Origin of the sequence: Streptomyces sp. NPDC046261 (assembly GCF_040646235.1) — a bacterium.
GTDB lineage: Bacteria > Actinomycetota > Actinomycetes > Streptomycetales > Streptomycetaceae > Streptomyces.
In genome coordinates, this window is the sequence record NZ_JBEYZU010000012.1 from 1 (window position 1) to 57671 (window position 57671).

41 protein-coding genes and 2 pseudogenes (1 of these 43 running past the window's edge) are annotated in these 57671 nt (G+C 72.6%); 22 read left to right on the top strand and 21 right to left on the bottom strand.

Annotated elements, in window-relative coordinates:
- The first annotated feature begins 42 nt into the window (after positions 1-42).
- Together ABZ956_RS20840 and ABZ956_RS20845 are read left to right on the top strand one after the other, a co-directional pair.
- Positions 43-8454 (top strand): type I polyketide synthase, encoded by an 8412-nt coding sequence (locus ABZ956_RS20840; RefSeq protein ID WP_361895527.1) that lies wholly within the window; start codon positions 43-45, stop codon positions 8452-8454.
- Positions 8455-8638: 184 nt separating this feature from the next.
- Positions 8639-9592: an immunity 49 family protein gene (locus ABZ956_RS20845; RefSeq protein ID WP_361895530.1), complete on the top strand. Its 954-nt coding sequence runs from the start codon at positions 8639-8641 to the stop codon at positions 9590-9592.
- A gap of 170 nt (positions 9593-9762) precedes the next feature.
- Here ABZ956_RS20845 and ABZ956_RS20850 read toward each other — a convergent pair whose 3' ends face one another.
- The gene (locus tag ABZ956_RS20850; RefSeq protein WP_361895533.1) at positions 9763-10185 is read right to left on the bottom strand and encodes a thioesterase family protein; all 423 of its coding nucleotides are present in this window, start codon (positions 10183-10185) and stop codon (positions 9763-9765) included.
- A gap of 178 nt (positions 10186-10363) precedes the next feature.
- On the opposite strand from ABZ956_RS20850, the gene ABZ956_RS20855 reads away from it, so the two are divergent.
- Genes ABZ956_RS20855 through ABZ956_RS20865 form a run of 3 tightly spaced genes read left to right on the top strand, consistent with a single transcriptional unit; the run spans position 10364 to position 13202 of the window.
- Positions 10364-11623: a cytochrome P450 gene (locus ABZ956_RS20855; RefSeq protein WP_361895536.1), complete on the top strand. Its 1260-nt coding sequence runs from the start codon at positions 10364-10366 to the stop codon at positions 11621-11623.
- Between the two features lie 56 nt (positions 11624-11679).
- Entirely contained in the window at positions 11680-11967 is a 288-nt protein-coding gene (locus tag ABZ956_RS20860; protein ID WP_361895539.1) for an acyl carrier protein, read from the top strand.
- Complete coding sequence (locus ABZ956_RS20865) at positions 11964-13202, top strand: beta-ketoacyl-[acyl-carrier-protein] synthase family protein (protein WP_361895542.1); 1239 nt, start codon at positions 11964-11966, stop codon at positions 13200-13202. The genes ABZ956_RS20860 and ABZ956_RS20865 overlap by 4 nt, the downstream gene beginning before the upstream one ends.
- Before the next feature lie 74 nt (positions 13203-13276).
- Here ABZ956_RS20865 and ABZ956_RS20870 read toward each other — a convergent pair whose 3' ends face one another.
- The 12 genes from ABZ956_RS20870 to ABZ956_RS20925 all read right to left on the bottom strand — a co-directional run bounded on the left by ABZ956_RS20870 (position 13277) and on the right by ABZ956_RS20925 (position 28425).
- Positions 13277-14485: an NAD(P)/FAD-dependent oxidoreductase gene (locus ABZ956_RS20870; protein ID WP_361895545.1), complete on the bottom strand. Its 1209-nt coding sequence runs from the start codon at positions 14483-14485 to the stop codon at positions 13277-13279.
- Positions 14473-14994, bottom strand: coding sequence for an NADPH-dependent FMN reductase (locus tag ABZ956_RS20875; RefSeq protein WP_361895548.1), 522 nt, complete (start codon positions 14992-14994; stop codon positions 14473-14475). The genes ABZ956_RS20870 and ABZ956_RS20875 overlap by 13 nt, the downstream gene beginning before the upstream one ends.
- Positions 14995-15008: 14 nt before the next feature.
- A complete protein-coding gene (locus ABZ956_RS20880; protein WP_361895550.1) occupies positions 15009-16043 on the bottom strand; it encodes an SDR family oxidoreductase in 1035 nt (344 codons plus the stop codon).
- Between the two features lie 34 nt (positions 16044-16077).
- Complete coding sequence (locus ABZ956_RS20885; RefSeq protein WP_361895553.1) at positions 16078-17340, bottom strand: beta-ketoacyl-[acyl-carrier-protein] synthase family protein; 1263 nt, start codon at positions 17338-17340, stop codon at positions 16078-16080.
- Positions 17337-17630, bottom strand: coding sequence for an acyl carrier protein (locus tag ABZ956_RS20890; protein ID WP_361895556.1), 294 nt, complete (start codon positions 17628-17630; stop codon positions 17337-17339). The genes ABZ956_RS20885 and ABZ956_RS20890 overlap by 4 nt, the downstream gene beginning before the upstream one ends.
- Before the next feature lie 44 nt (positions 17631-17674).
- Positions 17675-18934, bottom strand: coding sequence for an aspartate aminotransferase family protein (locus ABZ956_RS20895; RefSeq protein WP_361895559.1), 1260 nt, complete (start codon positions 18932-18934; stop codon positions 17675-17677).
- 73 nt (positions 18935-19007) lie between these two features.
- Complete coding sequence (locus ABZ956_RS20900; protein WP_361895561.1) at positions 19008-19463, bottom strand: SRPBCC family protein; 456 nt, start codon at positions 19461-19463, stop codon at positions 19008-19010.
- Between the two features lie 40 nt (positions 19464-19503).
- A complete protein-coding gene (locus ABZ956_RS20905) occupies positions 19504-20643 on the bottom strand; it encodes a GNAT family N-acetyltransferase (protein WP_361895564.1) in 1140 nt (379 codons plus the stop codon).
- Positions 20644-20647: 4 nt separating this feature from the next.
- Positions 20648-21781, bottom strand: a complete 1134-nt coding sequence (locus ABZ956_RS20910; RefSeq protein WP_361895567.1) for an acyl-CoA dehydrogenase family protein — start codon at positions 21779-21781, stop codon at positions 20648-20650.
- Positions 21778-23058, bottom strand: coding sequence for a cytochrome P450 (locus ABZ956_RS20915; RefSeq protein ID WP_361895570.1), 1281 nt, complete (start codon positions 23056-23058; stop codon positions 21778-21780). Before ABZ956_RS20915 ends, ABZ956_RS20910 begins: the two co-directional genes overlap by 4 nt.
- A gap of 299 nt (positions 23059-23357) precedes the next feature.
- Entirely contained in the window at positions 23358-26273 is a 2916-nt protein-coding gene (locus ABZ956_RS20920; protein WP_361895573.1) for a BTAD domain-containing putative transcriptional regulator, read from the bottom strand.
- 115 nt (positions 26274-26388) lie between these two features.
- Positions 26389-28425, bottom strand: coding sequence for an AfsR/SARP family transcriptional regulator (locus ABZ956_RS20925; RefSeq protein WP_361895576.1), 2037 nt, complete (start codon positions 28423-28425; stop codon positions 26389-26391).
- Positions 28426-28634: 209 nt separating this feature from the next.
- Between ABZ956_RS20925 and ABZ956_RS20930 the strand changes: the two genes are divergently transcribed.
- From ABZ956_RS20930 to ABZ956_RS20945, 4 genes and pseudogenes are all read left to right on the top strand, one after another.
- Complete coding sequence (locus ABZ956_RS20930; RefSeq protein WP_361895579.1) at positions 28635-29510, top strand: NAD(P)H-binding protein; 876 nt, start codon at positions 28635-28637, stop codon at positions 29508-29510.
- A 77-nt stretch (positions 29511-29587) separates the two neighbouring features.
- Complete coding sequence (locus tag ABZ956_RS20935; protein ID WP_361895980.1) at positions 29588-30448, top strand: alpha/beta hydrolase; 861 nt, start codon at positions 29588-29590, stop codon at positions 30446-30448.
- A gap of 193 nt (positions 30449-30641) precedes the next feature.
- Positions 30642-31827: pseudogene (locus tag ABZ956_RS20940) on the top strand (NF041680 family putative transposase); the annotation flags it as partial.
- Positions 31822-32144 (top strand): annotated as a pseudogene (locus tag ABZ956_RS20945) (transposase); the annotation flags it as partial. The pseudogenes ABZ956_RS20940 and ABZ956_RS20945, both read left to right, overlap by 6 nt.
- 3 nt (positions 32145-32147) lie before the next feature.
- Here ABZ956_RS20945 and ABZ956_RS20950 read toward each other — a convergent pair.
- Entirely contained in the window at positions 32148-33377 is a 1230-nt protein-coding gene (locus ABZ956_RS20950) for an epoxide hydrolase family protein (protein ID WP_361895582.1), read from the bottom strand.
- Positions 33378-34071: 694 nt separating this feature from the next.
- Between ABZ956_RS20950 and ABZ956_RS20955 the strand changes: the two genes are divergently transcribed.
- From ABZ956_RS20955 to ABZ956_RS20965, 3 genes are all read left to right on the top strand, one after another.
- Positions 34072-34212: a hypothetical protein gene (locus ABZ956_RS20955; RefSeq protein ID WP_361895585.1), complete on the top strand. Its 141-nt coding sequence runs from the start codon at positions 34072-34074 to the stop codon at positions 34210-34212.
- Between the two features lie 111 nt (positions 34213-34323).
- Positions 34324-35601: a YcaO-like family protein gene (locus ABZ956_RS20960; RefSeq protein ID WP_361895588.1), complete on the top strand. Its 1278-nt coding sequence runs from the start codon at positions 34324-34326 to the stop codon at positions 35599-35601.
- A complete protein-coding gene (locus tag ABZ956_RS20965; protein ID WP_361895591.1) occupies positions 35591-37342 on the top strand; it encodes an ABC transporter ATP-binding protein in 1752 nt (583 codons plus the stop codon). The genes ABZ956_RS20960 and ABZ956_RS20965 overlap by 11 nt, the downstream gene beginning before the upstream one ends.
- Before the next feature lie 7 nt (positions 37343-37349).
- On the opposite strand, the gene ABZ956_RS20970 is transcribed toward ABZ956_RS20965, so the two are convergent.
- Complete coding sequence (locus tag ABZ956_RS20970) at positions 37350-40211, bottom strand: LuxR C-terminal-related transcriptional regulator (protein ID WP_361895594.1); 2862 nt, start codon at positions 40209-40211, stop codon at positions 37350-37352.
- A gap of 198 nt (positions 40212-40409) precedes the next feature.
- Here ABZ956_RS20970 and ABZ956_RS20975 point away from each other — a divergent pair, with 198 nt between their 5' ends.
- Positions 40410-41054 (top strand): LuxR C-terminal-related transcriptional regulator, encoded by a 645-nt coding sequence (locus ABZ956_RS20975; RefSeq protein ID WP_361895597.1) that lies wholly within the window; start codon positions 40410-40412, stop codon positions 41052-41054.
- 34 nt (positions 41055-41088) lie between these two features.
- Here ABZ956_RS20975 and ABZ956_RS20980 read toward each other — a convergent pair whose 3' ends face one another.
- Entirely contained in the window at positions 41089-42060 is a 972-nt protein-coding gene (locus tag ABZ956_RS20980; protein WP_361895599.1) for a YafY family protein, read from the bottom strand.
- 63 nt (positions 42061-42123) lie between these two features.
- Between ABZ956_RS20980 and ABZ956_RS20985 the strand changes: the two genes are divergently transcribed.
- A complete protein-coding gene (locus tag ABZ956_RS20985) occupies positions 42124-43323 on the top strand; it encodes an epoxide hydrolase family protein (protein WP_361895603.1) in 1200 nt (399 codons plus the stop codon).
- Here the strand turns inward: ABZ956_RS20985 and ABZ956_RS20990 are convergent.
- Positions 43320-43982 carry a GPP34 family phosphoprotein gene (locus tag ABZ956_RS20990; RefSeq protein WP_361895605.1) on the bottom strand — a complete coding sequence of 221 codons (663 nt, stop codon included), beginning with the start codon at positions 43980-43982 and terminating at the stop codon, positions 43320-43322. The genes ABZ956_RS20985 and ABZ956_RS20990 overlap by 4 nt on opposite strands.
- Before the next feature lie 159 nt (positions 43983-44141).
- Positions 44142-44576 (bottom strand): VOC family protein, encoded by a 435-nt coding sequence (locus ABZ956_RS20995; protein WP_361895608.1) that lies wholly within the window; start codon positions 44574-44576, stop codon positions 44142-44144.
- A gap of 267 nt (positions 44577-44843) precedes the next feature.
- Between ABZ956_RS20995 and ABZ956_RS21000 the strand changes: the two genes are divergently transcribed.
- The 4 genes from ABZ956_RS21000 to ABZ956_RS21015 all read left to right on the top strand — a co-directional run bounded on the left by ABZ956_RS21000 (position 44844) and on the right by ABZ956_RS21015 (position 48114).
- The gene (locus tag ABZ956_RS21000) at positions 44844-45878 is read left to right on the top strand and encodes a hypothetical protein (RefSeq protein ID WP_361895611.1); all 1035 of its coding nucleotides are present in this window, start codon (positions 44844-44846) and stop codon (positions 45876-45878) included.
- A gap of 26 nt (positions 45879-45904) precedes the next feature.
- Entirely contained in the window at positions 45905-46510 is a 606-nt protein-coding gene (locus ABZ956_RS21005) for an ABC transporter ATP-binding protein (RefSeq protein ID WP_361895613.1), read from the top strand.
- Positions 46507-47286 (top strand): ABC transporter permease, encoded by a 780-nt coding sequence (locus ABZ956_RS21010; RefSeq protein WP_361895616.1) that lies wholly within the window; start codon positions 46507-46509, stop codon positions 47284-47286. The genes ABZ956_RS21005 and ABZ956_RS21010 overlap by 4 nt, the downstream gene beginning before the upstream one ends.
- Before the next feature lie 126 nt (positions 47287-47412).
- Positions 47413-48114, top strand: coding sequence for an aspartate/glutamate racemase family protein (locus ABZ956_RS21015; protein WP_361895983.1), 702 nt, complete (start codon positions 47413-47415; stop codon positions 48112-48114).
- Positions 48115-48133: 19 nt separating this feature from the next.
- Here ABZ956_RS21015 and ABZ956_RS21020 read toward each other — a convergent pair whose 3' ends face one another.
- Both ABZ956_RS21020 and ABZ956_RS21025 read right to left on the bottom strand, forming a co-directional pair.
- The gene (locus ABZ956_RS21020) at positions 48134-49591 is read right to left on the bottom strand and encodes an L-lactate permease (RefSeq protein ID WP_361895619.1); all 1458 of its coding nucleotides are present in this window, start codon (positions 49589-49591) and stop codon (positions 48134-48136) included.
- Between the two features lie 115 nt (positions 49592-49706).
- Positions 49707-50525, bottom strand: coding sequence for an AraC family transcriptional regulator (locus ABZ956_RS21025; RefSeq protein WP_361895622.1), 819 nt, complete (start codon positions 50523-50525; stop codon positions 49707-49709).
- A 246-nt stretch (positions 50526-50771) separates the two neighbouring features.
- On the opposite strand from ABZ956_RS21025, the gene ABZ956_RS21030 reads away from it, so the two are divergent.
- Both ABZ956_RS21030 and ABZ956_RS21035 read left to right on the top strand, forming a co-directional pair.
- Positions 50772-51698, top strand: coding sequence for an NADP-dependent oxidoreductase (locus ABZ956_RS21030; protein WP_361895624.1), 927 nt, complete (start codon positions 50772-50774; stop codon positions 51696-51698).
- Between the two features lie 71 nt (positions 51699-51769).
- On the top strand, positions 51770-52705 hold the full coding sequence (locus tag ABZ956_RS21035) for an AraC family transcriptional regulator (protein WP_361895627.1): 936 nt from the start codon (positions 51770-51772) through the stop codon (positions 52703-52705).
- A gap of 84 nt (positions 52706-52789) precedes the next feature.
- On the opposite strand, the gene ABZ956_RS21040 is transcribed toward ABZ956_RS21035, so the two are convergent.
- A complete protein-coding gene (locus ABZ956_RS21040; RefSeq protein WP_361895630.1) occupies positions 52790-55549 on the bottom strand; it encodes a discoidin domain-containing protein in 2760 nt (919 codons plus the stop codon).
- Positions 55550-55835: 286 nt separating this feature from the next.
- Here ABZ956_RS21040 and ABZ956_RS21045 point away from each other — a divergent pair, with 286 nt between their 5' ends.
- Both ABZ956_RS21045 and ABZ956_RS21050 read left to right on the top strand, forming a co-directional pair.
- Positions 55836-56960: an amidinotransferase gene (locus ABZ956_RS21045; protein WP_361895633.1), complete on the top strand. Its 1125-nt coding sequence runs from the start codon at positions 55836-55838 to the stop codon at positions 56958-56960.
- Positions 56961-57062: 102 nt separating this feature from the next.
- A protein-coding gene (locus ABZ956_RS21050) for an NlpC/P60 family protein (RefSeq protein WP_361895636.1) crosses the window boundary here: on the top strand, positions 57063-57671 show its start. It continues 1209 nt past the right edge of the window; the window shows 609 of its 1818 coding nt (coding positions 1-609); its start codon is at positions 57063-57065; the stop codon falls past the right edge of the window.

Consider the following 57671-nt stretch of genomic DNA (forward strand, 5'->3'; position numbering starts at 1 on the left):
GCCGGAGCCGCGGACGGCACCGGATTCTCCGAAGGCGTCGGCATGCTCCTCGTCGAAAGACTCTCCGACGCCGAGCGCAACGGCCACCGCGTCCTGGCCGTCGTCCGGGGCTCCGCGGTCAACCAGGACGGCGCGTCCAACGGCCTTACCGCCCCCAACGGTCCGTCGCAGCAGCGCGTCATCCGACAGGCGCTGGCGAGCGCGGGTCTGTCGGCAGCCGATGTCGACGCCGTGGAGGCGCACGGTACGGGTACGACTCTGGGCGACCCCATCGAGGCCCAGGCACTCCTCGCCACCTACGGCCAGGACCGGGAACAACCCCTGCTGCTCGGCTCCATCAAGTCCAACATCGGCCACACCCAGGCCGCCGCCGGCGTCGCCGGCGTCATCAAGATGGTGCTGGCGATGCGGCACGGCGTGCTGCCCCAGACCCTCCACGTCGACGAACCCACCCCGCACGTCGACTGGACCGCAGGCGCGGTCGAGCTGCTGACGAAGCAGGTGGAGTGGCCGGAGACGGAGGGTCCGCGGCGTGCCGGTGTCTCCTCGTTCGGCGTGAGCGGCACCAACGCCCACGTCGTTCTGGAGCAGCCGTCGGTTGTGGCGGAGCCCGAGGTGGGCCGGGTTGGGCTGCCGGTCGTTCCCTGGGTGCTGTCCGCTGCCGGCGAGAACAGCCTGCGGGCGCAGGCCGACCGCCTCAAGTCCTTCGTGGCGGACAATCCGGAGCTGGATCCCGTGGACGTCGGCTGGTCGCTGGCCTCGACGCGGGCGACGCTGTCGCACCGCGCGGTGGTCGTCGGCACGGACCGGGACGAACTGCTGCGCGGCCTGGACATGGTCGAGAGCGGCGCCGCCGCCGAATCCGGTCGCAAGACCGTGTTCGTCTTCCCCGGTCAGGGTTCGCAGTGGACCGGCATGGCGCTGGAGCTCATCGAGACCTCGCCGGTGTTCGCCGAGCGGATGCGGGAGTGCGCGGCCGCACTCAGCACGTTCGTCGACTGGTCGCTGTTCGACGTCCTCGCCGACGAAGAGGCACTGCGCCGCGTGGATGTGGTGCAGCCCGTGCTGTGGGCCGTCATGGTCTCGCTCGCCGAGCTGTGGCGCTCGTACGGCGTCACGCCGGCAGCGGTCGTGGGCCACTCCCAGGGCGAGATCGCCGCAGCCTGCGTCGCGGGCGGTCTCTCGCTGGAGGACGGCGCCCGGATTGTCGCTCTGCGGAGTAACGCGCTGTTGGCGTTGTCGGGTCAGGGCGGCATGGTCTCCGTACCCCTCCCGGCCGATCAGCTGCGCGGCCGTGACGGCCTGTCCATCGCGGCCGTCAACGGCCCCGCCTCGACCGTCGTATCGGGCGACAACGACGTGCTGGACGCGCTGCTGGCGCAGTTCCCGCAGGCCAAGCGCATCCCCGTCGACTACGCCTCCCACTCCGACCACGTCGAGCGCATCGAAGACGAACTGGCACAGGCACTCGCGCCCGTCTCACCCCGCTCAGGCAGCATCCCCTTCTACTCGACCGTCACCGGCGAACTCACCGACACAGCGGAGCTCAACGCGGCCTACTGGTACCGCAACCTCCGCCACACCGTCGAATTCCAGAGCACCATCGGCAATCTCCTCACCCTCGGCCACACCGTCTTCGTCGAGACCAGCCCGCACCCCGTCCTGACCATCGGTGTGCAAGACACCGCCGACGCCAAGGAAATCAGCGCTGTGGCCGTCGGCTCCCTGCGCCGCGACCAGGGCGGGCTCGACCGCTTCTTCGCGTCGCTCGGAGACGTCCATGCCCGGGGTGTCGAGGTGGACTGGCAGCAGGTGTTCGCCGGGACCGGTGCACGCCACGTCGAGCTGCCGACCTACGCCTTCCAGCACGAGCGCTACTGGCTGGAGCCGGCGCGGCCCGTGGCGGAGGCGGCCGGGCTGGGGCTCGGTGGTGTGGAGCACCCGCTCCTGGGCGCGGTGCTCGCCCTGCCCGATTCCGACGGCAGTGTGCTGACCGGCCTGCTCTCGCTGGACGGGCAGCCCTGGCTGGCGGACCACGCGGTGCTCGGCACGGTGGTCTTCCCCGGTGCGGGATTCGTCGAGCTCGCTCTGCAGGCGGGCAGGCAGTTCGGCCTGACCGTGGTGGAGGGACTGGAGCAGCACGCTCCGCTCGTGGTCCCGGATCGGGACGGCGTCCGGATCCAGGTCGCGGTCGGTGCGGCGGACGGGCGGCGGCGCCGCTCGGTGACGGTCCATTCCTGCCGCGCCGGGGAGTGGCTGTTGCACGCCTCCGGCACTCTGGCGGCCGCCGAGGGCGAGCCGGTGGCCGGGCGCCTGGCGGTCTGGCCGCCTGAGGGCGCACGACGGCTCGACGTCTCGGAGACGTACGGGGCGTTGGCGGAGCGCGGCCTGGGCTACGGCCCTGTCTTCCAGGGGCTGCGGGGGGCCTGGGTGCGCGGCGAGGAGGTGTTCGCCGAGGTGGCGCTGGCGCCGGAGGCGCACGGTGACGCGGCGTTGTGCGGCGCGCATCCCGCCCTGCTCGACGCCGCCCTGCACGCGGTGGGCCTCGGCCGGTTCGTGTCCGACGCGGGGCGGGGGCATCAGCCGCTGTCGTGGAGCGGTGTGTCGCTGCGCGCGGTGGGCGCGTCGGCCGCAAGGGTCGCGCTGTCGCCCGCCGGTACGGACGCCGTGTCGGTCGAGGTGGCCGATGTGACGGGCGCGCCGGTGCTGTCGGTGGCGTCGCTGTCGCTGCGTGCGCTGTCGGACGAGCGGATCGAGGACACCCGTGGGGTGGCGCGGGAGGCGCTGTTCCGCGTGGACTGGAGCGAGGTCTCCGTGTCGGACGACACGGACGTGACGGTCGCCGAGCTCGGCGATGTCGGTCCGGAGGACGCGTCGGTGCCCGAGGTCGTGGTGCTGCCGTGCGCGTCGGAGGGCGAGCCGGTCGCCGTGGTGGTGTGCCGGGTGCTGGATGCGGTGCGGCGGTGGCTGTCGGACGAGCGCTGTGCCGGGTCGCGCCTGGTCGTGCTCACCCGTGGCGCGGTGTCGGCCGCTGCGGGCGAGGATGTGACGGACCTGGGCGCTGCCGCTGTATGGGGTCTGCTGCGCAGTGCGCAGAACGAGCATCCCGACCGGTTCGCGCTCGTCGATCACGACGGGCACCCGGGCTCCATGGCGGCGCTGCCCGCCGCGCTGGCTGCCGCGGGCCACGCTCAGCTCGCGCTGCGGCAGGGCCGTGCACTGGCGCCGCGGTTGGCCGGCGTCGGCAGTCAGTCGGCAGTCGTTCCCCAGCCGCTGCGTGAGCGGGACACGGTGCTGATCACCGGTGGCACGGGGGCGCTGGGCGGTCTGGTGGCCCGGCATCTGGTCGAGCGGCACGGTGTGCGGGACGTGGTGCTGGCCGGCCGGCGCGGCGAGGCCGCTCCTGGTGCCGGTGAGGTGTCGGAGCGGTTGCGTGAACTGGGTGCCGCCGTCCGGGTGGTGGCCTGTGACGTGGCTGATCGTGAGGCGCTGGCGGGGCTGCTGGAGAGCCTGCCGGAGCTGCGGATGGTCGTGCACACCGCGGGTGTGCTCGATGACGCGGTGATCGAGTCGCTGAGCCCGGAGCAGGTGCGGGAGGTGCTGCGGCCGAAGGTGGATGGCGCGTGGCATCTGCATGAGCTGACGCGGGACCGTGAGCTGGCCGAGTTCGTGGTGTTCTCGTCGTCCGCGGGTGTGCTGGGCAGTCCGGGGCAGGGGGCCTTCGCCGCGGCGAACAGCTATCTGGACGCGCTGGTGGCCCACCGCAGGGCCTCGGGGCTGCCCGGTGTGTCGGTGGCGTGGGGCCTGTGGGCCGAGCGCAGCGGCATGACCGCTCATCTCTCGGAGCAGGACCTGGGCAGGATGGCGAGGTCCGGTTCGACGGCTCTGGCCACGGAGCAGGGGCTCCGGCTCCTCGACCTGGCGCGGGCGGCCACGGACGCGGTGGTTCTTGCCACGCCGCTGGATATCTCTGCTTTGCAGGAGCAGGCGGACGCGGGTGCGCTTCCGGCGCTCTTCCGCGGTCTGGTCCGTACTCCGCTGCGCCGTGCGAGCGGTGGCGGGGCGGACGGCGAGTCGTCGCTGCGGTCGCGGCTGGCGGGCATGCCGGTCGCCGAGCAGGAGCAGTTCGTACTGGACCTGGTGCGTGCGCAGGTCGCGACGGTTCTCGGGCACGGTTCGCCGGCGGCGGTCGACGTGGGGCGCACGTTCGGGGAGATCGGCTTCGATTCGCTGATCGCCGTCGAGCTGCGTAACAGGCTGGGTGCCGCGACCGGTGTGCGGCTGCCGGCCACGACGATCTTCGACTATCCGACGCCGCTGGTCCTGGCCGGCCATCTCCGCACGGAGCTGGCCGGCGGGGCGGCCGTGCCGGAACGGCTCGACGCCGCTCCAGCCGCGGCGGGGGTGGACGACGACCCGATCGTCATCGTGGGCATGAGCTGCCGCTACCCGGGCGGGGTGACGTCGCCGGAAGAGCTGTGGGAGCTGCTCGGCGCGGGCCGGGACGCGGTGTCCGCCCTGCCGTCGGACCGCGGCTGGGACCTGGACGGCCTGTTCAGCGACGATGCCGACGCGTCCGGCACGTCGTATGTGCGGGAGGGTGGTTTCGTCTACGACGCGGACGAGTTCGACGCCGACTTCTTCGGGATCTCCCCCCGTGAGGCGCTGGCGATGGATCCCCAGCAGCGTCTGTTGCTGGAGGCGGCCTGGGAGGCGTTCGAGCGGGCGGGTATCCCGGCCGCGTCGCTGAAGGGGAGCCGGACGGGTGTCTTCGTCGGCGGTGCTTCGCTGGGCTACGGCATGGGTGCTGACCAGGCGGCGGCGGAGGGCTCGGAGGGGTACTTCCTGACGGGCGGTGCGGGCAGCGTGCTCTCCGGCCGGCTGTCGTACAGCTTCGGGCTCGAGGGGCCGGCGGTGACGGTGGACACGGCGTGTTCGTCGTCGCTGGTCGCGCTGCACCTGGCGGTGCAGGCGCTGCGGTCGGGCGAGTGCTCGCTGGCTCTGGCCGGTGGCGTGACGGTGATGGCCACGCCCGGCATCTTCGTCGAGTTCTCCCGTCAGCGTGGGCTTGCCACGGACGGCCGGTGCAAGGCGTTCGCCGACGCGGCGGACGGCACCGGGTGGAGTGAGGGCGTCGGCATGCTGCTCGTGGAGCGGCTGTCGGACGCCGAGCGCAACGGCCACCAGGTGCTGGCGGTCGTACGGGGCTCCGCCGTCAATCAGGACGGTGCCTCGAACGGTCTGACCGCGCCGAACGGTCCGTCCCAGCAGCGGGTGATCCGGGCCGCCCTGGCGGACGCGGGTCTGTCGGCGTCGGACGTGGACGCGGTCGAGGCGCACGGTACGGGCACGAAGCTGGGTGACCCGATCGAGGCGCAGGCGATTCTGGCGACGTACGGCCGGGACCGGGAACACCCTCTGTTGCTGGGTTCGGTCAAGTCCAACCTCGGGCACACCCAGGCCGCGGCGGGTGTGGCCGGTGTGATCAAGATGGTGATGGCGATGCGGCACGGTGTGCTGCCGCGGACGCTGCACGTGGACAAGCCGTCGTCGTTCGTGGACTGGTCGGCCGGTGCGGTGGAACTGCTGACCGAGCAGACCGTGTGGCCGGAGGTGGTGCGTGCCCGGCGGGCCGGTGTCTCGTCGTTCGGCGTGAGCGGCACCAACGCGCACGTGATCCTCGAACAGCCGGCCCTCCCGGCGGAGTCCGGGTCCGCGGCGGAGCCGGAGCCGGCCGAACCGGCCGTGGTGCCGTGGGTGCTCTCCGGACAGGGCGAGCGCGGTCTGCGCGCCCAGGCCGAGCGGCTGCGTTCCTTCCTGTCAGGGGAAGAGGGTGCCGAGCTGCGGCCGTCCGACGTCGGCTGGTCGCTCGCGGCCACGCGGTCGGTGCTCTCGCACCGTGCGGCCGTGGTCGGCTCCGGCCGCGACGAGCTGCTGCGCGGGCTGGCGGCGCTGGCCGCCGGTGAGCCCGCGCCGGGTGTGGTCGTGGACTCCTCGGCACCCGGCCGGCTGGCGGTGCTGTTCACGGGGCAGGGGTCCCAGCGGGTGGGGATGGGGCGTGAGTTGTACGCCGCGTACCCGGTGTTCGCCCGGGCGTGGGACGAGGTCTGTGCCGCGCTGGACCCGTATCTCGCACGTCCGCTCACCGAGGTGGTGGCCGACGGCACGGACAGCCTGCACGAAACGTCCTTCACCCAGGCGGCGTTGTTCGCGCTGGAGGTGTCGCTGTTCCGGCTGGTGTCCTCGTGGGGCGTCGAGCCCGACTATCTGCTGGGGCACTCGATCGGCGAGCTCACCGCCGCGTACGTGGCCGGTGTGTGGTCGCTGCCGGACGCGGCGAAGGTGGTCGCGGCGCGTGGCCGGCTGATGCAGGCGCTGCCGGCCGGCGGGGCGATGGTGGCGGTGGGCGCGTCCGAGGAGGACGTGGTGCCGCTGCTGACCGAGCGGGTGGCGATCGCCGCCGTGAACGGTCCGCAGTCGGTGGTGGTGTCCGGTGACGAGGACGCGGTGCGGTCCGTCGTCGACGCGATGACGCTGCGCGGGGTGAAGACGCGCAGGCTGCGGGTCAGCCACGCGTTCCACTCGCCGCGGATGGACGACATGCTGGCCGAGTTCGCCGAGACCCTGCGTAGCGTCGTCTTCCGTGCGCCGCGGATCCCGGTGGTGTCGAACGTGACCGGCACGGTGGCGGGCCAGGAGCTGTGCGAGCCCGAGTACTGGGTGCGCCACGTGCGCGAGAGCGTGCGCTTCTCGGACGGGCTGGCGCGGCTGCGGGAGCTCGGCGCGGCGACGTTCCTGGAGCTCGGGCCGGACGGGACGCTGACCGCGCTGGCGCAGGCGGGCGCCCCCGGCCCCGACACCGCTTTCGTGCCCGCTCTGCGGGCCGACCGGTCCGAGACGGTCACGGTCACCACGGCGGTCGGCCTGCTGCATGTGCGTGGCGTGCTGCTGGACTGGCCGGCCCTGCTCCCCGGCGCCCGGCGGGTGGAGTTGCCGACCTACGCCTTCCAGCGGACCCGCTTCTGGCTGGAGCCGTCGCGTACGGCGGGTGAGGCGGCCGACTTCGGCCTGGGCGCGCTGGACCATCCGCTGGTCTCCGCGATGGTGCCGCTGCCCGGTTCCGACGGCGGGCTCCTCACCGGAGTCGTCGCCGCGGACACGGGCTCCTGGCCGGCCGGGCGGGCGGATTCCGGGGCGGCCCTGTTCCCGGCGACCGGTTTCGTGGAGCTGGTGCTCCAGGCCGGGCTCCAGTTCGGCTGCCATGGGGTGGAGGAGTTCACCGCGCTGGAGCCGCTGGTCCTGCCCGCCAGGGGTGGCGTCCAGGTGCAGGTCTCGGTGGGTGGTGCGGATGCGGCGGGCCGCCGTGAGGTGACGGTGTTCTGCCGTCGCGAGGCGGGCCGTCACGGCCGTGACCGGCTCGACCGGAACTGGGTGCGGCATGCCACGGCCGTCCTGTGCGCGGGCGCTCCCCAGGAACCGGAGGCCGCGCAGGCGTGGCCGCCGGCCGGCGCGTGGCCGCTGGAGGATGCCGGGGTCCCGGCATGGCGCCGCGGTGACGAGGTCTTCCTCGACATCGCGCTGTCGGCGGCGGTGCCGGGGGCGGCGGGCGCGGATGCCGGGCGCTGGGCCGTTCATCCGGCGCTGCTGGACGCGGCGTTGACCGGGGAGGTGCTGGCGGGGTTCGTCGGCGACGCGCGGGCGACGTATGTGCCGTCCGCCTGGGCGGGGGTCGGCCTGCACGCGGTCGGCGCGTCCAGGCTGCGTATCGTCCTGTCCCCCGCCGGTCCCGACGCGGTCTCGCTGCGGGCGGTGGACGGCACGGGCGCGCCGGTGCTGTCGGTGGCCTCGCTGGAGCTGCGGGCGGTGCCGGAGGAGCTGCTGAACCGGGTGACCGTGACGGCGTCCGACGATGCCGGTGCGCAGCCGGCGGCCTCAGACGCCGCGGTCGCCGGCTCGCCGGGCGGTGCCGGGAGCGGTACGGCACAGCCGGAGCGGATTCGCCGGGCCGCCGAACCGGAGGCGCAGGACGCCGCCGTGTCCCTGGTCCAGCGGCTGGCGGGCTGTTCGGAGGAGGAACAGGAGGAGATCCTGCTGGAGCTGGTCCGTGATCAGATCGCGATCGTCCTGGGCCACGCCGACGGCACGCTCGTCGCCCCGGACCGCGGGCTCCTGGACATGGGCTTCGACTCGGTGGCGGCGGTGCGGCTGCGCAACCAGCTGGCTCGGGAGACCCAGCTCAGCCTGCCGGCCAGCCTGGTCTTCGAGCACCCCACGGCGCTGGCTCTCGCCCGTCATCTGCGGGAGGAGATGCTTCCCGACGACGCCGCGGCGGCCATCCTCGTGCTCGAGGAGCTGAACAAGCTCGACGATTCGATCCTCGGGCTCGACCCGGCGAGCGCGGCGCGCGTACGGATCGCCGGTCTGCTCCAGGGGCTGTCCGCCAAGTGGCTGTGACGGTGGGGTAGTCCACCGCCCGGCACCGGGGACGAGAACGGGGCGCCCTCCTCATCTTCGACGAGGAGGGCGCCCTGCTCCTTTAGCGGTGCGGCGGTGAGGAACCCGCGGGCGCGGGGCGATGTCCGAGCCCGCTGATAGCGTGCGCCTCCGGTCGGAAAGATCACGGGAGAGGACCGCAGCCTTGCATGAAGTGACGCGTCACGAGGTCGGTGGAGAGCACATAGCCCAGGCGCTCGACGACATCAGCGGGCGGACCCGGCGGCGGTGGCACTGGATGCGCTACGACGACCCGTCCCCGGAGAAGATGCGGGAGATGCGTGACGAGCTCCTCGACCACGTCGCCGCCCGCACCGTGGAGGGTCTCGCCCTCGACGAGTCGGCGCGTACGGTGCTGCGGACCGCGGCGGAGTGCTCCCTGGGGGCGCTGGACGTCGGTTGCTTCCCCGACGGCGACCAGGAGGTCGTCTTCTCGCTCATCGGCGAGACGCTCAGCAGCGAGGACATCGCTTTCGGTGACGTCGTCAAGGACGCCCCCACGGCCAGGACGTGGGGCGAGGCGTTCGCGGTGTGCGTGGTCAGCGGCCTGGTGTGGGAATGGCGGCGGGCGATCGGTCTGGTCCTGCGGGGCACTCACGCGCCCGCGATCCGCGACGGGGTGCCGTACTCGAAGCTGGATTCGACGTCGGATCCGGCGGACCTCGCCGCGATGGACGCGCTGTGCCGCTACCTGACCCAGGCGGACGGGCATCTGCCCCGTGACTGGCCCACCGTGCCCCTGCGCAAGCCGGACGCCGACGAGCGCGCCGACGCCGCCCGGCGACTGGACGCGGCCGGCCCCATGACACCGGACCAGCGCCTGCTTCGCGTACTGCTCGACGACGACCGGCCCGCCTTCGAGCAGGCTCTCGTGGCCCGGCTCGTCGAACACCGGGCGAGCGTGGGCCCCGATCCCGCCCCCAGGACCCTGTTGCCGCTCGGCGCCCTCGCCCTGGCCGCCCTCGCGGTCCAGGTGCACGGGTGGGAGCTGGGCGTCCGGTCCGGCTATCTGCCGCACGACGTGCTGGGTTCCCCGGAGGCGCTGCGCCGGGCGGCGGACGCCGGCGGGAATGACCTGGGCGGTTGGACCGCCACGTAGGTCCGGCACGGTGACGCTCGCCGCGGGTGTCCGTCATTCGGGGCGCGTCAGCGGGGCAACCTCCTTATCTCCGACAAAAGGTGCGAAACTCTCCGCGAGGATCGTGTGCTGTTCGGACGGGAAGGTGATCGTCGTTGCTCCATGACGGTGCGAGCGGCGGAGAGCCCGGTCTAGCAGGTGCGGCGAGGCGGCGCCGGGGCGCCGGGAAGCGCGTGCTCCGCGAGCAGCCGGTGCTGGGCCGGCGTCAGCAGGTACGGCCTGGAGCGCCGGACGTCCCAGAAGACGGAGGTCACGCGCGCCGAGGCGTACGTCCGCACGGCGTCGGTGACCTCGGCGAGCAGTTCCGTCACGGCGGGGCGGACGCGCAGGACCTGCAGGCTCACCTCCACCGGCTCGGAGCGCCAGCGCAGCGGGTGCAGGAAATCGATGTGCTGACGGGTGGTCAAGAGGGCGTAGTCGCTCCACCGGCGGCCGCTGGGGGCTGCCGACAGGTCGGCGAGGCGGAGGCAGAACGCGGCTCGGGCTTCGTCGACGCAGGAGGCCAGCGCCGCGTCCCCCACCATTCCGCAGGCGTTGACATCGGACCACCGCACGGTGCAGCTGTACCGAAAGGCACCCACCGCCGTCTCACCTCGCCGTTCTCCGGGCCGGGCCGGCCCGCCGCCGTTCACGTTCCTGGTCGGAGCAGTACCCCGCCGTCCGCTTCGGGTCCGCCGGACACGCGGTCGGGCCTGCTCGTTCCCTCGAACGGCGGCCGGCGACGGGAGCGTCATGGCTGAGCCGTTCGTGGGCCGGGCCGGCCGGGTGGCCCGCGACCTCTCCCTGCTGTTCGGTGTCGATGTCGGCGGAGCCGCGTTCCGCGCCGATCCTTACCGCTTCTACGCCCGGGCCCTGGAGGCGGGGCCGGTGCACCGGTTGCCCGGCGGGACCGTGACGGTACTGGGCCACCGGGCCGCCACGCGGGTGCTGCGGGACCCCCGGTTCGGACACGGCGCCACGGCGCTGCACGAGAAGACCCTGGTGGGGTTGCCGGCCCGCTCCTTCATGCAGCTCGACGCGCCGGGGCACACCCGGCTGCGCCGCCGGGTCGCCCCGCGGTTCAGCGTCCACCGGGTCGCCGCTCTCGAGGCGCCGCTACGACGCCACGTTGGCGACTTGGTCGACGGCTGCGCCGGGCGGGACACCGACTTCGTCGCGGGCTTCGCCGAGCCCTTGGCGATGACGGTGATCAGCGAGGTGCTCGGGGTGCCGCCGCGGGACCGCGAACGCTTCCGCGACGACGCCCGGCTGGTGGTGCGCGGCCTGGACGAGGCGGCGCACAAGGTGCCCGACCCCGCCATCGCCCGCGCCCGCTACCGCTTCGTCCGTTACTTCCAGAAGCTGGCTCTGCTGCGCCGCCGGGAGCCCGGGGACGATCTGGTGTCCCTGCTGGCCGGGGAGGGCGGGGCGGCCACCGGAGAGCTGGTGACCACGTGTGGCCTGCTGCTGAGTGCCGGTTACGAGACCATCGTCGATCTGCTCGGCAGCACGGTGTGGGAACTGGCCCGCGCGCCGGAGCCATCCGGTTGGCGGCTCGCGGAACATCCGGACGCCGTCGAGGCAGTGGTCGAGGAGGCCCTGCGGATGTATCCGCCCGTCCAGTGCACCCTGCGCGGCACTCTGGCGGACGTGGAGATCGCCGGACTGGCGGTGCCGGCGGGCACCGTGGTGTGCGTCGTCCTCGCCGCGGCCAACCGTGACCCGGCCGTCCACGCGGATCCGCACGCGTTCCGCCCCGAACGCCACCTGCGGCCGACGATGGCCCGGGGCCTGTCGCCCTCTCCCCCGCATCTGGCCTTCGGTGGCGGCCCGCACTTCTGCCTGGGTGCCGCCCTGGCCCGCCTCGAAGCGCGGACCGCGCTCACCGCACTGGCCCCCTGCCGCCCCGAGCTGACCGGCGACTCCTGGGCGTACAAGGAGAACCTCATGGTCAGGGGGCTCGACACGCTGCCCGTGCGCTGGCGGTCCCCGGCCCGCACCGGACCGGTCTGAGGATCCCGGACTGACTCCCCTCTCACCCCCGACCCGCGACCATTCGGAGTGAAAACATGGCACAGTCCCTTCTCGATTACCTCGCGGACGAACTGGTCACCGTCTTCAACGTCGACCGCGAAGCCGTCACACCGCACACCACGCTGGAAGACCTCGGCCTGGACTCCCTCGCCCTGCTCGAACTCACCGTCCGCTTCGAGGACCGTACGGGCGTCGAGCTGCCGGAGACCGAGGACGCCGGGCTGGGCACCCGCTCCACGCTCACCGAGATCTGCGTGGCCCTGGAGAAGGCCCTGCCGGACGGCCGGTTCGACGCCTTGGTCCTGCGCGAGGAAGCACAGTGACCACCCGCCGGGCGGCCGCCCGGCCCGTGGCGGTCACGGGGCTGGGGCTGATCACACCGGCCGGCATCGGCCGCCAGGCGACATGGAACGGCCTGTGCTCGGGGCGCTCGACCGCCCGCCCGGACCCGGTCCTCGAAGGGCTGCCGGTCGACTTCTCCTGCCGGGTGCCGGACTTCGACGCCGACGCGCACATCGGGCGCATCGGATGGCGTACCAACCGCTTCACCCACCTCGCGGTGGCGGCGGCGCGCATGGCGGTCGGCGACGCCGGGCTGGATCCCGCCGCCTGGGACAGTGCCCGTATCGGTGTGGTGATGGGCGTGGGCTCCGCCAGCATGGAGCTCTGGCGGGAGGAGTACGCCAAACTCGTCGACGGCCGGGCCCGGGCGGTCTCCCCCCTGGTCCTGCCGCGCTCCATCCCCAACATGGCGGCCGGCGAGATCGCGCTGGACCTGGGCGTCAAGGGCCCCAACCTGGTCGTCTCCACGGCCTGTGCCTCCGGTGCCACGGCGCTCGGCGTGGCCAAGGACATGCTGAACGCGGGGCGCTGCGACATCGTCCTGGCCGGGGGTGCGGAGTCGCCGCGGGCGGCGGTCATGACGGCCGTCTGCTTCGCGCAGATGTCGACGCTGTCCCGGCGTCGCGATGATCCAGCGGCCGCCTCGCGGCCCTTCGACGCGGACCGCGACGGCTTCGTGATGGGTGAGGGCGCGGCGGTCCTGGTGCTGGAGAGTCCCGAGCACGCGCGGGCGCGTGGCGCCCGGTTCGACGCCGTGCTCGCCGGGTTCGGCGCCTCGGCCGACGCCCACCACCCCACGGCACCGGACCCCGAAGGGGCGGGCGCGGTGCTGGCCGCCCGGGCCGCGCTCGCCGACGCCGCACTGGACGCCTCGGACATCTGCCACGTCAACGCGCACGGTTCCTCCACCCAGTCCAACGACCTCGCCGAGGCGCGAGCCCTGCACCGGCTCTTCGGCGACCCGCCGCCGGTCACCGCGAACAAGGGGGTCCTCGGTCACGCCATCGGCGGCGCGGGGGCGATCGAGGCCGCGTGCAGCGTCCTGTCCCTGGCGGAGCAGACCATTCCGCCCACGGCCAACCTGAGCCGGCTCGATCCGCGCATCGACCTCGACGTGGTGACCACCGCGCCCCGCAAGCACCGCATGGACGCGGTTTTGAGCAACTCCTTCGGCTTCGGCGGCCAGAACGCGTGCCTCGTCCTGGCCAGGGCGTGACTGCGGCGTGCACGGGCGCTCCTCGCCGTACGTCCCGGCGAGGAGCCACCCGTGGCCGGCCGCCCGAGCGTGCCTCAGGTCCGGGTGGGCCTCTCCCGCAGCTCCTCCAGTTCCTTGCTGTTGTAGAACTCCTCCACGGTGCAGACCCCCGACATCATGGCGAAATAGCGGTCCACCAGCGTCTGGTCGGTGGAGATGGCCCGCAGGAAGGACACCCGTTCCTTAGGGACCTTGAGTTCGGCCACGCTCAGGGTGCCGCGGTAGAACACCGTGAACGTCTCCTCCACATCCCGCGCGTAGCGGCGGCATGCCGCCGCGAGCGCCGTCGGGTCGTGCAGGTCCTTGCCGATGTGGTCGGTGAGCATCCGCACCTGGAGGAAGGCGTCGGTGATGCCCCGGGCGGCGATCGAGTCCTTGTGGTGGGCGGCGTCACCGACCAGGGCCCAGCCCGGCCCGGAGGACTGCCGGATGAAGTTGTGCTGTTCACCCGTGCCGTAGAGCCGTTCGACCTGGCGGGCGCAGGACAACCGGTCGCCGAGCCCCGGAGCCGTGTCGCGGATCGCGTCCAGGTAGGCGGACCGGGCGTCGGTGCGTACCTGCCGGAACTCCTGCTGGGGGAAGTACGCCATCACCAGCGTGCGCCCGCCGTTGGTCGGAACCACGCCGACCGACCGGCCGGAGCGTTCGTAGAGTTCCCACCGTCCGCGCGTGGGGAGATCCTCCCAGTAGCTGTAGTAGGTACAGGTCATCGGCGGATCCTCGATGATCTTCGGTGCCCCGGCGAAGCGCGCGACCGTCGACCGCATGCCGTCCGCGCCGACGACCAGACGCGCGCGCTCGGTGAATTCACCTCCCCCGGCCGTTCTGTAGCGGACGCCGGCCACCCTGTCCCCCTCGCGCAGCAGGCCGGTGACCGTGCACCCCTCGCGGAACTCGGCACCGGCGGCGGCCGCGGCGTCGGCGAGGATCGGGTCGAGCACGAATCGTCTGGGCGCGTACGTCGTGCTGTGCCCGTCGGCCGGCAGCAGGGAGGCTTCCAGCCGGACGTCCGAGGTCTCGTAACGGACACGGTGGATGGGCGGGCAGTCGGTGGCCCGTATCTTCTCCAACAGGCCCCAGCGGTCGAGCGAGGCGACGGCCGGTGGGTGGAGGTAGTGCGAGGAGAGCGTGTCCTTCGGGAAGTGTGCCTTCTCCAGGAGCAGGACGCGGTATCCGGTACGGGCCAGCAGCATGGCCGTCGGCGCTCCCGCGCAGCGCGCTCCCACCACGATCACGTCGTACATGACGCCTCCCTTGCCGCGCCGAGCATCGTGGCGCAGCGGTGCAGTTCTCCCGCCATGGCGCGGCACCGCGCGAGCAGCGGGGCGAGGGGTGCCGCGGGGCCGTCCGCGGTGGTGAAGTCGTCCGGGCAGGCGGCGACCTGGGTGGGGACCACCCAGCCGCCCAGGGCCTTGGCGACGGTGCGCAGTTGCTCGCAGACGACGTTGCCGGTGCGGGGGCCGCTGCCGTGGGCCAGGAGGCCGACGGCCTTGTCGGCGAAGGCGTCGCCCGGCAGGGTGTCCAGTGCGGTCTTGAGCAGGCCGGAGTAGCCGGCGTGGTGGACGGGGCTGGCCAGCACGATGGCGCCGGCCTGCGCCACGGTGCGGTGCCAGGTCGTGGGGTCGGGGTGCTCGGCGAGGTCGAGGGTGCGGAAGGTGGCGCCGAGTTCGCCGAGCGCACCGCCGGCGACGTGGGCCAGCGCGGTGGTGGCGGAGCGGGCGTTGGGGCTGCCGCTGATCAGGAGCGCGCGCATGGTGGGGGCTCCTTTCAGCCCTGGGCCGCGACGAGGGTCCAGGGGCTGGGGGTGGCCAGGGCCTGCCGGGGCTTGCTGTGGGCCCAGTGGCGTACGGACGTGGCCATCACCTCGCCCGGGTCGCGGACGGGGCGGGTGGGTTCGAAGGGCTCGGCCATGCTGGTGTAGCTCTGGAACATGGCGAGCAGGTTGACGGCCTGCTGCTGGACCGGGGAGAGCCACTGCTGGGCCAGCGGCAGGAAGAAGCGGTTCCAGCTGTCGGTGGAGACCATCGGGGGTGTGGCGATGGGGTCGACGCCGTGGGCGGCCCGGAAGGTGTTGATGGTGTCGCAGGTGATCTCGATGAGGGTGCTCAGGCGCAGGCTGGCGCCGCCCGCGGCGACGATCTCGGTGCGCGGCGCGGTGGGGGCGGGGCCCAGGGCGGCGGCCGTGATGGCGTCGGCGACCTCGTCGAGCGGGCTGATCTCGGCGTAGCCGTCCGGGTCGCCGACGACGACGGCGGCGAGGCCGGAGACCAGGGCGGGGAAGAGGGTGTAGGGGCCGGAGAAGCGGGAGATGCGGCCGTCGGCGCGGCTGCCCATGATCAGTGGTGGGCGGATCACGGTGGTGGGGCCGGGGTGCTCGGTGGTGACGATCTCCTCGCAGACGGCCTTGGACCACTCGTAGCCGTTGCGGTAGCCCTCGAACTCGGCGCCGCGCAGGTCCTCGGGGTTGCGCACGCCGCCGACGTAGGCGGTGGAAACGTGGACGACGTGGGTGTCGGGGCCGGCCAGGGCCAGGACGGCGCGCAGGGTGCGGATGTTGGCGTCGGTGGCCTCGGCACGGGTCATGGTCCAGCGGGTGGAGGCCGCGGTGTGCACGATGACGTCCCAGCGGCCGGTGAGCTCCGCGGGGGCGGGTTCGGCGCCGATGTCCCAGCGGACGAGGGGGGCGTGGGCCCTGCGGCGTGCGGTGCGCACGAGGTCGAGGCCGAGGGGAGCGGTGGCGTGGAGGCGGTCGGCGACTTCCGTGCCGACGACGCCGGTCGCCCCGGTGAGAAGGATGCGCATGATGGTCTTCCTGTGTGCGGAGGGTGCGGGTGGGTCAGTGCCCGGGGGTCAGTACGAGGCAGGCGTTCTGCCCGCCGAAGCCGAAGGAGTTGGAGAGCACGGGGGCGAGGGCCACCTTCCGGGGCGTGTCGGCCACCACGTCGATGCGGTCGGCCTCGGAGCAGGTGGTGAGGTTGGCGACGGGCGGGACGGTCCGGCGTTCGGCGCAGACGAGGGCCACCGCGGCCTCCAGCGCCCCGGAGCCGCCGATGAGATGGCCGGTGACGCCCTTGATGGAGGTCACGGGCGGTGCCTGGCCGGCGAAGCAGCGGTCGATGGCGGTGGCTTCGGCGCTGTCGTTGAGCTGGGTGGAGGTGCCGTGCGCGTTGATGTGCCCGATGTCTTCGGTGCGCAGTCCGGCGTCGGCGATGGCGCGGGCCATGCAGGCGGCGGCCGCGGCGCCGTCCGGCTGGGGGGCGACGATGTGGAACGCGTCGGAGGTGGTGGCGTAGCCCGCGATCTCCCCGTGGATCCGCGCGCCGCGGGCGAGTGCGGCGTCGCGCCGTTCCAGGACCAGGACGGCGGCGCCCTCGCCCATCACGAAGCCGTCGCGGTCCGCGTCGAAGGGGCGGCTGGCCTGGTCGGGGGCGTCGTTGCGGGCGGACAGGGCCCGCATCCGGGCGAAGCCGCTGAGCATGACGGTGGTGATCGCGGAGTCGAAGCCGCCGGTGACGACCGCGTCGAGTTCGCCGTACCGGATCCTGCGGGCGGCCTCGCCGATGGCGTTGGTGCCGCTGGCGCACGCGGTGGAGTAGGTGAGGCAGGAGCCCTGGAAGCCGTAGCGCATGGCGATGCGTCCGGCCGCCGAGTTGGCCATGGTCTTGGGGACGGTGTGCACGGGCATGCCCATGGGGTCGGCGCCGTGGTCGAGGGCGGTGGCCTCCATGGTGGGCAGTCCGCCGATGCCGGTGCCGAGGTGGACGCCGACGCGGTCGGGGGGCAGCGGGGGCAGCGCCGCGTCCTGGAGGGCGTCGACGGCGGCGCACAGGGCCAGTGCGGTGGGCCGGTCGATCTGCCGGAGTTCGCGGCGGGTGATGTAGGGCTCCATGTCGAAGGCCGGCACCCGGCAGGCGAAGCGCACCGGGGAGTCCTGTGCGGCCAGTTCGTCGACGAGGGCCGCGGTGGACTTGGCCGACATGACGGTGGTGATGACCTCGTCGAGGGTGTTGCCGGCCGGGGTCTTGACGCCGATGCCGGTGACGACGACGCGGTGGCGGTCGGCGGGCGTGCGGTCCTCGGGGTGCTGGGGAGGGGTCACCGGTCGGCCTTCCGCTCGGTGAGGAGGGCGATGGCGTGGCCGACGTTGTCGGCCTGTACGAGATCCTCGGGGGCGATCTGGACGCCCAGGGCGCGTTCGAGCTGGGCGCCGATGGCCATCAGCTCCAGGCTGTCGATGCCGTGGTCGGCTTCGAGGTCGGTGCTGTCGGTGATGGCGTCGGGCGTGGTGCCCAGGACGTCGGCGATGGTCGCGCGGACGATGTCGGCCAGTCCGTCTCCGGTGATGTCCGGGCCGGTGGCGGGGGCCTGGTGGGTCGCGGTGTCGGTCATGTCGGTACTCCTGGTTCGGTTCGGGGAGGGTGGTGTGGGCGGGGTCAGCCGATGGCGAGGGCGCGGGCCGCGCCGTCGAGGGCGGTGTCGAGGATGTCCAGGGCCTGGTCGAGCTCGGCGGCCGTGGTGGTCAGCGGGGGCAGGAGCCGTACGGTCGTGGGACGGCTCAGGCAGGGCGAGACGAGCAGGCCGGCGTTGGCCAGGCCGACGACGACCTCGCCCGCGGCCTGGGGTGCGGTGAAGTCGATGCCCCACAGCAGGCCCCGGCCGCGGAAGCCGCTCATGACCTGCCCGTGGCGCTCGTGGAGGGCGCGCAGGCCGTCGGTCAGCCGCTCGGTCAGCATGCGGCCGTGGTCGGCGAGTTCCTCCACCGCCGCCAGGGCGGCCGGCAGGGCGGCGCAGCTGAGCGGGTGTCCGCCGAAGGTCGCCGAGTGCAGGAAGGGGTCGGCCGCCAGGGGCGCGTAGAGCAGGTCCGAGCAGACCACCGCGGACAGGGGCACGATGCCGCCGCCGAGCGGCTTGCCGACGAGCACGGCGTCGACGGAGAGCCGTTCGGCGAGGGCGACCGAGCGCTCGCCGCAGCGTCGCAGGCCGCACTGGATCTCGTCGGCGATCACGAAGGCGCCGTGCGCGTGGGCGTCCAGCGTCCATCGCCGCAGCACGTCGTGGGAGAGCGGTACGGCGCCGTTCTCGCCCTGGACGGGCTCGAAGACGAGCGCGGCGACCGGGCCCCGGGCGCATTCCCGGCGGACGGCGTCGGGGTCGTCGGGGTCGATGTGGACGACGTCCACGGTGCAGCCGCGCAGTCCGGTGCGGAAGAGGGGGCTGTGGGTGAGGGCCAGGGCGCCGAGTGTCTTGCCGTGGTAGCCGCCGCGTACCGCCAGCACCCGGTCGCGGCCGGAGGCGAGGCGGGCGAGCTTGACGGAGACCTCCACGGCGTCGGAGCCGTTGAGCCCGAAGTAGACCTTGGGCAGGGTGCCGCCGAGGTAGTCGGCGAGGACGGCGGCGGCCTCGGCGGTGACGGGGTTGGCCAGGCTCCGGGTGGAGGTGGGCATCACCTCCAGCTGCCGCTGGACGGCGGCGACGACGCCGGGGTGGCGGTGGCCCAGCAGGGCGACGGCGTAGGAACCGAAGTCCAGGACGGAACGGCCGTCGGAGAGGGTGACCCGGGATCCCGACGCGGCGGCTTCCACGGCGCCCTTGCCGGCGAACTTGCCGGTGAGGGCGAGCTTGGGTGACAGGTGCCGGCGCAGCTGGTCGAACACCGCGGCGGACGGGGTGGCGGTCTGGGGCGGGACGGTCATGTGCGGCCTTCCTTGGAGAATTTCGGAAGAGGGGGAAGGGGCGGTGGCCCGGCGGGGCAGGCCGGGCCACCGGTCAGGCGGCGGAGCCGGTGCCGGTCAGGCGGCGCTCCAGCGCCGTGAGCATCTGCTCGGCGTTCTCGCGCAGCGCGGTGGCGGCGACGGGGTTGAGCATGTCGGCGAGCAGCGGGATGCCGATGTCGAACTCGACGTGCAGGGACACCAGGCTGCCGCCGTCGTCGGCCGGGCGGACGGCCCAGTGCCCGACGAAGTGCGCGAGGTCGCCGCTGACCTGGTGGAAGTCGAAGCGGCGGGCCTCGTCGTCGATCCGCTCGGCCTCGGCCCATTCGAGGACGGATCCCTTGAGGTGGACGGACCAGGCGGTGGTCCGTTCCTGGGGACCGTTCTGCTCGACGACCGTGACGGACTGGACGCTGTCCATGCACGCGGGGTAGCTCTCGACGTCGACGACGGCGGCCCAGCTCTGGGCCGGCGGGGCGGCGATGTACAGCTCTACTTCGACGCGGGGCATGAGGACCTGCTTTCTACGGAAATGGTGGTGGGTGGGTTGCTCACGAGCGGGGCGCGAGCGTCCGGGCGAGCGCCGTGTTGAGCGCGCGCGGGAGCAGCAGACGCAGCACCGCGCGGGGCAGGGGGCTCACATGGGTCATGGCGTAGTACTGGTCGACCAGTTCGCAGCCGAGCTCCCGTTTGGGTTCGTAGGCGGTCTGGGCGAACCGGATGTGCCGGCACTTGCGGTCGATGGCCAGCTCGATGGCCGCATAGTGGACGTTGTGGTAGAGGCGGGCTTCGTGGGCCAGCCGGTAGTCGAGCCCGATGCGGGCCCCGATCGCGCCCTCGCCGCGGAAAAGGCAGTGCAGGAAGGCGACGAGGCGGTCGCCCTCGAAGCAGGCCACGAGCCGCTGGTCCGGTCCGCCGGCCTGCTGGAGCGCCTGGAGGAAGGACTCGTCGAGGACGTCGAGCGTCTGGTCGGCGCGGTCCATCACCTGCCGGTAGAGCCGCAGCATGTCGGGGATGAGGTCGGCGAAGTCGGTGAGCACCTCGATCCGCAGGTCGTCCCGGGCCTGGAACTTGCGCAGCTTGTTGCGGGCGTTACGGCGCGGTTTGGCCGGGAGCGCGGCGAGGTAGTCGTCGAAGGTGGCGTGGCCCAGGGGCAGTTCGGTGTCGGGCATGCTGGGCACCTGGAAGAAGTGCGCCGCCCGCAGTGCCGGCCCTAGGGCCGTCAGCTCGTCGGGGGCGAAGTCCTTGAAGACGACGGTGCCGAGCCGGTTGCGGCGCGCGTAATCCAGGACCGTACGGACCAGCAGTTCGGCGACCGGCGGCGGCAGCGGTTCCCGGCTCAGGACGTGGCCCTGGCCGAGGAAGTTGCCGCAGAACAGCATCGGTACGCGCAGCAGGGACGGGAACAGCCGGCTGATGGGGGCCAGCATCCGGCGCTCGCGCGGTCCGACGACCTGCTCCAGGCGCAGCCCGCGGACAGCGCTCAGCGGCAGGATCGCGAGGGTGCGGCCGGCGTCGCGGACCACCGCGTAGGCGTAGCTGTCCGGGCCGATGGCGCCGCGCTCCATCGCCGCGAACACCTCCCGCCCCCACATGGGGTCGTGGGGCGGGGCCAGTTCGTCCCACGTCTCGGCGGGGATGGCGTCGACGCCGGTCAGGATGTCGACGGTGGGGCCGTTCGGCGCGGTCATTTCGTCACCCGACCCGCAGCGCCTGGCCGTCCAGGGCCGCGCACAGCGCCTCGGCCATCCTGCCCCGGGACGGCGGGTGGAAGTTGAGGCCGGCGGCGGCCGAGGCGAGGTAGGTGCCCTCGTCGGACCCGATGTAGGACATGCCGCCGAGGGCGGCCAGGGCGCCCTGGGTGGCGCGGGCGATGGCGTCCTGCGCGGCGTAGCGGGCGGTCAGCGCCTTGACCAGCAGTGTCTCGGCCCACTCGGTGGTGTCGCCCATCTCGCGGGCCACGGCCTCCACGGACAGCATGGCGGCGTCGAGCTCGGTGACGAGCGCGGCCCGGTCGGCGGCCGAGCCCCCGCCGTGCCGCAGCACCCGCTCGACCAGGGCACTGGCGGTGCCCAGGTAGCCGGCCGCCATCAGCAGTTCGAACCACAGGAAGCCGGCGATGTGCAGGGAGTCCAGCGCGGAGCCGGCCGTGACGTCGGTGAGGACGACCATCTGCGGGTCCAGCTCGACGTCGGCGAGGACCACTTCCTCGCTCTCGGCGCCGGCCAGCACGGAGCTGCGCCAGAAGGGCCGTACGGACACGCCGTGGGTCTTCGCGGGGACGATGGCCACCGCGAGGCGTTCGGTGCCGTCCTCGTCGGTCATGGTGACGGAGGCGGTGAGCAGGTCCATGGAGTGGGCGAGGCTGCACGGCTTCTTGCTGCCGTTCAGCAGGACGTGGTCGCCGCGCCGCTCGGCGGTGATGGCCGGGCGCAGGATGGACTGGCCGGTGCGGCCCTCGGCGAAGCCGGACGCCAGGAGCAGGCGGTCGCTGACGATGGCCTCGAGCAGCATCCACTCGAATCCGGCGCCGTGCTTGGCGGTCTCCACGAGGCTGGCCACGGAGAAGTGGTGCATGGTGGTGGCGACGGCCAGCGAGGGGCAGCGGGCGCCCACGGCCCGCTGGAGCCGGACGGCTTCCAGGGGGCCGGCGCCGATGCCGGTGTTCTGCGCGGGCACCAGCAGGGCGGTTCCCCCGGCGTCGCGGAACGCGGCGATGGCGGGGCTGCCGGGCCGTTCCAGCTCGGCCAGCGGGTATGCGGCGAGCGTGGCGTCGAGGCCGGGAAGCAGTCGTTCGAGCACGTCGCGCTCGGTGTCCAGGAAGCTCATGCGGCGGCCTTTCCGCGGTACGTGAGGGTGGCGCCGGCGGTTGCCGGGGCGTCGTGGGCGACGGGCAGGTCCTCGAAGACGCGGAGGCTGAAGGACTCCCGGCGCACCGGGTCCCCGGCGGGTGCGAGGCGGGGGAAGCGGGTGAGCAGCCGGCGCAGGGCCACCGCGGCCTCCATGCGGGCCAGGGAGGCGCCCAGGCAGTAGTGCGGGCCGGCGCTGAAGCTGAGCACCTTGCTGCCGGTGCGGGTCACGTCGAAACGGTGCGGGTCGGGGTGCTGTGCGGGGTCGCGGTTGGCGGCCGTCAGCACGGTGGTGACGTTGGCGCCCTCCAGGACCGGCATCCCGCCGATGACGGCGGCCCGGCCGGCGATGCGCTCGGTCATCTGGACGGGGGTGTCCCAGCGCAGGGCCTCCTCGACGGCCTGGGGCACCAGGTGCGGGTCGGCGGCGACCAGGGCCCACTGGTCGGGGTGGGTGAGCAGGGCGTGGGCGGCCAGGCCCAGCAGACCGGTGGTGGTCTCGAAGCCCGCGACGAAGACCAGCAGCAGCGTGTCGACGAGTTCACGCCGTGTCAGCCGTCCCTCGCCTTCCTGGGCGTGCAGCAGGGTGGTGACGAGGTCCTCGGCGGGCTCGCGCCGGCGCCGCTCGACCAGTTCCCGGAAGTAGGCGCGCAGTTCTTCCACGGCCCGGTCGGCCCGGGCCCAGTCCTCGGGGGTGCGTACGGGTTCCAGCAGCCGGCTGGCGTCGCTGCCGAGCGTGCGGAAGCGGGCGCGGTCGGCTTCGGGGACGCCGATCAGCTCGCCGACGACGGCCACGGGGAGCGGGTAGCCGACGAGGTCCTGGAGGTTGGCCGTGCCGCCGTCGGAGGTGGCGTCGGCGAGGTCGTCGAGCAGGCCGTCGGTGATCTTCTCGATGGCGGCTTCGAGCGCGGCCACCCGGCGCGGGGTGAAGCCGCCGGCGACGAGCCGGCGCAGCCGGGTGTGGTCGGCGCCGTTGGCCCGCAGCATCGAGGAGTAGAAGAAGTCGGCCGCCGGGTGCTCGCGCCAGTCCGGTACGTTCTCCTCGCACCAGGTCAGGTCGGGGGCGCGGTAGGCGGTGTCGGTGAGGACGGCCTGGCAGTCGGCGAAGGTGGTCAGGAAGAAGGTGTTCAGGTCCGGGTCGTAGTAGACGGGTGCGGTCTCCCGAAGTTCTTCCAGCGCGGGGTGGGGGTTCTCCCGCCCTTGCGGTGTGAACGTCGAGAAGAGCAGGGTCTGTGCCTGTAGGGTCCGGGAGTCCAAGACGAGTACCTCAGCGGTCGACGGGTGCGTTTTCCCTGCCGGTGGCAGGGGCCCGTCCGGGGGCCGGCGCTCCTGGGGGAACGGGGCCGTGGGGCGGGCTCGATGAGCGTGTCACCGCCCGATCAGCGGTCGATCAACCGCGCGTCAACGGATTGTCAGCAGGCTGCAACATGCTCCGCGGACGGCTGTCGGAGGCGGACGGCCGCGTTGGGCCACCGCCCGCCCGCCGCGTGGAGAAGGGCATGAAAAAACCGGCGCCCGCCGAGGTCTCGGCGGGCGCCGGTGGTCCGTCCTGAAGGTCAGCCGGTCTGCTGCAGCCGTGCCGCGAGCTCACGGGCCTCGGGCATCCCCAGCCGGTCGAAGAGGGCGTGCGCCTGCCGGTAGTGGAACATGGCCTGGCTCTCCCGGCCGCGGGCCGCGCAGGCGTGGCCGAGCTGGGCGAGGGCCCGGCCCAGCAGGTAGCCGCCGCCGTACCGCTCGGCGCTCTCCCTGGCCTCCTCGGCGCACACGGCGGCCTCCTCGGGCCGGCCCAGGAAGTTGTGGGCCTCGGCGAGCAGGCTCAGGCCCAGGGACTCGCGGAAGCGGGAGCCGGTGGCGCGCCAGAGGTCCAGGCTGCGGGTGAGGCAGTCCAGCGCCTCGTCCGGGCGGCCGAGCCACAGGCAGATCTGCCCCAGCACGCGCAACGCCTGGGCCTGGCCCTCGCGGTCGCCGGCGGTCTCGGCGACCGCGACCGCGGCCCGGCCCGATTCCATCGCGGCCTCCGGCGCCCCGGTCGCCAGCTGGGCCAGGCCCAGGAAGCCGCGGACGTAGGCCACGCAGCTGGGGCTCTGTGCCGCCTCGGCCAGCGGCAGGGCCTCGGTGAGCTGGTCGAGCGCGCCCGGGAAGTCGTGCAGGCCCAGTGCGCAGCCGGCGAGGACGCCGAGGGTCAGGGCGAGGAGCGTCGAGTGTCCCTCGCGGCGGCAGATGCCGGCCGTGACCTGGAAGTGCCGCATGGCCGTGGCGAGTTCGAAGTTCTGTGCGTGGGCGCCGCCCAGCATGTAGTGGGCGACGGCCTCGGCGCCGGTGTCGCCGGAGCGTTCGGCCGCCTCCAGGACGGCCCGCGCCGCCCGGTCCAGGCCGTGCGGCTGGTTGGCGTGGCGGCCCAGCGGGTCGGCGGCCAGCAGCAGTTCGGCGGCGATGGTCACCGGGATGCGGGGGTGGCGCGCGGCCTGCTCGGTGAGGGCGAGCAGTGCGGAGAGCTCGTCGAGCAGCCACGTCGTGGCGCTGTCCTGGGTGGTGAAGTGGCCTCGCGCGGACGGCACCGGGGTGAGGGTGACGGGGAAGGGGTCGCCGGCCGTGGCGGCGGGGTAGGCGTCGCGGGCGAGGGAGAGGTAGGTCTCAAGGAGCCGCAGCAGGGCGCCGTCGCGCTCGTCGGCGGGTATCTCCTCGGCCGCGGTCTTGCGGGCGTACAGGCGCAGCAGGTCGTGGTAGCGGTAGCGGCCGGGGGCGACGGACTCCAGCAGGCTCAGGTCGACGAGGGCCTCGCACAGGTCCTCGGCCTGCCGCTCGGTGCGGTCCAGCAGGTCCGCCGCCGCGGCGCGGGTCAGTTCGGGGACGTCGGGCAGGGCGAGCAGCCGGAACGCCCGGAGCTGCTCGGCGTCGAGCAGGTCGGTGCCGAGCCGGAAGGTGGTCTCGACGTCGTCGGTGTCGCCGGACAGTTCGGCCAGGCGCCGCCGCTGGTCCGCCAGGGCCCGCGCGGTCTGGGCGATGGAGGCGGCGGGCCGGGCCGCCAGGCGGGCCGCGACGATGCGGATCGCCAGCGGCAGCCGCCCGCAGTCCTCGAGCAGCTGCCGGGCGGCTTCTTCCTCGGCTCGTACGCGGCGCTCGCCGATGAGCCGGACGAGCAGCGCCATGGCCTCGTGCTCGGTCAGTTCCCGCAGGTCGACCAGGGTGGCGCCGGGCAGTCCCGCGAGCCGGGTGCGGCTGGTGACCAGCACGCCGCAGCCGGGGCCGCCGGGCAGCAGGTCGCGGACCTGCTCGAGGTCGCGGGCGTTGTCGAGGACCACGAAGACCCGTCGGTCGGCCATCAGCGAGCGGTAGAGGGCGGCGCGTTCGGCCGGCAGCGCGGGGACGCGGCCGGGGACGACGCCCAGGGCGCGCAGGAAGTCGCCCAGCACCTGGGCCGGGTCGGCGGGCAGGGCGTCGGTGCCCCGCAGGTCGACGAAGAGCTGCCCGTCGGGGAAGCGTGTGCGCAGGCCGTGCGCCACGTGCACGGCGAGGGCGGTCTTGCCGACGCCGCCCATGCCGCTGACGGCGCTGACGGCCACGACCTGGCCGTTTTCCAGGGCGGCGCGCAGCTGGTCGACGGTCTTCTCACGCCCGGTGAAGTCGGCCGTCCCCGGCGGCAGGCGCAGGGCCGTCACGCCCCCGGCCGGCGCGGGGGTCCCGGCCCCGGCGAGGACGCGCCGGTGGATCCGCTCCAGGCCGGGGCCCGGCACCGTGCCCTGGGCGCGCAGCGCGTGGCGGGCGCGGGCGTGCACCTCCAGGGCCTCGGCCTGCCGGCCCGCCTCGTACAGCGCGGTCATCAGCAGTTCCTGCGTCCGCTCCCGCAGCGGGTGATCGTCGGCCAGGGCGCGCAGCGGGCCGATCGCCGCGGCGTGCCCGCCGAGGTCGAGTTCCGCTTCCCAGCGTGCCTCGAGGGCGCCGAGGCGTCGTTCGGTGAGCCGGGCCCGCTGGGCGGCGGCATACGGGCCGGGTACGCCCGCCAGGGGCTCGCCGCGCCACAGCCCAAGTGCCGCGTCGAGCAGGGTGCGAGCTTCCTTCGGGCGGCCGGCGGTGCGTGCGCGCTCGGCCGCGTCCGTCAGCCGGTCGAATTCCGCGAGGTCGAGGGCGCCGGGCTCCAGCCGCAGCGCGTAGCCCTCGCCGTGGGAGACCAGGACGCGGGCCGGGGTGCGCGCGGCGCGTCCGGGCTCCAGGAGGCCGCGCAGGCTGGAGATGTGGGTGCGCAGCGCGCCGAGGGCGTGCGGCGGGGCGGCGTCTCCCCACACGTCCTCGATGAGCGCCGCCGTGGACCCGCGCCGTCCTTGGCGCAGCAGCAGGGCGGCCAGTACGGCGGCGCACAGCGGCGGCCGGATGTCCGTCTCGGCGTCGCCGGTGACGGCCTGTACGGGTCCCAGGACGCGGAAGGACAGCTGGGGGCGCGGGTCGTGGGCGTCGGTGGGGTCGGGATGGGGCACGTTGTTCTCCGGATAGCTGGGATGGTGCGGGGACGGGTCCGGCGGACACGCCGGACGCGACGGTCGCGGTGGCATGGCACCGTCGCGCCGGTCCTTCTCTTCCGCCGGAGGGGCTCTAGGAGGCGCAGGCGGTGCACGAGGCCCGGTCGGGCGGTGCGGCCGGGCACGGGGGCGTCCCGCACGGCATCGCCTCGCAGCCGCAGCAGGCCCGCGCGCCGGCCCGCGCGTACGCCGCCTTGAGCCGGCGGCTCCGCGGGACTCCCCGAGCCGGGGCGTCCGGGGCGGTGAACGGACCGGGGGCGGGATACGGCTGTACGGGGTCGGGTGCCGCGTGGGCGCCGGTGTCGGTGCCGGCGCGGGTGCGGGCGAACTCGGCCAGCAGGCTGTGGAAGCGGTACCAGCCGGGCTCGGGCGATTCCAGCAGGCTGATGTCGACCAGCGATTCGCACAGTTCCTCGGCGCCGTGCGGGGGCCTGCCGAGGGAGGCTGCGACGTCGACGGCCCGGAAGGCGGCGTCCGGCCTGTCGGCCGGGGGCAGCAGCCGGAAGGCCCGCCGCAGCGGCCCGGGCAGCCGTCCGTACTCCCGCCGGAAGACGCCCTCCACGGCGAGGCCGGCGACCTTGAGCTCGGCCAGCCGTCCTTCCCCCTCCGCCATCCGCCGCACGAGCGAGGCGACGGTCCACGAGGGGCGGGTGGCCAGGCGTACGGCCATGATGCGCACGGCCAGCGGCAGGCAGCCGCACGCCTCCACGAGCCGGGCGCAGTCCTCCTGTTCGGCGGCGGCCCGCTCCGGGCCGATCACCCGTCCGAGCAGGGTGAGCGCCTCGTCGGGTGCCATGACGTCGAGGTGGACGAACCGGGTGCCGGACAGCCCGGCCAGCTTGGCGCCGCTGGTGACGAGGACGGCGCCGGCGGGGGTGCCGGGCAGCAGGGGGCGGACCTGGTCGCCGTCGGCGGCGTTGTCCAGGACGACGAGCATGCGCCGGCCGGCCATGCGGGCGCGGAAGAGGAAGGCGCGCTCGGCGGTCCCGGCGGGGATGTCGGCATCGGCGACGCCGAGCGCGCGCAGGAACGATCCGAGCGCCGTGGCCGGGTCGACGGGGTGTCCGCACGGGTGCCTGAGGTCCGCGTACAGCTGTCCGTGCGGGAAGCCCGCCCGCATCCGGTGCGCGGCGTGCAGGACCAGCGCGCTCTTGCCGACCCCGCCCAGGCCGGACACCGCCACGACGGTGGTTCCCGTTCCCGGGGGCGCGGCGAGCAGTTCGCACACGTCCCGCACCGCGTCGGCGCGGCCCGTGAAGTCCGCGATGTCGCCGGGGAGCTGGGCGGGGCAGGGGTGGCGGTCCGGCTCCCCGTCCTCCCGCGCGGTGGGGTACGGCGACGCGAGGGTGCCGTCGGCGGCGATGTCGCGGGCGAGGGCGGACAGCTCGTGCCCGGGGTCGAGGCCGAACTCCTCGGCCAGGGCACGGCGTATACGCGCGTAGGCGGCCTGCGCCTCGTCCGGGCGGCCGCAGAGCACCAGGGCCCGCATCAGCAGCGCGTGCAGGGGTTCCCGCAGGGGATGGCGTTCCGCGAGCGCCACCAGCTCGCCCAGCACGGCGGCGTGCCCGCCCAGTTCCACGTCGAGGGCGAGCCTGCTCTCCAGCACCGCGAGTCTGCGGTCGGCGAGCCGGGCCCGCTGTGCCTCGATGCCGGGCCCGGTCAGCCCCTGCAAGGGCTCTTCGCCGCACAGCGCGAGGGCGGAGCCCAGCAGGTCGCGGGCCTCGGCCGGGCGGCCGGCCATCCGCTCGCGCTCGGCGGCGGCCGCGAAGGTCTCGAACTCCCCCACGTCGAGCGCGTCCTGCGGCACGCGTACGGCGTAGCCGTCGCTGACCGAGACGAGGACCTCCGGGGCGGACCCGGCGTCCCGCTCGGGCTCGAGGAGCTTGCGCAACCGCGACACGTACGTGCGCAGCGTGCCCACCGCCCGCGGTGGCGCGTCCTCCCCCCACACCTCGGTCACCAGCGCGGCGGCCGTCATCGGCTCGCCCTGCCGTAGCAACAGCAGCGCGAGGAGGGTCCTTTGCTGCCGTGAGCCGAGTTCCAGCTCGCTGTCGCCACGCCACGCGCGTAGCCGACCGAGCACGGAGAAGCGCACTATGTCGACGGTCATTGCTCTCGCCCCTGTCCCCCGGATACAGCTGTCCCCCTGTCCCCCGGATACAGCACGGCGGTCTGTGCGGCGACCGCTGCCTCTCCCATGAATATCATTAAAAATCCGCCACGCCGGTTTTCTTCTCGCCGTCCGCGTGGCACGAATGCAGAGACGTCGGGGGTTACGACGGGTAAGAGGGCCGGAACGCGGAACGAAGGGATGTCGCGATGACCATCGTGGTCACCACACCCACCGGACACGTGGGATCGCGCGTGGTACGGCTGCTGCTCCAGGCCGGCGTCCGGCCCCGCGTCCTGGTCCGTGACCCGGCCCGCCTGGACGAGGCGACCCGCGCGCTGGTCGATGCGCGCCGGGGCGACCTGACGGACGCCGGGTTCGTCCGCGAGGCCATGGCCGGTGCGCGCACGGTCTTCTGGGTCGATCCCACTCCGCACACGACGGCGGATCCGATCGGAACCTCGCTACGGACAGCGGCGCCGTTGGTGGAGGCCGCCCGGGCAGGCGATGTGAGCCGGGTGGTGCTGTTGAGCAGTATCGGGGCGGAGAAGCGGCATGGGGTCGGACACATCGACGCCCTGGCCGGCATCGAGGAACAACTCGATGCCACCGGAGTGGACGTGCTGCATCTGCGGTGCGCGTACTTCTTCACCAACCTGATGCTCGACCTCGAAGGACTCTCCCGAGGTGTCCTGACCACGGCGTTCGATCCCGACCGCCCGATGCCATGGGTCGATCCGCGCGACATCGGAGAGGTGGCCGCTGCCCGGCTGCTGAGCGACGCCTGGCAGGGCCGGGTGGTACAGGCCGTCCACGGGCCGGAAGACCTCACCTTCCACCAGGTCGCGCGGATCCTCACCGAGGCGCTCGGGCGCCCGGTCCGGCTCGATGCCATCGGCGACGACGCGGCGCGGGACGCGCTGCGCGCGGCCGGGCTGCCTCCAGCGGCGGTGGAGGGCATCGTCGGGATGACCACCGGATCACGCGACTTGGTGCCCGAACAGCCCCGCGACCTGCTCACCACCACCCCCACGTCGCTCAGCGCATGGGCTCATGCCGAGCTGCGTCCGCTGCTGAGCGGGTGACCATCACTCCACTGACCTTGCTCTTTAACCTTTGGCGGAGCCTCAGTGACACCGGTAGGTTCTCCGCGGTGACCTTGATGGAGACGCAGGGCCTCACGTCGATGACCGACGAGGCGCGGTTACGTTGGATGGCGCTGGGGGACACGACTCGGCGGCCGGCCGTGGTCATGCTCCATGGCGGTCCGGGTCTGCCGGACTATCTGGGTGATGTCGCCCCTATGGTCGCGGACCTCGCGCCTGTGTACCGGTACGACCAGCGGGGCACGGGTCAATCCCCGTGGCGGGGGCGCCATTCCTTCGCCCGGCATGTCGACGATCTCGTCGAGTTGCTCGACGCATGGGGCGTGCCCAGAGCTGTGCTGATCGGGCACTCCTACGGTACTGACCTGGCGAGCCGGTTCTGCCTGACGCATCCTGACCGGGTTGCCGCGATGCTTCTGATGTGCGGGCCGTTCGTCGGTGATTGGCGTACCGGGGACCGAGCGGAGCGAGGCCGCCGCATGTCCGCAGCGCAGCTGGAGCGGCTCCACGCATTGGAGGAGTTGCCGCACCGCACGGAGGAGCAGGAAGTCGAGCTGCTCACACTGGCCTGGTTCACCGACCACGCCGATCCCGAACGTGGGTGGCACTGGGCCGCGCAGGGTGCCCGGCGGCGTCGCCCCGTCAACTGGGCTATGAACAGCGAGCTTGGCAAGGCAGGGCGCGCGGACCCGCTCGATCAGCATCTTGCCGAGCTGCGCGCATGCCTGCCGGCGCGGGCGGAGCTTCTCGGTGGGGCCGACGATCCCCGCCCAGTGTCGGCTCTTGAATCACTCGCGCTCAGGCTCGATCTTCCGCTGACGCGCGTCGAAGGCGCTGGGCACGAGCCCTGGTTGGAGCAGCCCAACACCGTGCGTGCGCACCTTCGGCGATTCGTGCAAGGCACGGTGGGCTCATAGGGCTTCGACCGGATTGCCGGCCGGCCTCATCCCACGCTGCCGGCACCGCGGCAGGGCCGGTGTCGAAATGGTCCTCGAACTAGGCCGCTCACCTGGGTGTGGGCCGGACACTGAGGCGGCCTTCGTCTGATCATGTGCTCCGACCAAGGACACACATGACCACGACGAAGGCCGTTGAAGGTGAGTTTGCTGCCTGGACGCGCCCCGGCTGCGCCAGGTGCTGGCCGGCCTGCCCATGCCGCAGGCCGCCGACGGCCGCCTGGTCCTCGCGGTCGACGTGAGCAACTGGCTCCGCCCGGACGCGCCGACCAGCGCGGATCGTCTGTTCTGTCACGTCTACGGCCGCAGCGGACGGTCCTCGGACCAGTTCGTGCCCGGCTGGCCGTACTCGTTCGTCGCGGCCCTGGAATCCGGCCGGACGTCGTGGTGCCAGCTCCTGGACTCCGTGCGTCTCGGGCCGGACGACGACGTCGCCGAGGCCACCGCCGCCCAGGTCGGCCGGGTGGTCGTGGATCTGATCGAGATGGGCCGCTGGCACGCGGGTGACCGCGACATCCTGATCGTCTTCGACGCCGGCTACGACGCCCCGCGCATGGCCCACCTCCTCGACGGCCTCCCTGTCGAGGTCCTGGGACGGATGCGCTCCGACCGCGTCATGCGACGGCCGACGCCCTCGCCCAAGGAGTACGCCCTGTCCTGTCCCCCAGGGCGGGCGACCGCCGAAGCATGGCAAGGAGTTCCGCTTTGCCAAGCCGGAGACCTGGGGCGAGCCGGATGCGGCGACGGTCCAGGTCACCGACCGGTACGGCACCGCCCGCGCGATGGCCTGGGACCGCATCCATCCGAGGCTGGCCACCCGCTCCGCATGGATCGACCACACCGGTGAACTCCCCATCATCGACGGCATGTTGATCCGACTCCAGGTCGACCGCCTGCCCGGTGGTGGAGACCCGCTGCCCCTCTGGCTGTGGTCGTCGGCCACCGGGCTGAGCAGCGAGGACGTCGACGTCCGCTGGCAGGCGTTCCTGCGCAGGTTCGACATCGAGCACACCTTCCGGCTGATGAAGCAGACGCTCGGCTGGACCCGGCCGAAACTCCGCACCCCCGAGGCCGGAGACCGCTGGACGTGGCTGATCATCGCCGCCCACACCCAGCTCCGGCTCACCCGTGAAGGAGCGGCAGACCTCCGCCGCCCCTGGGAGAAGCCGGCCGAGCCCGCACGGCTCACCCCGGCCCGAGTCCGCCGAGGGTTTCGGAACCTCCGCCCGCACCTGCACTGCCCGGCCAGTGCACCGAATCCCTCAACGCCTGGACCAGCAAGGCCACTTGGTTCGAAGAACCGCCGCCCCACGACCCACTATGACGTCGGGAAAGCCGTGCCGTCGGTGCGGGGCAAGCGCGCGGGCGTCCCCGGCGCCGGCCGGACACCCTGCTCGCCGACCGCGGCTACGACCACGACAAGTACCGCCGCCTCGTGCGAAGTCTTGGGGTGAAGCCGCTGATCGCCCGCCGGGGCGCCGAGCACGGCTCCGGTCTCGGCGCCCAACGCTGGGTGGTGGAACGGGCCTTCGCCCATCTGCATTGGTTTCGCCGGCTGCGAATCCGCTGGGAGATCCGCGACGACATCCATGAAGCATTCCACACCTTGGGGTGCGTGCTGATCTGCTGGCGAAGGCTGCGGTCGGCTCGGCTGTAGGAGTCAGCGCAGTGGGCGGAAGGTCTGGCGGATGTCGTGGGTCCAGGCGTCGGGGTTTTCGAAGGGTCCGAAGTGGCCGCCGCGCTGGTGGACGTTGACGTCGCGCAGGTCGCCGTAGACGTGCGGGGTCATGCCGTGGCGGATGGCTGCCTCGTACTGTTCGGGGGTGCCGATGCCCGGGGAGGAGTGGTCGCCCAGGTGGAAGGTGAAGCTGGTCGGCACGGTGATGGCCGGGGTGGTCCAGCGGTCCTTCGGCTCGGGGTAGAGGTGAGCGTTCTTGTAGGCGCGGATCGAGGAGCCGATGGACTGGGTGACCCAGTAGATCGTGGCCGTGGTCAGGATGTGCTCGTCGGGGTAGACGTCCTCGAAGACGGCGCTCTGGTCGCTCCAGGACTTCCACCGCTTGAGGATCCAGGCCAGCATCCCGGCGGGTGAGTCGTTCAGGCCGTGGGTGAGTGTCTGGCCGTCCAGGCAGTGCACGGCCAGGTGGGAGGCGAGGGTGTCCCGGAAGCCTTCCAGGTCCGCGACCAGCTGGGGGCTCGCGTCCTCGGGGATGTCCTGGCCGGCGGTGATGTCCCAGTAGCGGTAGCCCTGGAACGCCGGGAGCGGCGCGGGCATGCCCAGGTGGACGCCGATGACCGACTCGGGGTAGCGGTGGGCGAGCTGGGCGGCCACCAGGGCGCCGTAGTCGGAGCCGCAGACCGCGTACCGGTCATGGCCCAGGGTCTCGGTCATCAGGGTGTGGAAGCGGTCGGCCATGTCGACGTGGTTCTCCCGCCCGTTGGTGAGCGGGGTGGAGAAGCCGAAGCCCGGCAGGGACGGGATGATCACCTCGAAGGCGTCGGCCGGGTCGCCGCCATGCGCGGCCGGGTCGGCGAGCGGACCCAGCACCCGGGTCCAGTCAAGGAAGGTCCAGGGCCAGCCGTGAGTGAGGATCAGCGGCGCGGGGGCCGGGCCCTTGCCGGGCTCGCGCACGAAGTGCACCGGGGTTCCGCCGATGTCGAGCCGATGGTGGGTGTACGCGGTGTTCAGCCGCTTCTCCGCAGCCCGCCAGTCGAAACCGTCAGCCCACAGTTCCACCAGCCGGCGCAGATACGCCGTGGACAGACCATACTTCTCGTCCTCGTTGTCCAGGTCGGGTGCGAACCGGGTGACCCGCAGCCGGGCCCGCAGATCGTCCAGCTCGCCCTGCGGGACCTCGATCGTGAACCGCGTGAGTTCGTCAGCCGTCATGGCGCCATCCTTCCGAAACCAGCAGTGAAACCAACGAAGGCGACGCTAGAGGGCAATAAGGTCAGATTCCGTCCTAGAGGCTACCCCGCAGACTGGTTCACCGGACCGGAGGCACCCGCCCGAAGATCATTTTGTTAGGGGTTCCAAGGGCCCAGCTGCATGGGCGCCGTCACCGCCACGTCTTATCTCCTCACTCAGTTGCTGTAGGTACCGGTTTGGCCCGGGCCTTCCACCATGGGCTTGCCGAGAGTTCGCCGTACAGGGACCTCGGCCGACCCGTTGCTGGTCGGTGAAGTCGTCGGCCGGGAGGCGCCTTCTTCCTGGTGGCCTGGAGGAACGTCACCGCCGGCGCCAGCGGCGATTCCGTCGTGGGTGATGTCCCCGGCCGCCAGTGCCGCCGGCCCAGGAAGCGTCGCAGGACGCCGCGCAGTCCGCCCTTCCGGTCCTGATGTTCTGCCGGTACCGGGGGGTGACATCGGCGGTCGGGTGCGATGCCGTCCGGGGCGTTCGGGTTCACGTCCTCAAGGGCCGTCGTCCGGCGCACGGTTGCCCCTAAGGCTGCCCTTCCGGCCATTCTGCCGGCCGGTGGCGTCCGGGAGTCTTGATCTCGGAAGGGCCCCCGCCGGGAAGCCACCGCAACCCGGCGGGACCGTCCCCCTTCCTCTCGTATCACTTCACTCACCGAGGAGTTGTCATGGGTAGCTTTGACTGGGGCCGTAACTGGAAGAAGACCGTTCTGCCGGGCACCGAGCTCACGGACGTGACCGAGGCGGAGGAGGGCGCCATCGCCGAGCTCCTCGACATCGCCGAGAGCACCGTTGTGATCAACAAGTAAGGCGTTGGTACCAGCAGGCGGGCACGGGATCCGCATCCCGTGCCCGCCTGCGACGTCGCGCCGCGCGGAACCGACGCCGCGGCGCCCCCGGCGAGCAGAACACGAGCGGACATGGGTGGGAAGATGCTGCACCAGTACGGCGAACGAGAGATCCCGCTGGCGGAGTCCTGGAAGCGCGGCACGGAGGCCATCGCCGCGCTGGGGCTGACGGCCGCGTACACCGACCTGGGCGGGGACCCGGGGGCGTGGCACTGCCAGTTGCACCAGGAGGACGGGACGCCGGTCCCCAGCCTCGCCGGGTGCGGCAAGGGATTCGGCGAGGCCGCCAAGGTGGGGGCGCTCTACGAGGCGCTGGAACACCACCTCGCCGCCACGGTCACCATAGAACCCGCCGACGTCACCCTCCGCTCCGCGCACGAGATCTCCACCGGCCCCTTCGCGCCGGACGTCTCCTCGCTCCTCCTCTCCGCCGGCCCGGACGGGCAGGTGGCCTGCCGCAGCCATCGCGCCGTGCACGGGGACGCCACCTGCGACGTGCCGGTGTTCGTCAACTGCCCCTGGTACCTGGAGGACGAGGCCCAGGACCTGCGGTCGCGGCTGGGGGACCACTACCGCTACGGCGCCCTCGGCCGCTACAGCGTCAACAGCGGCTGCGCCACCGGCGCCTCCGTCACCGAGGCCACGGTGCACGCCGTCAACGAAGTGGTCGAGCGCGACGCGTTCTCCCTGCTGCTGATCCGCACGTTCCTCGCCCCGCAGCCCGCGCCACTGACCGTCGTCGACCCGGACACCCTGCCCCAGCGGCTCGCCTCGCTCCTGAAGATGACCGAGGAGCGCGTGGGCGCGCCGGTCGTCCTCATCGACATGACGAGCAATATCGGTATCCCGAGCTTCATGGCCTGGTCGGCCCCGCAGCAGCCCGGCATGATCCGCCGTGGCTGCGGCACGTCCCTGGTCTCCGCGTACGCGGCGGAGCGGGCGCTCACCGAGCTGATCCAGTGCATCGCCGTCACCTCCCGCCCCGGCTACGACCACCCCGAGCGCAGCTCCCTGGAGGGCTACCCGGTGCTCATGCGCTGCTCCGAGATGGACCTGCGCCCGGCCCTCGGCAGCGGCCGGACGGTTCCGTTCACGCAGACGCCGACGTGCGGCGAGCCGGAGCAGTACCTCGCGACCCTGGTGGAGCAGCTGGCACGGCGGGGGCACACCCCCTACGTCCGCCCCCTGCACACGTTCGCCAACGGGGTGTCCGTCGTCAGCGTCGTGATCCCCGGCCTGGAGCGGTTCGCGCTCATCACCGACGGGCGGGTCGTGGTCCCCGGGAGCCGCGGGCGGCAGGCCCAGAGGACGGTTCCGCAGCCGGCCGGCCCGCACGCCGATGCCGCCTGACGCCCCCTCCGGCAGCAGCCTCCGCTTCCTGCTGCGCTCGCTGGCCCCCGCCAAGGCCGTCTTCGGCGCGGGCGCCGCACTGAGCCTGGCGGGCGGGGTCGCCGGGCTCTTCCAGCCCCTCATGGCGAAGGACGTGATCAGCTCGCTCGGCGAGCACGGCCCCTCGCCGGCGCCGTTCGTCCTCCTGGCGCTCCTGGTCGTGGCCGCGGCCGCGCTGACCGCGTGCGGCGAGTTCCTGCTGGAGCGCACCGCCGAGACGATCGTGCTCGGGACCCGCAAGAGGCTGATCCACCGCATCCTGTGCCTGAAGGTCGACGCGGTCGCCCGGCTGCAGCCGGGCGACCTGCTCACCCGGGTCACCAGTGACGCGGCCGTGCTGCGCCAGACGGTGTCGCACGCCGTCACCCAGATCTTCTCCAGCGGCCTGCTGATCCTCGGCTGCATCACCCTGATGGCGTTCACCGCGCCCCTGCTGATGGCCGTCACCGCGGGCGCGCTGCTGCTCGTCGCCCTGTCGGCGGGCGTGGCACTGCCCAGGATGCGCGAGTCCGCCGCGCAGGTGCAGCAGTCCGTGGGCGCTCTGGGCGCCGTGCTCGAACCCGCCCTGAGCGCGCTGCGGACCGTCAAGGCGTTCGGTGCGGAAGGCCGGGAGGCCGCCGCTGCCGAGCGAGCCGCGGAGCGGGCCTGGCGGCACGGTGTCAAGGCGGCCGGCTGGCGGGCCGTCGCGGGCACGGCCATGACCGTGTCGGTGCAGACTGCCTTCCTGGCGGTCCTGGGAGTGGGCGGGGCGCAGGTCGCGTCCGGGGACCTCTCGTCGGCCGGGCTGGTGGCCTTCCTGCTGTACCTCTTCTACGTCATGCAGCCGCTGGACGCCCTGGTGCAGGCGCTCGGCACCGTCCAGGTGGGGCTCGCCGCCGTCCAACGTCTGGAGGAGCTGGACGGCCTTCCGGCCGAGGACCCGGGACCCGCGCGGACCCCGGCACCCCCGCTGCCCGTACCCCGTCCCGCCGCGCCCCTGCTGACCCTGGACGACGTCTCGTTCCGCTACGACACCGGGCACCCCGTCCTGACCCGCATCAGCCTGCAGGTCCCGCACCGCGGGCTGACGGCCCTCGTCGGCCCGTCCGGGTCCGGGAAGAGCACCGTCCTCGCGCTCCTGGAACGCTTCCACGAGCCGGTGTCCGGGCACATCCGCATCCACGGCCGGGACGTGGCCGGACTGCCCCTGCACGAGCTGCGCCGCCGCATCGGGTACGTGGAACAGGACAGCCCCCTGCTCTGCGGCACGCTGCTGGAGAACGTCTGCTACGGGCTGCCCGGCACCGACCGGGGCAAGGCCCGGGAGGTCCTGGGCAGGGTCGGCCTGACCGGCCTGCTGGACCGCCTGCCCGAGGGCCTGGACACCCCCCTGGGCTCCGGCGGCACCGCGGTCTCGGGCGGTGAGCGGCAACGCGTCGCCATCGCCCGGGCGCTGGCGCGCGACCCCGAGCTCCTGCTGCTGGACGAGGTGACCTCCGGTCTCGACGCCGCCAGCGAGAAGGTGGTCATGGAGACCGTCCGTGCGGTGAGCCGGAGCACCGCGGTGGTCCTCGTCTCCCACCGCATGTCCTCGGTCAAGGACGCCGACGCCATCGTGGTGCTCAACGACGGGCGGCTCCTCGCCACCGGCACCCACGACGAACTCCTGGGCGCCAGCTCCTTCTACCGCGAACTGGCCGGCGCCTCCGTGCCGGCCGGGTGAACGGCCGTCACGGCAGCGGTGCGCCGAGCCGGTCGGCGATCTCCGCGCGCCGTCGTACGCCCAGCTTGCGGAAGCTGTGGGTGAGATGGGTCTCCACGGTCCGCACGGCGAGGTGCAGGAGTGCCGCGATCTCGGCGTTGGTGTGCCCCTGTGCCGCCAGGCCGCAGATGCGGCGCTCGCTGCCGGTGAGGGCGGCCGCGCCGGTCTGCGGGGCGGACGGGAGCCTGGCGCCCGCGGCGGCGAGCAGCCCGGCGGCGACGTCGCGCAGCCGGCCGGCGCCGGTCCGCTCGGCGTGCTCGACGGCCTCGCGCAGCACCCGCCGGGCGTCCGCCCGCCGCCCCGCCTCGGCGAGCATGCGGCCCTGGGCGATCAGCGCCGGGACGAGCTCGGTGCCGATGTCCGCCGCGCGCAGCAGGTCGACGGCCTGCGCGGCGGTCTCCATCCCGGACCGGCCGCCCGTGGCGGCGCCCAGCGCCCGCAGCGCACGGCCCACCGTCCGGGGAGTGCCCCAGCGGCGGGCCAGCTCCAGCTCCTCGGCGGCGAGGTCGACGGCCTCCCCGGGATGCCCGAGCAGTAGCCGGCAGTCCGCGGCGGCGGACCGCCAGGGCGTGACGACGGGGCTGACCACGCGGCGTTCGGCCTGCCGGCGGCCGCACTCCAGGAGGTCGGCCAGGGCCGCGGCCGGGTCGCCCTCGGCGAGGTGCAACAGCCCGCGGGCGTACAGGAACTCGTTCCACTCCCACGACCCCTCGCAACCGTCCGGGGCGACCGACCGGACCAGCCGGCGCGCCTCGGCGACGCGGCCGGTGTCGGTCAGGGCCAGGACCGCCTGGGCGACCAAGTGGGCGTTGACCGGGCCGACGTGCTCCGCGACCGTCGACGGGCCCAGGGGGACTCCCCACTCCGTGCAGGCGGCCAGCAGTTCCCCGTAGCGGCCCCGCATCATCAGGCTCTCCGCCCGCACGCTCAGCAGGCACTGGTGGCCGGGGTCGACCGTCGTCCCGCGGTGGGCGGCGACGCCCTTCCCGACCAGCTCGTCCGCGAGCGTGAGCTCGTCCGCCCACTGCGCGAGGGTGGCCGCCGACGCCAGCACGTACATCCGGGACAACGGGTCGAGGGGCTCGGCCGTCACCTCCCGGGCAATCGCGGCGGCTTCGGCGGCGCTCAGCGCGCCGCTGGTGGAGTCGTACTCGGCGACCAGCGCCCGGGCGGCCGGTGCCGGCCGCGCCGGAGTACGGGCGGTCAGCCTGCGCAACCGCTCCACCACCTCCTGCCAGCTGCGGCCGTCGTGCGAGGCGATGAGTGCGGCCGCGGCCTGCACGGCGCGCGCCATCTCGGGGTGGCTGACGTACCGTTCGGTCAGCTCTTCCATCACCTCCAGCGCGGCCGTCGTCTCGCCGCGTGCCGCGAGCGCCGCGCCGAGCGCGTTGGCCGCCTTGAAAACGCCCGCGTCGGACTGGGCCAGCCGTACGGACTCGGCCAGGTGCCGGACGCCCGAGGCCCGCTCCGCCGGGCCCAGCACCACCTCCAGACCGCCCAGTTCGGTGAGGACCGTGCCGCGCCGGCCCGGTGGCAGCGGCTCGGCCAGGGCGCGCCGCAGGAAGGCGACGGCCTGCTCGACGTGGCCGGCCCCACGGGCCGCCCGGGCGGCGCACAGCAGCGTCTCCGCCGCCCAGCCGGGCCCTTCGCCCCCGGCCGCCACCAGGTGCGCGGCGACCACGGCGTCCGGTGCACCGCGCCGGTGCAGCACGTCGGCGGCGGTCCTGCGCACCTCGCGGGCGCCGAACGGGGAGTGCGCCGCCGAGACGGCACGGCACAGCAGTGGATGGGCGAACGCGGGCCAGGCGTCCGGTGCCGGCGGGCACAGCACGCCGAGCCCGGTCAGCTCCCGCAACCACGCCGCGGCGCGCTCGGGCTCCGTCCCGCACAGCGCGCCGAGCAGCGCGGCCAGGTCACCGGCGCCGTCCGGGCCCGCCGGGGACCCGTCGAGCCGGGCGAGGGCGTAGGCCGCGGCCATCGCCTCCCGGCCCATGCCGTGCAGCCATTGCTCCACGGCCTCGACGAAGCCCTCGGTGGGCGCGTGCGCCGGCACCGGTTCCCGGGCCGGGTGCTCCGGCCGTTCGCCTGTGTGCGCGAGGTCGGCCAGCAAGGCGGTGAGCAGCGCGGGCACGCCGCACGTGGCCCGTGCCCAGTCGGCGACCACGGACGGGGGGACGGGGCGGCCCGAGTGCCGCGCCAGGAGTTCCCCGACGGCCGCCGGGCCGAGCGGAGGGACGTCGCAGGTGTGGACGAGGGAGGGGGGCAGGGTGCGGCCGAAGCGGCTGCGAGGGCCCGTGGGGCCGTGCGGGCGGCATTCGGAGACCACCAGGAGCAGGGGCATCCGGTCGGCCCGGCGGGCGACCTGGAGCAGCCAGCGCCGGCTGGGGGCGTCGGCGAACTGGACGTCGTCGACCGTCAGGACGACCGGGCCGTCGGCCACGTGTTCCTGCAGCCGCTGCCACAGAAACCTTTCCTCATCACCGGGCGGGGGTTCCGGCAGGTCCCGGCCCGCGCGGAGGAACAGCTGCTGCGCACCGGCGTGGCCGCGGTCCGTCTCGTCGGCCGAGCAGTGCGACCGCAGCACCGGCACGCCACGGTCCGCCGCCACTCGCCCGATCGCGTCGAGCAGCGCGCTGCGTCCGCTGCCGGGGCCCCCGGCGACCACGAGCACGCGACCCTCGCCCCGTACAGCCTCCCGCAACAAGGTCCGCGCCTGGGACAGCTGCACCGCACGGCCGGCCGGCCAGTCCGGACCGGGACCAGGGGGTGATCCGCCGGGCATTCCACCCGGTAACGCGACGGCGGTCGTCCTCGGCCGGCTGCCCTTCATCCGCCACCTCGTTCCGTGCTCACATCCCACCGGACACCGGGCGAGGGGACCGGGTCCTTGTGCGACGCGCACCGTCCCGCACGCCGCCGATCTCGTGGATGTCCACGATGGTCAGCCCCACCACCCGCCTCGCACTCTGTAGATGACGACGGGCCGCCTTGGGTTGGGTCTGACCTGGAACGCGAGGGAAGAACGACAATGACCGTCCTGCACGACACCCGGATCCGCGTGCACGTGCACGCGGCCGACCCGATCTCCCGGGCCGGTGCCGCCAGCCATCTGCGCCACCACCGTGAGCTGGACCTCGTGGACGAGTGGACGGCCACCGACACGCCGGCTGCGGTCACGGTGCTGATCACGGAGAGCGCCGACGCCCGAGCCGTCGTCATGCTGCGCCGGCTCACCTGCGGCGAGAAGTCCCGGGTGGTCCTCGTGGTGGAGCGCATGGACGAGGCCGAGTTGCTCGCCACGGTGGAGTGCGGCGTCACCGTGATCCTCCGCCGTGAGGAGGCCACCGCCACCCGTCTCGCCCGGGCCGTCCTGGCGGCGGCCCGTGGCGACGGCGACATGCCCGCCGACCTGCTCGGCCGCCTCATCAACCGCATGGGACGCCACCGGCGCGGCATGCCGGATCCGCCCGGGGCCACCCCGCTCGCCCTCTCCGAGCGCGAGACGGAGGTGCTGCGACTGGTCGCCGGCGGCTGTGACACGGCCGAGATCGCCACCCGGCTCGCCTTCTCCGAACGCACCGTCAAGAACGTCCTGCACGGCATGACGACCCGCCTGCACCTGCGCAACCGCGCCCATGCCGTGGCGTACGCGTTGCGGGAGGGCTACATCTGAGGGGACGCCCGCCATGTCGGCGAGCCGTCACCGGCTAGGGCCGCTGCACGCCGTGGCTCGCCTTCAGGCAGCGGGTGGCCTGAGCGCGCAGGGCCTCCGCCAGGCCGGGCGGAGCGTGGGTGAGGGTGAAATCGGCGTCGACCGAGGTGATCATCCAGGTCAGGTCACGGACGGAGTCGGCGCCCAGATGCAGCAGACTGCTGCGCTCATCGACGGGTTCGAGTACCCCCATGCCGGGCCAGACGCGGTCGGCGACCGCTTCGGCGGCCTCGTGCAAGGTGACGGTGGCCTGGAAAGGCCAGGCCCGCCACGACAACCGGTGAGCCAGGTACGTGGCCACATCACCGTCGGGGAGTTCACGCGGCGTGAACCGAGGGCCGGTCGGGGTCCGCGGGGTGAGCCGGTCGACGCGGAATGTACGCCAGTCGGCACGGTCGGTGTCCCAGGCCACCAGATACCAGTGCCGGTCGAAACTCACCAGGCTGCGCGGCTCGACCGAACGAACCGTGCGACCACCACGGGGACTGGCGTAGTCGAACCGCAGCACCTCCCGCCGGCGGCACGCCTCGGCGACAGCCATGAGCGTGGCAGCGGACACCTTCGGGGCCGGGGCGGTGCCGGCCCGGACCGTAGCCGTGTGCAGAGTACTGACCCGCTGCCGCAGCCGGGACGGAAGCACCTCCTCCAGCTTCGCCAGCGCCCGCAGCGCATGCTCCTCCGCGCCCGCCACCGAGGCATCGGCCGCCGTACGCAGGCCCACCACCACGGCGGTGGCCTCGTCCTCGTCCAGCAGCAGCGGCGGCAACCGACCGCCCGTGCCGAGCCGGTAACCCGCGACGCCCTGGATGGCGTGCACCGGGTAACCCAGCCCGCGCAACCGCTCCACATCCCGGCGTACCGTCCGCCCGCTGACCCCCAGCCGCTCGGCCAGCTCGCCGCCACGCCAGTCACCGTGGTCCTGCAACAAAGACAGCAGCTTCAGCAGCCGCCCGGACGTATCCACCATGCCCCGAAGGATGCCAAACCCTTAGGACCGAACCTGACCTAAGCACCCCCTAGCGTCACCGGCATGACCAACAGCACGCCGGGCATACGCCCCTTCCGTATCGATGTCCCCCAGGCCCAGCTCGACGATCTCCACACCCGCCTCGCCGCCACCCGCTGGCCCGACGAGCTCCCCGGCACCGGCTGGAGCCGCGGTGTACCACTGGGCTACCTCAAGGACCTGGCCGAGCACTGGCGCACCGCCTACGACTGGCGCACGCACGAAGCGGAGCTGAACACCCACGCCCAGTACATGACCACCATCGACGGGCAGAACATCCACTTCCTGCACGTACGCTCACCCGAACCCGACGCCACACCCCTGATGCTGCTGCACGGCTGGCCCGGCTCGGTGGCCGACTTCCTGGACACCATCTCGCCCCTGACCAACCCCCGCGCACACGGTGCCGACCCCGGCGACGCCTTCCACCTGGTCGTCCCCTCGCTGCCCGGCTTCGGCTTCTCCACTCCCCTGGCCGGCCCCGGCATGAACGCCGCGACCATCGCCGGCATCCTCACCCGGCTCATGGCCCGCCTCGGCTACGAGCGCTACGGCGTCCACGGCTACGACACCGGCTCATGGGTCGCCCCCCACATGGGCACACAGGCCCCCGAGCACGTCGTGGGAATCCACCTCAATGCCCTGATCACCTTCCCCGCGGGCGTCGACGGCGAGATGGAGGGCCTCACCGAAGCCGAGCAACAGCGCTGGCAGAGGATGCAGGACTTCAACGACGGCTACCTCCAGTGCAACTCCAAACGCCCCCAGACGGTGGCCTACGCCCTCACCGACTCCCCCACCGGCCAACTCGCCTGGATGGTGGAGAAATTCAAGGAACTCACCGACCCCGAAGACGGCCTCCCCGAGGACAGCATCGATCGCGACCGCTTCCTGACCCAGGTCACCCTGTACTGGCTCACCCGCACCGCCGCCTCGGCCGCCCAGATCTACTACGAGGAAATCAGCGCGAACACCACCTGGGACCAGACCGACGATGGGGCGACCGGCGGCAGAGGGACCGTGCCCACCGCCGTACTGGTCTCCACCCAGGACGTGACCGTCCGCCGCTGGGCCGAACGCGACCACCACCTCGTCCGCTGGACGGAACTCGACCACGGCGGCCACTTCCTCGCGATGGAAACGCCGGACCAACTCATCGTCGATGTCCGCGAGTTCTTCCACCGCAGCCCATGCGGAGCAGGGTTCGGCCTATTTGGCCGCTAGCTCCCGGCCGCGGCTGCCCCGGCCGCGGCGGCCGCACTGATCGCCGCCTGCATGTCGCGGATGGCAGCCCGTACGCTCGCGGCCGCCCACTGTCCGGCGGCCACCTCGGCCATCCGCGAGGCGATCTGCCTGCGCGGGCCGTCGGGAAAGGCCAGTCGGTGCAGCTTGGCGGAGTGGATCAGCCCGATCAGGCCCGCCGTGCGCGTGTCCGGCTCGGCGCCGCCCAGCACGACGGCGCGGAGCCGTTCCCGCAACTCGGCCTCGACGGCACCATCGGCCGCGGGGTAGCGGCGTATCGGGAACACACCGAGTGCCCTGTGCGTTTCCTCGACGACCACTCCGCGCCTTCCCAGGCTCTCCAGAGCCGCACCGACGGCCTTGGACCGGTCCTTGGTCAGCCAATCGGTCACCTTGCGCTTCTTGCGACCGCGCAGCCAGGTCTCGATCAGTGCCGTCCGGCTGTCGAGCAACTGGTCCCCGGTCGGCGACGTGTTCACCAGTTCGAGATGCTTGCCTTTGACCAAAACCCGCCCGGCCAGGACCAGTTCGAGCAGGATCCCTCCCGCGACCGCCCACCCGGCGGCTTGCCGCCGCTTTGCCGACCCGGACTCATCGTCCAAAGACAGCAGCATGATCTCCTCGGCCAGTGTGATCGTCATGCCCACTACCCCCGCGTATAAATGCTGATCGCCTTCCCATGATCAGACGCCCGGGGCCGCCGAGAGGTTCCCCCTGCGTCTTGGGCCTGACGTCCCCTCTCACGCAGGCCCCGGACGCGACCAGGGAGGCGGCTCCCACCCCGTCGTCACGGAGGACGCTCAGTCGAGACAGAACTCGTTGCCCTCGATGTCCTGCATCACGATGCACGACTCATTGTGTTCATCGGCGAGCAGCAGTTGCACGCGTACCGCGCCGAGCGCGACCAGTCGTGCGCACTCGGCTTCGAGCGCGGCGAGGCGCTCTTCACCCACGAGCCCAGTGCCGACTCGCACGTCCAGATGCACCCGATTCTTGACGACTTTGCCCTCAGGGACGCGCTGGAAGTACAGTCGCGGGCCCACGCCCGAGGGGTCACCGCAGGCGAACGCCGCACCCTGCCGCTCAGGGGGCAGAGAGCGGTCGTAATCGTCCCACGTAGCGAATCCCTCCGGTGGCGGCGGTACGACGTACCCCAACACCTCGCACCAGAAGCGAGCGACGCGCTCGGGTTCCGCGCAGTCGAAGGTGACTTGTAACTGCTTGATCGATGACATCCGCGCACCATAGCAGGGGGACTCTGTTGCCCATTTCCCGGGTGCGGCCCGCGTGTTGCCGGGAGTACGGCCCCTGGTCACCCCCCGGTTGCTCACTCGATCGGGTGACGCGCCGCCGTGGGCCGTATGGGTGATAACGGGTCGGGCAGCCTCAAGCTACCGCCACCCCTTCACTCCGATCGCCTCTCGAGCCGACGTCACTGTGACGCGCACCGGGCCGCCGATACGAACATAGCCATGCCGTGCGGGACTGTCCTGGAAGGATCGATGATGGGCAAGCCGGCGCTTTTCCCCGAGGGCACCACTATCGCCGTATCGATTCCCGGTGGCCTGCTCAACCGTCTGGAAAGGCATCCGGAAGCGGAGCAAGCGCGGGCGGAGTACAGGCACTTGTTGCGCGACTGCCTCACCCGCCATGGCGTCGAGGGCGCTGAATCCATCATGCGGAAAACCACCATCGGAGACACCGCGACAGAGGCTCTCCCATGGATGGGGCGCGAGGAGCTGGTTGCCACGTGCCTGGTTGGCGCCATGCTGTTGGAGGCGGACGACCTCTGGGAGCGTGGCGAACAAGCAGGGCGCGCGGACGCACGACGCTGTGTCGAGGTGGCGCGGGGGGAATACGCCGGCCCTCTTCCCCCCTTCATGCGCGCCTTCGCAGACGTGTATGCCAGGTACCGCCCCTTCTGGGTAGCGCAGGGCTGGGAGCAGGCCATGACAGCTCTTGGCCGCTGGTCCGACCTCATGGCCACGGACCCCCAGGTCATCGAGGAACGAATCACCGACTTCGAGGCATACATGGCGGTGCGACGGATCGACTTCGGTTTCGACACGCTGGACCTTCTCATGCGCAAGTCCTCCAGCCGGCTGACTCCTTGGGAGCATCCCGTCCCGGGAACGGTGTCGCTCTTTCAAGACGCCTGCTGCGAATACGCGATTCTGGTCAACGACTTGTTCTCTTTCCCCAGGGAGCACTTCTCCGGAGAATTCCGGAACGCTCTTCAGGTGCTGGTCAGCGTGCAGGAGATGAGCCTGCAGGATGCGGTGGACGAGGTATGCCGCAGGATCGTGACAGCGGAGTCGAATATTCTTGCGCTGAGCCGTGAGAACACCGAGGGCAGCACCGGTGGGGACATGCGTGCTTGGCGCGCGTACCACAAATCCTGGATGACGTTCCTGGCGGCAGGCCTGAGGCAGCACCTGCGTGATGTGCGCTACCACGGCGCCGACCATGTGTGGAGGGGAGAGATTCCCACACGGATCACTCTCTACCGGGACCAGTCGGAATTCCACTACACCTGACGCTGCGGCGTGGCCAGGGGAGGGGCATGAGGGTCAGGCAGGTGCATCACGCCTACCGTCGGCGCGTGGTGCTGCGCGGAGTGGACCTACAACTACGGGAGGGCGTGATCGCCGGAATCGTCGGGGAGAACGGCGCGGGCAAGTCCACCCTGCTCAAGATCCTCGCCGGTGAGCTGCGACCCAGCCGCGGTACGGTCCTTCACCGCGGCCGGTTCGGCTACTGCCCGCAGCAGGCAGTGCTCAACGACGCCCTGACCGTGCGCCAGCATCTGGCCTTCTTCCAGGCCGCCTACCGCCTCGCGGACGTCTCCTACGCCGAGGAGATCATGGACACGCTCGAGTTCACCGGCTACGTCCAGGAGCAGGCGGGCGTCCTCAGCGGCGGGACCCGGCAGAAACTCAACCTGACCCTGGCCCTCATGCACGATCCGCAAGTGCTGCTGCTGGACGAGCCCTACCAGGGCTTCGACTGGGAAACCTACACCCGGTTCTGGGACCTCGCGGCCCGCCTCCGCCACGCGGGCCGCTCCGTCCTGATCGTCTCCCACCTCGCCTACGACACCGAGCGGCTGGACGAGCTGTGGCGCATGGACGGCGGCACCCTGCACCGACAGGAGACGTCCCGCCCATGACGGACCACTTGGCCCTCTACGCCACCGCCACGCGGTACACGCTGATCGAGCACGCCCGGAACCGGTTCGCCATGCTGCTCGTCGCGCTGTTCCTGCCGGTCTGGACCAGCCTGGTGTACCTGGTGGTGCCCGATACACCGGCCCGGATGCGGCTGCGCTCCACCGGAGAGCTGCTCGCCCCGCCCGGCAACCAGCTCACCCAGATCACCGGCGCGCTCAACGCCATCACCCTGATCACCGGGTTCATGATGTTCGCCGCGACCTTCTCCGGCCACACATTCGACCGCCGCCTGGTCCTGGCCGGCTACCCCCGCACCCACCTCGTCCTCGCCAAGGTCACCGCACTCATCCTGGCCTCCCTGACCGTCGCCGCCTACGCCACGGCGGTCACACGCTGGACGTGGGCTCCCCGGCAGCCCCTGCTCCTCATGGCGGCGTACTTCACCGCCGCCATGACCTACGGCGCCCTCGGAGTCGGGTTCGGCGCCGTGCTGCGCCGCGAAGTCGAAGGCATGTTCGCCCTCACCATGACCAGCGTCCTCGACATCGCTCTGCAGAACCCCATCATCAGCTCCGGCGCCAACAGCGCCATCATCCGCTTCCTGCCCTCCTACGGGGCGATCCAGACCGGCACCGCGGCCGGCTTCTCCACTACCGCCCCCAGCCGATACCTCGCCGTCCAGCTCGCCTGGTTCACCGCGGCAGCCCTCGCGAGCATGCTCGCCTTCCACCTGCGAACCCGCGACCCCCTGCACACCCGGCTCCAACCCCTCTGAGCCACGCCCGGCCTTGGCAGCAGGCAAAGAAGCCCTTATGGATTCAGGCCACGCCCCTCAACTGCCTTATGGTGTGCGGGTAAGCGGTGACGTACAAGAAGCGGGAGCATGGGCGTGGAGACGGGCATGAAGACGATCGGGCTGATCGGCGGGATGAGTTGGGAGTCCACGGCGGAGTACTACCGGATCCTCAACGAGCGGACGCGCGAGCGGCTCGGCGGTCTCCACTCGGCCCGCTGTGTGCTCCACTCCGTGGACTTCGCGGAGATCGAGCAGTTGCAGGTCCAGGGCCGCTGGGCGGAGGCCGGTGACGTGCTGGCCGGCGCCGCCCGGTCGTTGGAGGCGGCCGGCGCCGATCTGCTGCTCATCTGCACCAACACCATGCACAAGGTCGCCGACTCCGTCGAGGCGGCGGTCTCCGTCCCGCTGCTGCACCTCGCGGACGCCACCGCGGCCGCCGTCCGCGCCGCGGGGCTGCGCCGGGTGGGGCTGCTGGGCACGGCGTTCACCATGGAGCAGGACTTCTACCGGGGCCGCCTCGCGGCGGGCGGGCTCGACGTCCGCGTCCCGGACGCGGAGGGGCGCGCGCTCGTCCACCGGGTGATCTACGAGGAGCTCTGCCTGGGCGTCGTGCGCGAGGCGTCGCGTGCGGACTACCGCCGGGTCGTCGAGGAGCTCGTCGCCGAGGGCGCCGAGGGCGTCATCCTGGGGTGCACCGAGATCGAGCTCCTCATCGGCCCCGAGGACAGCCCCGTACCGGTCTTCCCCACCGCCCGCCTGCACGCCGAGGCGGCAGTCGACGCGGCCCTGGCCGAACTCGCCCTCTGAGCGCACCCATCAGGCTTGATCACGCGAAGGAGACCAGGGCGATCGCCGTCGCCGCCAGAGCGGCGTACACCGCGGCAGCCACCCGCAGGCCGAAGCGCAGGAGGGTGTGTTCGGAGACGCCCGCGGTCTTCGCCCGGTCGCCGGCCACCGCCAGGATCAGCATGATCATCGGCAGCGAGGTGAAGACGGCGTGGCCCGCCGCGCTGTTCTGCAGGGCCGCGAACCACGCGTCAAGGCCGGCCCCGCTGGGGGCGAGGCGTTCCTGAAGCGGCATCATCAGCACGTTGCCGCCGACGTTCGAGCCGGTGATGAAGCCGCTGAGCATGCCGAGCGCGGGTGCGGCCAGCGCGGCGACCAGTGGTGGCGCCCCGGCGACGGCCGCGCCCAGCTCCGCGATCATGCCGCTGTCCGCCATCAGCCGGCCGAGGGCGACGAACCCGGTCAGAGCGAGCAGCGGCCGCCCGACGCGGGCCAGCGCGGCACGCGCGTCCGGGCCGTTCGGACGGCCCCGGTCCAGCAGCAGGGCGGCGGCCAGCAGGGGCAGACCCGGGGAGGACAGCAGCGTGAAGGTCGTGTTGCCCGCGTGCAGTTCCAGGGACGGGACGCCCGCTGCCGTAGCCGCCCGGGTGAGCGCGATACCGCCGAGGACGAGGCCGTACGCGTGCAGGACCGCGCGCGGTGGCAGCAGCCGGCCGGCGGGCTCGGCGCCGGAGCGGGACCGGCGGACCGCGCAGAACACCAGCCCGACGGCCGTGGTGAGGAGCCCGGCCAGGACACCGGCCGGTTGCACCACGCCCGCCCGGTTGAGCGCCAGCAGCCCGAGCGCGAGCGCCCCGCCCGCTCCCGCGGCCATGACGACGGTACGGAACCGGCGCTGCGGGCGGGTCAGCAGCGCGGCCCACACGGTCACCAGCGGGAAGACCAGGGCGCTGGTGACCGCGGTGGCGGTGCCCAGGGCGGCCGGCTGCCGGCCGGTGAGGGCGGCGCCGATGACGGTGGCGAGGCCGAGGGTGCCCCACGGCATGATGTTCATGCCGAGCATGGCCTGTCGCAGCGCGGTCGCCGGTGGCGCCAGGGCGAGCAGCACGGGCACGGTGACCAGCAGCGATACGCCGAAGCCGGTGAGCGCTTCCACCGTGGGGGCGATGCCCGCCACCACCAGGGCGATCGTCGCGGGTCCTCGCAGTGGCAGCCCACGCACCCACTCCTGCAGCGACCGGTGCACGTCCCGGCGGGTGAGCACCTGGCTCAGGTAGACGCCGGGCAGCATCACCGCGGCGGCGTTGAGCACCAGCAGGCCGGCTCCCCCGGCACCCGTGGCCAGCACGTCGCCCGGCAGCGCGAACTGCGGCAGCCACCAGATCAGCACCGCCGCCAGCGCGGCGCCCGCGACCGCCGCCCAGTGCGCCGGCCGGCGCAGCCCCGTGATCATTCCCAGCACCATGACGAGCGGTGACACCGCTATCGCCCACACCATCGTTCCAGCCGCCTTTCGTTCTCTCGCTTACGGCTCCGGCACAGCCTCGCGGCACGGCCGGCGGGCGGTCTTGAACGAAAGTCGCGGAAGGGAGAACACGGCCCGGGTCCCCCGCTCAGGGGCGGATGGCCCCCGGCGTGACCCCGAAGTACCGCTTGCAGATACGGGTCAGGTGCGCCTGGTCGGAGAATCCCGTGGCGGCCGCCACCTCGGCCGGCCGCTGCCCGGCCAGGAGCAGGCGGCGGGCGCGGTTGGCGCGCAGCCGCAGCAGGTAGGCGTGCGGTGGCAGCCCGTACGCCTGGCGGAAGGCGGCGATGAGCGAAGCCCGCGGCATGCCCGCGGCCGCGCTGAGCTCGGCGACGGTGACGGGTTCCGTCCACCGGTCGTGCAGCATCTGCCGGGCCAGGTCCGGGCCGCGGCGCACGCCCCGCGGAGCCCCGGCGGAGGACACCGGGCCGGTACGGGCGTGCCGGCGCAGTACCGCGCCCAGGCCGCCGAGCAGCAGGGACTCGGCGGTGAGGGGATCGCCGGCGTACTCCTGCTCGCGGTGGACGCGGCGCAGCAGGGCGAAGAGTTCGGCGTCCCGTACGGCCGTGTCCGCGAACCAGACGTCCTGGGTGCCCAGGTGTTCGCGGGCCAGTTCACCGACCATCGCGGTGTCGAAGTAGAACATCCGGTATCGCCAGCCGGATTCCTCGGCGGCGAAACCGGTGTGGACCTGCCCGGGGTTGAGGATCACCAGGTGCCCGGCCGGTACGACCACCGTGCCGCCGGCCATGTGCAGCCCTTCGGCGCCCTGCTCGATGACGCCGACGGAAAGTTGTTCGTGGCTGTGCCGGTCGAAGGCGAAGCGCTCGAAACGGGCGGCCAGCAGCTCCACTTGCGGGTTGCCGGCCGCGGTCCACAGCCGTGCGCGCTCGCCGTCCGCTCCCATCGGCGCATGATCGCAGACTGGCGTCTCCCGGCACATGATCAGGCTCACAGCGTCAGCGGCATGGCTGCTGCTGCCTGTCCTGGCCGCCGGGCCAGTCGGTCCGGACTCCAGCTCGGCGAGACGCTCGGACATCTTTCGAAGACTGAGGGATATTCATCGGCTCATTCGATCTCCCTAGTGTTGAGCACATCAAGCCAAAGCCCGGGGGCAGCACCGCTCCTGGGCGACCATCACAGGGAGACCACCATGCGCGCCGTTGTCCAGAAGTCCTTCGGAGGCCCCGAGGTCCTGGAGGTCGTCGAGACCGACCGGCCCACGCCTCTCGGCGGCGAAGTCCTGATCCGCGTCCACGCCAGCGCCGTGAACCCGGTGGACGTGGCCGTCAGGTCCGGCGCCTACCCGCTGCTCGGCGAGCCGCCCTTCGGGGTCGGCTGGGACATCTCCGGTGTCGTCGAGGAGGCCGGCCCCGGTGCCCGGTTCAAGCCGGGTGACGAGGTCTTCGGCATGCCGTTCTTCCCGCGCGCCGCCACCGGCTACGCCGAGTACGTCGCCGCGCCCTCCCGCCAGGTGGCCCGCAAGCCCGCCGGCCTCGACCACGTGCACGCCGCGGCGATCCCCCTGGCCGCGCTCACCGCCTGGCAGGGCCTGGTGGACGCGGCCGGGATCGGCGAAGGCCAGCGGGTGCTGATCCACCGCGCGGCCGGCGGTGTCGGGCACTTCGCGGTCCAGATCGCCAAGGCCCGCGGCGCCCATGTGATCGCCATGGCGAGCGCCCCCAAGCACGACTTCGTACGGGGCCTGGGCGCCGACGAGGTCATCGACTACCGCACCACCGACTTCACGGAGGCGGTCAAGGACGCCGACGTCGTCTTCGACTCCTCCTCCGAGGGCGTGCGTTCCCTCGGCGTCCTGCGCCCCGGCGGCACGCTCGTCAGCATCATGGAGCACTGGAACCAGGAGCTCGCCGCCCAGGTGGAAGCCGCGGGCCGGCGCTTCGCCGGCGTCTCCGTCGAACCCGACTACGCCTCGCTGGAGGCGATCGCCGCGCTCGTGGACGCCGGACGCGTCCGCCCCCACGTCGCGGAGACCTTCCCGCTGGCCGATGCCGCCAAGGCCCACGAGCTGGTCGGTTCCGGCCGGGTCCAGGGCAAGGTCGTCCTCACCGTCGGCTGACGACGGGCGGCGCGTAGGCTGACGCCCCGACGATGGCGGGGACCGGGGAGAAGGGGAGAAGGGGACGTGCGTTGGACATCCTGACCGAGGCGCTGAGCTCGATGCGGACGGGGCGGCCCAGGTCCGTACGGACCCACGGCCGCGCGCCCTGGGGCCTGCGTCTCCCCCCGGTCGCCGGCGCCGGCTTCCATGTGGTGCTCTACGGAACCTGCTGGCTCATACCGCTCGAGGACGCGCCCCATCTGGAGCCGATCGCCCTCAGCCCGGGGGACGTGGTGTTCCTGCGCGACGGCCCCGGGCACATCCTCGCCGACCATCCCTCGACGCCGGCCGAGGTGGAAAGGCCGGAGCAGTTCCACCCGGGCTCGCCGATCGGCACGGTCACGATCGGCGGCGACGGCCCCGCCACCAGCCTGCTGTGCGGCAATTACCACCTGGACCAGGGGCGCCCCCACCCCCTGGTGCACCAGCTCCCGGAGATCGTCCACCTCGCCACCCGGCACGGCCGGCACCCCGAGCTGAGCGCCGCCGTTCAGCTCCTCGGGACGGAGCTGGAGAACCCGCGCATCGGATCGGCCGGCATCGTGCCCACGCTCATCGACTCGCTGCTGCTCTACATCCTGCGCGCCTGGATCGAGGATCAGCCCCCGACGGAGACCAAGGGCTGGGCCGCCGCTCTCGGCGACTCCGCGATCGCCCCTGCCCTGGCCGCCATCCACGACGCCCCGGCCGCTCAGTGGACCGTCGAGACGCTGGCCGACCGGGTGGGCCTGTCCCGGGCGGCCTTCGCGCGCCGGTTCACCGCCTTCGTCGGCGAACCGCCCATGGCTTATCTGACCCGCTGGCGCATGACGACCGCCGCCAAGCTGCTGCGGGAGTCCGAAGCCCCGCTCACGACCGTCGCGGCCCGGACCGGATACGGCTCCGAGTACGCCTTCGCCAAGGCGTTCAAACGCGAGTACGGCCAGGCCCCCGGCAGTTACCGCCGCGAGTCCCGCGCCGCCTGAGGGCACAACTGTCGGTCCGGCCTCCGCTTCCCCGCCCGCGCCGACAGTGGGCGGGGAAGCGTCTTGAGGTCCCGTCCTCCTCCGCTAGGAGACCGTCAGTTCCGCGACGCCGGTGCGCGACGTGGCGGCGGCCGCACTGCGTACCACGATGCGTACGTACCGCGCCGACACCGGCCCAGCGACGTCGTGCCAGTGCCGGCCGTCGGGAGAGACCTGGATGTCGTACGAGGCCGGTGCCGGGCCGCTCCAGGTCGGGGTGACCTTGGTGACGCGTACGGACTTGCCGAGGTCGGTCGTCAGCTTGCCGTCCGGCCCGTCCGGGACCCAGGCCGTGGCCGGGTTGCCGTCGACAGCGGCGTCGGCGTACATGCCGGGTTCCTCGGAGGAGGCAGCGGCGGCGGTGCAGCGGGCCATGTTGTCGGTGGGGGTGAGGTCGGGGCGGCGGGTTTCGAGGACGGCCGGGGCGGCCTCGGTGAGGACCTGTTCGCCCTGCGGGGTGTCGAGGGTCATGGGCGCGCCGTCGGTGAGCCGCACGGTCGTGCGGTGGGCGCCGAGCTCGATGTCGTACGTACGGCCCTGCCAGCGCAGCCCGCGCAGCGTGACGCCGCGGCTGAGCTGCGGGGGCAGCATCGGGTCGAGGCGGAGCCGGTCCTCGCGCATCCGCATGCCCGTCAGGCCGTTGGTGAAGGTTTGCAGGAAGCCGCCCTTGCCGGTGAGGAAGTCGTGCGCGGGCGAGCCGGCCAGCGGGTCCTCCGCGCCCGCCTTGGCGCCGCGGGCCTCCGAGAACTGGGCGAAGGGACCGCGGACGAACGGCCTGATGGAGCGCTGCAGATACGTGTACGTCGAGCAGCCGGGTTCGCCCGTGCCGGCGGCGGCGATGGCGTGGACCGAGTCCGTCATGGCGGGGCCGTCGGGGTCGGTCCGCTGCGCGTAGTAGTCGAGGGTGCGGGCCGCGGCGCCCGCCGGCATCGGCCACTCCAGGGGGTACATCAGCAGCACCGTGTCGGCCTGCTTGATCTTGCTGCCCCGGTAGCCGTCGTACTGCTGGAAGACCTTGCGATCCGCGTCGTAGGGGATCCTGATCCGGTCGGCGATCGCCGTCCACTCCCCCGGGGCGCGCTCGCCCAGCAGCTGTGCGGCACGGGTGGCGTGGCGCAGCGCGGTGACGGCTCCGGCGTTGGTGAAGACCGCGTCGTCGACGCCGTTGCTGTACTCGTCGGGGCCGGCGGTGTCCTTGATGGAGTAACTGCCGTCCGTGTTGCGCTCGACCCTCCCGGCCCAGAACTCGGCTATGCCCTTCATCACCGGCCAGCCGCGCTCACGCAACCAGGCCGTGTCGCCGGTGGCGAGGTAGTACTGCCAGGTGGCGAGGGATATGTCCGACTGGAGGTGGATCTGGGTGCGGCAGTGGGGCGGGTCCACGCTGTGGCACTCCTGGCCCAGGTCGCCCTTGCTGCCGCTGTTCCAGGGGTAGAAGAGCCCCTGGTAGCCGAGCTTGCGGGCGTTCTCGCGGGCTCCCGGGAGGGTGCGGTAGCGGTACTCGACGACGGTCCTGGCGAGGTCGGGCGAGGTGGCCAGCAGGGCCGGGTACATCCAGGTCTCGGCGTCCCAGAACACCAGGCCCGCGTAGTTGTCGCTGGTCAGCCCGGCCGGGGCGATGCTGTTGGCGGCGCCTTCCCGGGTGCTGGACAGCAGCCCGTACCGGGCGGAGCGCACCCACGCCTGCAGCTCGCGCCGCCCGGGCACCTCGATGTCGGCGCGCCACAGCCGGGCCCAGGCGGCGGTGTGGGCGCGCAGCAGCCCGTCCCAGCCGCGCCGGGCGGCGCGCTGTGAGGCGGCGGTGGCCTCCTGGCGGGGCGAGCGCGAGGTCAGCGCGGTGTCGACGCCGACGTACTTGGTGAGTTCGTAGGCGTGGCCCTTGCGCACGGGGAAGGTGAGTGACTGCCGGACGCTCAGGTCCTTCGCGTCGTCGGCGTGGCGGGCGTTGGCGGTGCGCACGCCGTGCCCGGGGCGCAGGGTGGAGGCGACGGCTCCGTCGGTGTCGGTGCCGTCGGTGCGGAAGGCCACGTCCATGGTCCGGCCGTCCCGACCGGCCTGGCTGCCGTGGCCGGTTCCACCGGTCCGGTCTCCGCCGCCGGTCTGCCGGACGCGCCGGGCGCCGCGTCCGTCGAGCAGGTCGGTGACGGTGGCCTCGCCGCTCCAGCGCGGCGTCATGCTCAGCCGTACGGCGCCCACGTGCGGGTCGTTGCGGTCGGCCAGCACCTCGTAGACCAGGTCGGTCTTCCGTCCGTCGGTGGCGGTCCAGGTCAGGGAGGTCCGGACGATGCCGCAGTGCAGGAAGAGGGTCTGGCGGTAGCCGGATATTCGACCCGGTTTCGTCAAAGAGTTGAACGTATCACCGTGTTCGCCGCCCGTGCCGACGGTGAGTCCGGTCCAGGTGGGCAGGGCCGCGACGGCCTGCCGGTCCCCGGCGGTCCGCTCGTTGTGCGCGTAGAGCCCGGACACGAACGAACCGTCGTAGCTCGGGGTGAAGAGCGGCCAGCCGGTCTTGGCGTCGCTGCCGGTGTAGCCGGCGCCGTTGGGCGGTACGCGCTGCCCCAGGTAGCCGTTGCCTATGGAGGCGTGGTGGGTGTCGCCGGTGTCGACGCGGGTGGACTCGAGTGTCCAGCCGTCTCCCGTCCGACAATTGCCGGTCGGGGGGACGGAGGTGGGGGAACGTTCGGCGGTGGGAGGTTGCGGTGCTTGCGCGGCGGCCGCGGGCGGTACCGAGGCGACGAGCACGCCTGCGAGCAGCAGTGCGGACAGGCGGACGGGGCGCGACCGCGCGCCGGGAGAGTGCGTCATTGGACTCCGTCGTCTTGATCTCCTACGGGAGTCCCGTGACCTTAAATTGATGAACCGACAAGGTCAACAGTGTTGATTATCCGTAAGTTTCTCGAACGAAGTCGACCACCGCTCCCGACGGCCGAAGGGCGGCAGCTGACACGGATTCACTTCTCGTGTCGCATTGGATACAATGAGTGATCGACTTCTGTGATCGAAAGCGGTTGAGCATGGCGGTAGCGCGGAGGCCCGACATCCCGACGACAGCAGCGGACAGCGATGCCCCCGCACGGGCCGTGGACCACGCGTGACGCCGGTGCCATCGGCCACAGCCGCCGACGCCGCGGAACCTCCCGTCTCGCCGGTCAGTTCGCACAACGAGTGGGACCCGCTGGAGGAGATCATCGTCGGGCGTCTCGACGGTTCGACGATCCCCTCCAACCATCCCGTCGTCGCCTGCAACATCCCGCCATGGGCGGCGCGGTTGCAGGGCCTTGCCGCGGGCTTCAAGTATCCGCGCGTTCTGGTCGAGCGAGCGCAGCACGAGCTCGATCGGTTCATCACGCTCCTGCAATCACTCGGCATCACGGTCAAGCGCCCGGACGCGGTCGACCACAGGCGGCAATTCGGCACCCCCGACTGGTCGTCGCGCGGCTTTTCCAACAGCTGTCCGCGGGACAGCTTGCTCGTGATCGGTGACGAGATCATCGAGACACCGATGGCATGGCCGTGCCGGTATTTCGACACGCACTCCTATCGCACGATCGTCAAGGACTACTTCCGGCGCGGCGCGCGCTGGACGGCGGCGCCGAAACCGCAGCTCACCGACGCACTGTTCGAGGCGGATTTCCGCGTCCCCGAGGTCGGCGAGCCCATGCGCTACATCCTCACCGAGTTCGAGCCGGTGTTCGACGCGGCGGATTTCGTACGCGCGGGACGCGACTTGTTCGTCACGCGGTCCAACGTCACCAACCGCATGGGCATCGACTGGCTGCGCCGCCATCTCGGCCCCGGCTATCGCATTCACGAGATCGAGAGCCGCTGCCGCACACCCATGCACATCGACACGACGTTCGTCCTGCTCGCGCCCGGCAAGGCACTGGTCAATCCTGAATACGTCGACGTCGACCGCCTGCCCGACGTCCTGCGCTCGTGGGACATCCTGATCGCCCCCGAGCCCAATCCGATCCACGAGCGCTTGCTCAAAATCACCTCGATGTGCGGCAAGTGGCTCAGCATGAACGTTCTCATGATCGACGAAAAACGGGTGGTGGCGGAGCGGCATCACACCGACATGCTGCGGGCCCTCGAGAAGTGGGGGTTCGAGCCGATCCCGTGCGACCTGCTGCACTACGCGCCGTTCGGCGGCTCATTCCACTGCGCGACGCTCGATGTCCGGCGTCGCGGGACGCTCGAATCGTACTTCGACTGACCGGCCGGTTCGTCGGCTGCGGCCGGCTGCGGCCCGGCGGTGAATCGGCGGTGAATCGGCGGGCCCGCCAACCGGGCTGTGTGCCGCGGGCAAAATGTGGACATGATCGATACCTCCCGCCGCAGTCTCCTCGGCGCCCTCGCGGCCTCCGCCGCCGTCCCGCTGACCGCCCTGACCACGTCCCCGGCCCGCGCGGCCGCGCAACCGGCGGCCACCACGGCCGCCGCGTCGCCCCCGACCGTATCCCCCACCGCGGCCACGACGACCGGCCCACGCTCCTCGATGACCTTCACGGGGACCCCGTACGACACGGCCGTCTTCGCCCGCGCCACCCTCGGCGAACTGACCACGACGGTGCTGCCCGGCACGCCCAGCCGTACCGAGATCAGACACAGGCAGCAGCGGGTCGCCGTCCTGACCAAGGGCGCCCGTACCGTCCTCATGTCCGGACCCGAGCGGACCTTCACGGAGAACAAGCAGCCCTTCGCCGACGTTTTCGACCGGCTGGTCCCCGACTTGGCGCTTGAGGCCGGCAAGCGGCTGAAGCCCGGCTGGGGCACTTCACCGGCCGGCGGCTCCTGGAGCGTGTTCGGCGGGACGGCCGGCAACGCCGACTTCGCGGTCCGGCGCGGGGCGGCGACCATGGTCCTCAAGGACACGGAAGCGGGTCGCTACGCCACCCTGACGGACGACCAGATATCCGATGTCGAC

What these genes read in the sequence shown, in the direction of transcription:
- ABZ956_RS20840 (WP_361895527.1), top strand. Translation starts at nt 43, where the DNA reads ATGCTCCTCGTCGAAAGACTCTCCGACGCCGAGCGCAACGGCCACCGC.
- ABZ956_RS20855 (WP_361895536.1), top strand. Translation starts at nt 10,364, where the DNA reads ATGGCTGAGCCGTTCGTGGGCCGGGCCGGCCGGGTGGCCCGCGACCTC.
- ABZ956_RS20860 (WP_361895539.1), top strand. Translation starts at nt 11,680, where the DNA reads ATGGCACAGTCCCTTCTCGATTACCTCGCGGACGAACTGGTCACCGTC.
- ABZ956_RS20870 (WP_361895545.1), bottom strand. Translation starts at nt 14,485, where the DNA reads ATGTACGACGTGATCGTGGTGGGAGCGCGCTGCGCGGGAGCGCCGACG.
- ABZ956_RS20875 (WP_361895548.1), bottom strand. Translation starts at nt 14,994, where the DNA reads ATGCGCGCGCTCCTGATCAGCGGCAGCCCCAACGCCCGCTCCGCCACC.
- ABZ956_RS20880 (WP_361895550.1), bottom strand. Translation starts at nt 16,043, where the DNA reads ATGCGCATCCTTCTCACCGGGGCGACCGGCGTCGTCGGCACGGAAGTC.
- ABZ956_RS20890 (WP_361895556.1), bottom strand. Translation starts at nt 17,630, where the DNA reads ATGACCGACACCGCGACCCACCAGGCCCCCGCCACCGGCCCGGACATC.
- ABZ956_RS20895 (WP_361895559.1), bottom strand. Translation starts at nt 18,934, where the DNA reads ATGACCGTCCCGCCCCAGACCGCCACCCCGTCCGCCGCGGTGTTCGAC.
- ABZ956_RS20900 (WP_361895561.1), bottom strand. Translation starts at nt 19,463, where the DNA reads ATGCCCCGCGTCGAAGTAGAGCTGTACATCGCCGCCCCGCCGGCCCAG.
- ABZ956_RS20905 (WP_361895564.1), bottom strand. Translation starts at nt 20,643, where the DNA reads ATGACCGCGCCGAACGGCCCCACCGTCGACATCCTGACCGGCGTCGAC.
- ABZ956_RS20910 (WP_361895567.1), bottom strand. Translation starts at nt 21,781, where the DNA reads ATGAGCTTCCTGGACACCGAGCGCGACGTGCTCGAACGACTGCTTCCC.
- ABZ956_RS20925 (WP_361895576.1), bottom strand. Translation starts at nt 28,425, where the DNA reads ATGACCGTCGACATAGTGCGCTTCTCCGTGCTCGGTCGGCTACGCGCG.
- ABZ956_RS20930 (WP_361895579.1), top strand. Translation starts at nt 28,635, where the DNA reads ATGACCATCGTGGTCACCACACCCACCGGACACGTGGGATCGCGCGTG.
- ABZ956_RS20935 (WP_361895980.1), top strand. Translation starts at nt 29,588, where the DNA reads ATGGAGACGCAGGGCCTCACGTCGATGACCGACGAGGCGCGGTTACGT.
- ABZ956_RS20950 (WP_361895582.1), bottom strand. Translation starts at nt 33,377, where the DNA reads ATGACGGCTGACGAACTCACGCGGTTCACGATCGAGGTCCCGCAGGGC.
- ABZ956_RS20955 (WP_361895585.1), top strand. Translation starts at nt 34,072, where the DNA reads ATGGGTAGCTTTGACTGGGGCCGTAACTGGAAGAAGACCGTTCTGCCG.
- ABZ956_RS20960 (WP_361895588.1), top strand. Translation starts at nt 34,324, where the DNA reads ATGGGTGGGAAGATGCTGCACCAGTACGGCGAACGAGAGATCCCGCTG.
- ABZ956_RS20965 (WP_361895591.1), top strand. Translation starts at nt 35,591, where the DNA reads ATGCCGCCTGACGCCCCCTCCGGCAGCAGCCTCCGCTTCCTGCTGCGC.
- ABZ956_RS20970 (WP_361895594.1), bottom strand. Translation starts at nt 40,211, where the DNA reads ATGAAGGGCAGCCGGCCGAGGACGACCGCCGTCGCGTTACCGGGTGGA.
- ABZ956_RS20975 (WP_361895597.1), top strand. Translation starts at nt 40,410, where the DNA reads ATGACCGTCCTGCACGACACCCGGATCCGCGTGCACGTGCACGCGGCC.
- ABZ956_RS20980 (WP_361895599.1), bottom strand. Translation starts at nt 42,060, where the DNA reads ATGGTGGATACGTCCGGGCGGCTGCTGAAGCTGCTGTCTTTGTTGCAG.
- ABZ956_RS20985 (WP_361895603.1), top strand. Translation starts at nt 42,124, where the DNA reads ATGACCAACAGCACGCCGGGCATACGCCCCTTCCGTATCGATGTCCCC.
- ABZ956_RS20990 (WP_361895605.1), bottom strand. Translation starts at nt 43,982, where the DNA reads ATGACGATCACACTGGCCGAGGAGATCATGCTGCTGTCTTTGGACGAT.
- ABZ956_RS20995 (WP_361895608.1), bottom strand. Translation starts at nt 44,576, where the DNA reads ATGTCATCGATCAAGCAGTTACAAGTCACCTTCGACTGCGCGGAACCC.
- ABZ956_RS21000 (WP_361895611.1), top strand. Translation starts at nt 44,844, where the DNA reads ATGATGGGCAAGCCGGCGCTTTTCCCCGAGGGCACCACTATCGCCGTA.
- ABZ956_RS21005 (WP_361895613.1), top strand. Translation starts at nt 45,905, where the DNA reads ATGAGGGTCAGGCAGGTGCATCACGCCTACCGTCGGCGCGTGGTGCTG.
- ABZ956_RS21010 (WP_361895616.1), top strand. Translation starts at nt 46,507, where the DNA reads ATGACGGACCACTTGGCCCTCTACGCCACCGCCACGCGGTACACGCTG.
- ABZ956_RS21015 (WP_361895983.1), top strand. Translation starts at nt 47,413, where the DNA reads ATGAAGACGATCGGGCTGATCGGCGGGATGAGTTGGGAGTCCACGGCG.
- ABZ956_RS21020 (WP_361895619.1), bottom strand. Translation starts at nt 49,591, where the DNA reads ATGGTGTGGGCGATAGCGGTGTCACCGCTCGTCATGGTGCTGGGAATG.
- ABZ956_RS21025 (WP_361895622.1), bottom strand. Translation starts at nt 50,525, where the DNA reads ATGGGAGCGGACGGCGAGCGCGCACGGCTGTGGACCGCGGCCGGCAAC.
- ABZ956_RS21030 (WP_361895624.1), top strand. Translation starts at nt 50,772, where the DNA reads ATGCGCGCCGTTGTCCAGAAGTCCTTCGGAGGCCCCGAGGTCCTGGAG.
- ABZ956_RS21040 (WP_361895630.1), bottom strand. Translation starts at nt 55,549, where the DNA reads ATGACGCACTCTCCCGGCGCGCGGTCGCGCCCCGTCCGCCTGTCCGCA.